Source organism: Hyphomicrobiales bacterium (genome assembly GCA_016125495.1).
GTDB lineage: Bacteria > Pseudomonadota > Alphaproteobacteria > Rhizobiales > RI-29 > RI-29.
In genome coordinates this window covers 115,344-171,059 of sequence record WGLQ01000007.1, presented here as the reverse complement: position 1 = coordinate 171,059, position 55,716 = coordinate 115,344, and the positions used below count along the sequence as shown (strand labels likewise).

The following is a 55,716-nucleotide window of genomic DNA, read 5'->3' as shown; positions in this document are numbered from 1 at the left end:
TCTCGTGGGGCTCTGGCTGGTTCTCTCGCGTACCCAGTTCGGTGCCATGATCCGGGCAGGTGTCGACAACGAGGCAATGGCGGCCTGTCTCGGCGTCGATGTCGAAAAGGTCTTCTTTGCGGTCTTCTGCCTTGGCTGCGCGCTCGCCGGGCTCGCCGGTGTCGTTGCCGGACCGATCCTGTCGGTCGAGCCGAACATGGGAACCGACATTCTCATCCCGACGCTGATCGTCGTCGTCGTCGGCGGACTCGGCAGCCTCAAGGGGGCGATCTCCGGTTCGCTGCTGGTCGGCTCGATCGAGACGTTCGGGGCGGTGCTGGCGCCGGAACTGTCGGCGGTGCTCGTCTACATCATGCTCGCGGCGGTGCTGATCCTCAGGCCGCAAGGTCTTTTCCCGGCGAGGGCTTGAGGAATGTTCCAACAGACCCACCTCAAGACGGTGACCCTGCTGTTGCTCGCGGCGGCCGGGGTGCTGCACGCCTATACCACGGGCTATTTCGGGCTCGAATTGCTTGCCGAGATCGCGATCCTCGCGCTGCTCGCAGTCAGCCTCGATCTGGTCGCGGGCTATGCCGGCACGATCTCGCTCTGTCACGGCGCGCTCTATGGCGTCGGTGCCTATGTCTTCGCGATGACGACGACCGCGGCCGGCTGGTCGGCGCCAGCGGCCATGGCGGGCGGGGTGTTGCTTTCGGCGCTCGCGGCCGGCTTCATCGGCGCGGTCACGGCACGCACGCATGGCATTTTCTTCATCATGGCGACGCTGGCCTTCGGGCAGATGGCGTATGTCTACGTCTTCAAGAACCGCGACTTCGGAGGTGACGACGGGCTGTCCGGCGTGCCTCGGCTAGACCTTTCGGTCATCGGTGTCGATCTCGGCGATCCGCGTCAGTTCGCGCTCTTCTGCATCCTGATTGCCGCGATCGGCTATCTAGCCGCCGCCCAGGTGCTGCGCTCGGGCCTCGGGAGGGCCATGGTCGGCATGCGCGCCAACGAGGCGCGGATGCGCGCGCTCGGGCTGACGCTGTGGTCGACGAAGGCGGCGGCGTTCGCGATCTCGGGTGGGCTTGCGGGGCTCGCGGGCGTTCTCGCTGCCCAGTATTCGCAGTATGTCTCGCCGGGTCTCCTTTTCTGGACCGTTTCCGGTGAGGTGCTGGTCGTTGTCATCCTCGGCGGCCTCGGGACACTGGTCGGGCCGATCCTCGGGGCGGCGGTGCTGGTGTTGCTGAAGCACGAGGTCTCGAGCCTCACGAATCACTGGCACATCGTGGTGGGGATCGTGCTCATCGTGGCCGTCCTTTCCGGTGGTCGGGGCATCTTCGGGGAGATCGAACGGTTCGTCGGGCGGCGCTCGGGCGCGGGGAGGGCAATCGGCGGGGCGGCGAACGCGGCCGGCGGCCCTGGCGGCCCCGGCGACGCAGAGGCCGTCGGCGAGGCGGCGACCCGACCCGGCGGGGAGAGTGGGCATGCTTGAAGCGCGCAATCTGCGCAAGCGGTTCGGCGCCCTCGAGGTGACCAACAACGTCTCGCTCCGGCTCGAGAAGGGGGAGCGGCGGGTCATCCTCGGGCCGAACGGGGCTGGCAAGACGACGCTTTTCAACATCCTGGCGGGCGAACTCGCGCCCGACGCCGGCAGCATCCGCATCGCGGGTGTCGAGGCCACGAGGCTCGGTGTGGCGGCGCGTGCCCGGCTCGGGCTGGCGCGCAGCTACCAGAAGAACAACCTCCTCTCGGGGCTCACGGTCGGAGAAAATCTCGGACTGGCGGCGGCGGTGGCCGGTCGCAAGACCTGGTCGCTGATCAGGGATTGCCTGACCGATGCGGTCGTGCGCGAGACCGTCGCCGAGGTGGCGGGCCAAGTCGGGCTCGAGGACGTGCTCGCCATGCCGGTCGATGCCCTCGCCTATGGCCAGCGCCGCCAGCTCGAGGTCGGCATCGCGCTCGCCGGCCGGCCGGTGGTGCTGCTGATGGACGAGCCGACTTCGGGTGTCGGGCCCAACATGATCGACAGCTTCCACAAACTCGTCCAGCGGCTTCCCCGCGACCTCACGATGCTGATCATCGAGCACGACATGGATCTGGCATTCGACGTCGCGGACCGGGTGACGGTGCTGAACTACGGTGAGGTCGTGTTCGAGGGCGAGCCGCAGGCGGCCCGTCAGAGCCCGATCGTCAGGGAAATCTATCTCGGCAGCTGGGATGGCCATGCTTGAACTCGAGAGCGTCGTGGCGGGTTACGGGGAGACGCGGGTGCTGCACGGCATCTCGCTCGCTGCCCAAGCCGGGCGCGTGCTCGCGGTGCTCGGGCGCAACGGCGCCGGCAAGACGACTACGCTCAAGTGCATCATGGGGTTGCTCGGCGCGCGCAGCGGCGACGTCCGGCTCGATGGGCGCTCGATCGCCCGCTTGCGGCCATACGAGATCGCGGCCCTCGGAGTCGCCTATGTTCCGGAGACGAGGGATATTTTTCCGTCGCTTACGGTGCGCGAGAACCTTGCGCTGGCCGAACGCATCGCCCGGCGCGGGGAAGTCAAGTGGACGTTGGATCGCGTCCTCGGGCTTTTCCCGCGACTGGCCGATAGGCTCGGGAACGGCGGTGCGCAGCTCTCGGGGGGCGAGCAGCAGATGCTCGCCATCGCGCGCGGTCTCCTCATGAACCCGCGCCTGCTCATCCTCGACGAGCCGACCGAGGGGCTCGCGCCGATCATCGTCGGTCTCATCCACGACAAGCTTGCGGAATTGCGTTCCGAGGGTTTGACGATGGTGCTCGTCGAACAGAATTTCGGGTTCGCGACCAGCCTCGCCGACGACGTGGCGATCATCGGGCGCGGCCGGGTCGTCTGGCGCGGGGGGCCCGCGCAAATCCGCGTCGACGAGGCGGCGCAGGCGCAGTGGCTCGGCGTCTAGGCCAGGGGCCAATGCTTGGCTACCAGGGCGCAACTGGCCTGCGGTCATGGCGGAGGGAATATGAGCGTCGAGATCGAAAGGCGCGGGCGTACCGCCGTGGTGCGCATGGCCAACCCGCCGGTGAATGCCATCTCGAAGGCGGTGCGGGCGGCGCTGCTGGCCGCTGTCCGCGCGCTCGAGGACGACGAGGGGGTCGAGGCGGTCGTGCTCACCGGCGCCGGCCGGGCGTTCGCGGCGGGAGCCGATGCGCGTGAATTCGATTTCGCTCCAGAGCCGCCGCATCTGCCGGAGGTGGTCGGCGCGATCGAGCGGTCGGCCAAACCTTGGGTCGCGGCGGTTCATGGGGCGGCGCTCGGTGGCGGCTATGAACTGGCGCTCGGCTGCAGGCGGCGGATCGCCGGCCCGCGCGCGCTGGTCGGACTGCCGGAGACGACGCTCGGCGTGGTGCCGGGAGCGGGCGGGACGCAGCGCCTCGCCCGGCTCGTCGGGATCGCGCGCGCCGCACGGCTCGTTGCGGAGGGTAAGTCCCTCAAGGCGGAGCCGGCGCTCGCGGCCGGGCTCATCGACGAAATCGTGGACGATCCGCTCGAGCGCTCGCTGGAGGTCGCGGGCGCGCTGGTCGGGGCGCCCGCCGAGCGGCTCGGCGAACAGGCGCCGCCCGCTTCGGACGAGGCCGCGCTCGCGGCGCTCGGCGAGGAGATCGCGCGACGCTACCGGGGCCAGACCGCCCCACGCGAGGCCCTCCGGCTCGTTGCGAGCGCGGCGCATGTGCCGTTCGAGGAGGCGCTCGCGGAAGAACGGCGGACATTCATATCCCTTCGCCAGTCGAACGAGGCGCGCGCGCTGCGGCACATCTTCTTTGCCGAGCGGGCCGCGGCGAAATGCCCTTATCGGAGCGATCCATCGGCGCCGGTCCTTTCGCACGTGCTGGTGGTCGGGGGGGGAACGATGGGGTCGTCCATCGCCTATGCGCTGGACAGGGCCGGCTGTGCCGTCGCCATCGGTGAGGAGGACGAGGCCGGTGTCGAGCGGGCCCGACACAACGTCGGTCGGCTCTTCGACGATGCGGCGCGGCGCGGTCTCATCGACGAAGCGGGCGCCGCCGCCGGACGCGAGCGGATCGCGGTGACGGCCTCGCTCGAAGCGGCACGCGAGGCCGATCTCGTCATCGAGGCCGTGGTGGAGGATTTCGCCGTCAAGGCGCGACTGCTCGAGGCGCTCGATGGGCTTGCACCCGCCCATGCGATCCTGGCGACGAACACCTCCTATCTCGACGTCGATGCCCTGGCGCGCCACACCGGGCGGGCGGACCGCGTTCTGGGTCTCCACTTCTTCAGCCCCGCCCACATCATGAAGCTGCTCGAGATCGTCAGGGGCGCGGCGACCAGCGAGGCGAGCATGGCATCGGCCTACGGGATCGCCAGCCGGCTCGGAAAAATCCCGGTCGTTGCGGGCGTCTGCGACGGGTTCATCGGCAACCGCATCCTCGCGCGCTATCGCGAGATCGCGGACCTCATCCTGCTCGAGGGGGCGACGCCGCCCGAGGTCGACGAGGCGATGGAGGCATTCGGCTATGCCATGGGCCCCTATCTGGCGCAGGACCTCTCCGGCCTCGACATCGCTTATGCCAACCGCAAGCGATTGCGTGCAGGCCGCGATCCCGCTCGGCGCTACGTGACGATTTCCGACCGCATGGTCGAGGAGGGCCGTCTCGGGCGCAAGACGGGCGTCGGCTGGTATCGCTATCCGGGGGGGGGCGGGCCGGTCATCGATCCGCTGGTCGAGGATCTCATCGCCGAGGAGGCGCATTTCGCGCGCCAGCCACGACGTACCTTCACCACCGACGAGATCCAGCGGCGACTGATCGGCGCGATGGTCAACGAGGCGGTGGCGATCCTGGCCGAGGGGATCGCGGCAACGGCCAGCGATGTCGATCTCGTCACGGTCCATGGCTATGGCTTTCCGCGCTGGCGCGGCGGGCTGTTGCACCATGCCGACACGGTGGGCGCGGCGACGATTCTGGCGGATTTCGACATGTGGGCGGGCGAGGACCCGATCATCTGGCGGGCGCACCCCGCTTTGCGCGAGATCGCGGCGGCGGGCGGGCGCATCGCCGACTGGCGACGGCCGCGGGAAGGTGGGGTATGAGCCAGCAGCCCCGCCAGCATCGCCTGACCAGCCAGCGCCTCGCGCTCGCCATCAACGAATGGGGGCCGCCGGATGGCGCGTCGGTGGTCCTGGTGCACGGTGGGCGCGACCATGCGCGCAACTGGGACCGTGTCGCAGAGGTTCTGGCGAAGCGGTGGCGGGTCGTGGCACCGGATCTGCGTGGCCACGGCGACAGCGATTGGACGTCGGATGGCCATTACACCATGTCGAGCTATGTCTACGACCTCGCGGAGGTGATCGACTGGGTGGGGACCGGCCCGGTGCATCTCGTCGGTCATTCGCTCGGCGGCAACATCGCGATCCGCTATGCCGGCCTCTTTCCCGAGCGCATCAAGCGGCTGATGTCGATCGAAGGCATCGGCTTTGCGCCGGCGATCGTTGCCGAAAAGGAGGCACGATCGGCCGACGTCATCATGCGCGAGTGGATCGAGGCGCGGCGCAAGACGCTGGCGCAGGCCCATCGCGGCTATCCGAGCCTCGAGGCGGCGGCCGCGCGCATGCGCGAGGCGCATCCACAACTCGACGAGGCCCTGGTGGCCCACCTTGCGGCACATGGCGCGCGCCAGGGGGCGGACGGTCTCTGGCGCTGGAAGTTCGACCCGTGCGTGCGGGTCTTTCCGCCGGACGACCTGCGCCAGTTCCAGAAGGAGCAGCTCTGGAGTCGCATTGCGTCACCGACGCTGCTCGTCTATGGGGGCAGGAGCTGGGCCTCGAACCCCGAGGCGGACGGGCGGGCGCGGCACTTCCGCACGGCCCGGGTGGTCACGTTCCCGGAGGCGGGCCATTGGGTGCAGCATGACGCCCTCGATGGCTTTCTCGCGCTGCTTTCGGCGTTCCTCGAGGGGCGTGAAGGTCGATCTGAGGAGGAGCCGGGCAAGGCCGGGTGAGCGGCCCGGGCCGGCGCGGCTAGCCAGGAGTGAGCCATGACTGCGACAACGCGGACCTTCCTCGTCTTCGTCAAGTGCGAGCTGGGAAAGACCTATCAGGTGGCGGCCGACCTTGCCGATCTCGAGCAGTCGCCGCAGGTCTATTCGGTCTCGGGAGAGTACGATCTCTTCTGCATCTTCCGGCTGCCGAGCGACGATGACGTCGGACGCTTCATCTGCGATCGCGTGCAGACCATCAAGGGCGTGGCGGCAACCAACACGCTCGTCTGCTTCAATCCCTTCACCGGTGACCGCGGCTTTTCCTGAGCCGGCCGGGGCAGGGTGACCGCGGGGGAAGCCGGATGCGTTTCATTCGTCTCGCGCATGCGCTCTTTGCGCGGCTGACCGGCCATCGTCTCGTTGCGGTCAAGGCGGGCGATGCGCTCGCTTCGCGATCGGGGACGTTGTTCGAGCCGACGCGGCTCGATGCCGGTGCGCTCGAGGCCGACGGCAATCCGCTCGCCCGGTACTTTCTCGCCAGTTCGTCCGCGAGCCTCCACAAGTGGCACCACTACTTTGCCATCTACCATGCCCATCTCGCCCGCTATCGTGGAGCGCCCGGTCTCAGGATGCTCGAGATCGGCGTTTCCGAGGGTGGCTCGCTCGGCATGTGGCGGAGCTATTTCGGTCCGGACTCGACGATCGTGGGGCTCGACATCGATGCGACGTGCCGGCGTTTCGAGCGCGCCCGGGAGGGCATTCACGTCCGCATCGGGGATCAGGAGGATGCTGGTTTCCTCGAGGCGGTGGTCGCCGAATTCGGTCCCTTCGACATCATCATCGATGATGGCGGCCACACGACGTCGCAGCAGATCGCGAGCTTCGAGGCGCTCTATCGAGCGGGTCTGCGCGACGAGGCGGTCTATCTCGTCGAGGACACCCACACCAACTACTGGGACACCTTCAAGACGGAGCCGGGTGGGGAGACGTTCATCGGCTTTGCCAAGGGGCTCGTCGACCAGCTCCACGAGCCCTATCTCGAGGGCCGGCGGCTCAAGAACTTCGCGATGGAGAATCCGTCCCGGATCACGAGCCTCGATGTATCCTGGTTCGCCGCCAACACACACGCGATCGCATTCTACGATTCGATCGTCGTCATCGAGCGCCGGCCGCGCCTCATGCCCGTCGTCGAAAAGCGCTGAGCGCGCCGTCGGCACGCATCACGCGGTCGGCCGATGCCACGAATGTCATCCCTCGATCAGCTTGCGGCGCAACCAGGTCGAAAGGCTGTCCATCATGATGACGACGACGATCGTCAGGACGATGATGTAGGCGACGTTCTCCCAGTCGCGGGCAGTGCGCATGGTCTCGACCAACAACAGGCCGATGCCGCCGGCGCCGAGCGCGCCGATGACGGTGGCCGAACGGGTGTTGGATTCGAGATAGTAGAGGGATTGGGAGAGGAAAACGGGGAGAATCTGCGGGATCACGCCGAAGCGGTAGCGCTGGATCTGGCTCGCGCCCGTCGCGCGAACGCCCTCGACCTGTTTGTTGTCGATGTTCTCGAGGGCTTCCGAAAAGAGCTTGCCGAGAGTGCCGGTGTCGGTGAAGGCGATGGCGAGCGCGCCGGTGAGCGGGCCGAGGCCGAAAGCGCGGATGAAGATGAGCGACCAGATCAGCATGTCGATACCGCGCAGGACGTCGAACAGGCGTCTGACGAAGAAGCGCAGTACGCCGGAGGGCGAGAAATTGCGGGCCGCGAGGAAGGCGAGCGGCAGGCCGACGAAGGAGGCGACGAGCGTGCCGAGAACCGCCATCATGATGGTCTCGAGGAGGGCGATGAAGACCTCGTTGTGCTGCCAGTCGGGATTGCGCCACCATGTAAGGAAGATGTGCTGCCAGTTGGGCATTCCGTCGTCGATGCGATCACCGCTGGTGGCCAGCGTCCAGAGCTCGCCGGCGCTCTTGTCGTGGAGCTCGGAGCGGAATGGAAACCAGAAATTCTCCCAACCGAAGAAGTAGCGGTGGACCTCGATCTTGGCGCGCGAAACCTGCACGCGCCGACCGAGCGTCGGGCGGGCGTCCAGCTTGTTGGGGGCGACGATCAGCCAATCCGGCCGCACCCCGTCGGGCAGGTCGGCGGTAACGCCGTTGGCATCGGCGCGCGCGGCGATGATCCCATAACCGGGCACGGTAAAGCGCATCGATGCGCCATCGATCTCGACGACATAGCCGTCCTCGAGGTCCACGGCCGCCTTGCTGCCGGCGACCGCGACCCAGTTCGGCGGCTCGGCGTAGGTGGCGGTGCGCTCGCCTTCGACGGAGACCTCGTAGCGGGCGGTGCGGTTGTTGTGGACGACGTGGACCTTGTGGGCGACGGCGTCGGTCCCGAGGATGACGGCGTTCTCCCAGCGGGCATTCTGGAGCAGCTTGGGCACGTCGAATGCGAAATGGGCATAGACGAGATAGCCCGCGATCGCAGCGATGATGGAGAGCAAAAGCCATGTGCGACCGCCCGCCATGCGCAAGGCCTCACGCTCGATGGCGGCACGATCGACGGCCATTGCGGTTGCTGTGCTGGTCATACCTTGCATTCCTCAATGGACCGTCGTGTCGGCCAGGGCCGGTTTCAATGGGCGCGATCGGATCGCGTCAACCGCTGGCGGAGATAGGATGAAAGCTGGTCGACGGCGACGATCGTCAGGATGAGTAGGACGAAGATGGCGGCGGTCTCGTCCCCCGCCCCCTGACCCCACCCGATGGTGCGGCGCAATTCCGTTCCCAATCCGCCGGCGCCGACGTAGCCGAGGATGGCGGAGGCGCGCACGTTGATCTCGAGACGCAAGAGGAAATAACTGAGGAAGTTGGGGAGCACCTGCGGGATCACGGCGAAACGCATGCGCTGCAGCCAGCTCGCGCCGCACGCCCGCAGCCCCTCGATCGGCTTGCGGTCGACGTTGTCATTGACTTCGGAAAAGAGTTTGCCGAGGGCGCCCGTCGTGTGGAAGGCGACGGCGATCATGGCCGGAATCGGTCCGCCCCCGAGCACGAAGATGAGGAAGAGCGCGATGATGAGTTCGGGAAAGGCGCGCGTCACGTCCATGATGCGGCGCACGACCGGGATCAGCGGTGGCCAGACCTCGAGACTGCGCGAGGCAAGGAAGGAAAGAACGAGAGCGCCGAGGCCACCGAAGATGGTCGCAACGAGCGCGATGTTGATCGTCTCGACGAGTGCGGGGATGAAATGGACGAGCAGCCCGAAGAACGCGGTGCCCGACTGCCAGGCCTCGATGACGATCTCGCCCGGGTAGTCCCAGAACTGTTTCAGTCCGCCGAAGAAGGAGCCCGAATTCATCCGGCTCGCTTCCAGGAAGCCCGCGATCATCGTCGCGGCGACCACGATCAGCAGAATGCCGGAGTAGAGCCGGCGCCGGGCCTCGATGCGATGGATCTCCTGTTCGATCGACGCGGTCGCCATCCCCGTCCCCCCTGGTCGCGAAAGCGGTCCCGGACGCGCCGGGACCGCTCGTGCCGTCTTCGAGACGACGTCAGTTCGATTTCGCCTTCCGGGCGGCGATGATCGACTCGTAGGCGGCGTGCGTGACGGGGGCGATGCCCTTCACTTCGCCGGCCATGACGCCATAGGCGCACTCCTGGTCCATCGAGGCGAGAGAGGCCATGAGGCCGGTCACCAGCAGCTTGGTGGTGGTCGGCAGGGCCTTGCGCAGGACGATCGGCCCCTCGGGGATGATCTTGGAGCGCCAGATTTCGACGAGGTCGGTCATGTTGACGAGACCGGCGTCGGCGGCCTTGCGCAGCGCGCCGGAATTGTAGCCGTCCTCCCAATTGCCGAGGCCGTCGGCCCAGGTGACGCCAGCGTCGACGTCGCCGTTGCTCACCGCGACGATGGTCTGCTCGTGGCCGCCCACGAACTTGACCTCACCGAAGTATTCGCCCGGCTTCATGGAGTAGCCGGCGGTCGGGATCTCGATCGAGGGGATCAGATATCCCGAGGTCGAGTTCGGATCGCCGAACGCGAAGACCTTGCCCTTCATGTCGTCGAGCGACTTGATGCCGCGGTCGACGCGCGCGAAGCCAACGGAATAATATCCGAACGAACCGTCCGTATTGATCTTGACCAGCACCGGTTCGACCGCATCCGGGTTGGTGAGATAAACCTTGGCGTAGGCCGAGGCGCCGAGCCAGGCCATGTCGATCGAGCCGCCGAGCAGGCCCTGGATCACGCCGTCGTAGTCAGCAGGAGCGAAAATCCTGGTCGGCACGCCGAGGAGAGCCTCGGTCTTTGCGCGCAGGCACTCGTTGGAGCGCAGGCGGTCGGAGGCGTTCTCGCCGCCGAGGATGCCGATGCGAAACTCGGTGATCGGCGTCTCGTCGGCCAGGACCGGTGAGACAGCCGAAATCGTCGCGGCCACGGCCGCGGCAAGGATCGTCTTGAAGTTCATGATACTTCCCTCTCTCTCCACCACGGCCACCCCACCCTCGGCGGAGTGGCCTTCCGCGGTCACTCCGCGGCGGCGCGGGCCTCGAGGGGGCTCGCGACCGTTTCGTAGGTCCTGGTGATGCTCGTCGAGGTCGCGGCCTCGTTGAACTCATCACCGGCACCATAAATCTCCATTGCCGCTTCGCGTGTCAGCGCGCCCGACGATCCGTCGAAGACCACCAAGCCGTCCCGCATGCCGATCACACGATCGCAGTAGGTGCGCGCCGTATCGAGCGTGTGCAGGTTGCAAATCACCGTGCGTCCGTCGCGCTGATGGATTTCGCGCAGCGCCTTCATGACGATCTCGGCGTTGAGCGGATCGAGCGAGGCGATCGGTTCGTCGGCGAGAATGATCTGCGGCTCCTGCATCAGGGCGCGGGCGATGGCGACACGCTGCTGCTGGCCGCCCGAAAGGGCCTCGGCGCGCTTGGTTGCCTCACTCGCGATGCCGAGGCGGTCGAGTGCAGCCACCGCATCGCGGATATCGTCCTTTCCGAAGATGTTGAAAATGCTCTTGAAGGTTCCGTGGCCATTGAGCCGGCCGAGCATCACGTTCGTGACCACGTCGAGGCGCGGAACCAGGTTGAACTGCTGGAAAATCATCGCGCAGTCGCGCTGCCAGCGGCGCTTTGCGGCGCCCGTGAGGCGCGTCACGTCGGTTCCGTCCCAGATGATGGAACCGCCAGAGGGTTCGGTCAGGCGGTTGATCATGCGCAGAAGGGTGGATTTTCCGGCGCCTGACTTGCCGATGATGCCCACCATCTCGCCGCGGGCGATCTTGAGGTCGGTGGCGGCAACGGCGGTTCGTGCTCCGAACCGTTTCGTGAGCGCTTTCAGTTCCAGCATCCGGACCTCCCGCTTCGTCGAGCAGCCACCTAGCGGTCTCGTGTTTCAACGATGTGACAGCCGGGAGGGCCTCTGTGGAGTATGGGCCGGATGCGGGCGAAACGTGCCCTGCGATGTGGTTGGTCGCAAGCACGGCGGTCTCGTCACCCGCTGTGCGACGCGGATCGAGGCGAACCCCTGACGTCATGATACTGTCGTGCGAGACATAGTAGGGACGGCCCGTCGGCTCGAAAGCACGGAGTGCACGAGGGCTTGCAGGTGAGTGGCAGGCTGCCGTACGAGGGGGGTGCGCGTGGACCACGGCAACAGGCGCAGCGCTCGGCTCCGATGATTTCTCCCGACTCGGTCGCGCATCGGTGGCACGGGCTCTCGCCGAGGCGGTGCACGGGTGCGCGTATGGGCCGGCGAGTAGAGACCCTCGGTCGCTCACGTCGATCGGGTTCGGGAAAGTCATGAAGAAAGATCAAGCACAACCGACCGATACCAGCGCAGAGGCGAGCGGGCGGTTGCGGCTCGCCTGCGCGATCGCCGTCGCTCGGGGCGAGGAACTCGGCGAGGCCTACGGCTCGCTCTCGACGGGCGCGGCCATTCCGGTATGGCGCTACGTGCGGCGACCCGAAGTGGGCTTGGTGATGGCGCGCGGACGGATGGGTGGTGGTGGCGCGCCGTTCAATCTCGGGGAGGTGACGGCGGTGCGCTGTGCCATCGCGCTCGACACGGGGGAGACGGGGTTTTCCACCTGTCTCGGGCGGGACCGGCGCAAGGCGGCGTACGGAGCTCTCTTCGATGCCCTCTGGCAGCGCGAGGAATGGCGCGGCGCCGTGGAAAAGCTTCTTGTCGAGCCCGTTCTCGCGCGCCAGAGCGCCGAGGACGAAATGGCGGCCCGAGAGGTCGCGGCGACCCGGGTCGAGTTCTTCACCATGGCGCGAGGCGAAGACAAGTGATGCCAACCCACACCGCCGCTGCCTTGCCCGGACTCGCGGATCCGGTTCGCGACAGTCAACGGATTTTCCGCGCCGTGATGGAGGCGCTGTCGCGTCCCGGAATGCCCCGCCCGCTCACCGAGCTGCCGGCTCCGCCCGAGCCGCTCACCGCAGAGACGGGCGCGGTGATCCTGACGCTCGCCGACGTGGACACGCCGATCTGGATCGATGCCCGACTGGCGGGGGTTCCCGATGTGCCGGCCTGGCTGCGGTTCCACACGGGCGCGCCGATCGTCGCGGAACCCGGGGCGGCGAGTTTCGCCCTGATCGGCCATGCGCTCGCCATGCCCGCGCTGACGGCTTTCTTTCCGGGCACGCTGGACTATCCGGATCGCGGCGCCACGGTGCTGATCGCGCTGGAACGTCTCGTGGCCGGCTCGGAATTCGGGGTGCGGCTCGAGGGACCGGGGATCGAAACCGAAGCAAGGCTCGCGGGCGCGCCCCTGCCGGCGACATTCTGGCGGCAGGTCGCGGAGAACAATGCGGGCTTTCCGCTCGGTGTCGACATCATCCTGACGGCGCCGGGAGTCGTCGCGGGGTTGCCGCGCTCGACGCGGGCGATCGCGAACGGGGAATGACGCATGTATGTGGCGGTCAAGGGCGGTCAGAAGGCGATCGACAACGCGCACCGGCTGTTCGCCAAGCGGCGGCGGGGCGATGCGGCGGTCGCGGAACTCACGGTCGAGCAGATCGCGGGTCAGCTCAAGTTCGCGGTCGACCGCGTCATGGCCGAGGGCTCGCTCTATGATCCCGAGCTTGCCGCGATGGCGATCAAGCAGGCGGGCGGCGATCTGATCGAGGCGATCTTCCTCGTTCGCGCCTTCCGCACGACGTTGCCGCGCTTCGGCTATGGCGAACCCGTCGATACGGCGGCGATGCGACTGTCGCGGCGGGTCTCGGCCGTCTTCAAGGATCTGCCCGGCGGGCAGTTGCTCGGGCCGACGTTCGATTATTCGCACCGCCTGATCGACTTCGATCGACCGGACCATGGGGAGCTACCCGAACCTTGCGAGGCGGCGGAGCCGGGCGCTCCGGCGCCGCGCGTGACGGACGTGCTCGGGCGCGAAGGGCTGCTGGAGCCGGATGCCGGCCTGCCGGGAGCCGAAGGAGATGAAAGTCAGGGGGAGGGCCGCGAGCCGGCCGCCATCGGTGATCTAACGCGCGAGCCGCTTTCCTTTCCCGCCGGACGGGACGTGCGGTTGCAGAACCTCGCGCGCGGGGACGAAGGCTTTCTTCTCGCGCTCGCCTATTCGACGCAGCGCGGCTATGCCCGCAACCATCCCTTCGTCGGTGAACTGCGCGTCGGGGAGGTGATGATCGAGTTGACGAGCGATGAACTCGGCTGCGCCGTGCCGATCGGGCGCGTCACGCTCTCCGAGTGCCAGACGGTTAACCAGTTCAAGGGGAGCGCCGTCGCGCCGCCGCAGTTCACGCGCGGCTATGGGCTCGCCTTCGGCCAGAGCGAGCGCAAGGCGCTGGCAATGGCACTGGTCGAGCGGGCGCTCAGGGCGGGGGAACTGGGTGAGGAGCGCACGGCCCCGGCCCAGGACGAGGAGTTCGTGCTCTCGCACTCGGACAACATCCAGGCGACCGGTTTCGTCGAGCACCTCAAGCTGCCGCATTACGTGGATTTTCAGGCCGAACTGGATCTCATCCGACGCCTGGCCCGTGAGCATGCGGCAAGGGAGGCGGTACGGGGCGAGGAGAACAATGAGGTGCCCGAGCCGCCAGTGGTGACTGCTGCGACCTCCGGGACGGAGGCGGCCGAATGAACGAGATCGAAGCACTCGCGGGCGACGATGCGAGCCCCTACAACTTCGCCTACCTCGACGAGCAGACCAAGCGCATGATCCGGCGTGCCATTCTGAAGGCCATAGCGCTCCCCGGCTATCAGGTGCCATTCGCCTCGCGCGAGATGCCGATGCCCTACGGCTGGGGCACGGGGGGCGTGCAGGTGACGGCCGCGATCCTCGGCCCCGACGACGTTCTCAAGGTCATCGACCAGGGCTCGGACGACACGACCAATGCCGTTGCCATCCGCGGCTTTTTCGAAAAGACGGCGGGTGTCGCCACGACAACGAGAACCGGCGCGGCCAGCGTCATCCAGACCCGCCACCGCATTCCCGAGGAGCCGCTGCGGGACGATCAGGTGCTGGTCTATCAAGTGCCGATCCCCGAGCCGTTGCGCTTCCTCGAACCGCGCGAGACCGAAACCCGGCGCATGCACGCGCTCGAGGAATACGGTCTCATGCACGTCAAGCTCTATGAAGACATCGCGCATCACGGACGGATCGCAACGAGCTATGCCTATCCGGTCCGCGTCGAGGGGCGCTACGTGATGGACCCCTCGCCGACGCCCAAGTTCGACAATCCCAAGATGCACCGCTCGCCCGCCCTCCAGCTCTTCGGGGCGGGGCGGGAAAAGCGCATCTACGCCGTGCCACCCTTCTGCCATGTCGACAGTCTCGACTTCGACGACCACCCGTTCGAGGTGCAGAGCTGGCCGGACCAGGAGTGCGGCCTCTGCGGCGCACGGGAGGTTTATTTCGACGAGGTGATCCTCGACGACCGCGGCGGACGGATGTTCACCTGCTCGGACAGCGATTTCTGTGAACAGCGCCGGGCGGCCGGCCATGCCGGACCGATGCTCGCGGCAGCTCCCTCCTTCATCGACGAGGGCGGGGGAGGGCGGGGGCGATGAGCGCGCAAGCCGGGAACCACCCTTCGGCGGCGGACGGTACGGTGGGGCCGCTCTTGACCGTCGACGGGCTCACCAAACTCTATGGCCGGCACGTCGGTTGCCTCGATGTCTCGTTCGACCTCTGGCCGGGCGAAGTGCTGGCGATCGTCGGGGAATCGGGCTCCGGAAAGACGACGCTCCTTTCCTGCCTCTACGGCGTGCTCGAGCCGACGCGCGGGCTCGTGCGCTACCGCATGCGGGAGGGCGGGCTGCGCGACATCGCAGGTATCAGCGAGGCCGAACGGCGCCGGCTGATGCGCACGGACTGGGGGTTCGTGCATCAGAACCCGGCGAACGGCCTGCGCATGGGCGTTTCGGCGGGCGCCAACATCGGCGAGCGGATGATGGCGAACGGCGTGCGGCATTACGGCAGTATCCGCGCGGCGTCCGAAGCATGGATGGCACGCGTCGAACTCGATGCGACGCGCATCGACGACCGGCCGAGCACGTTCTCGGGCGGCATGCGCCAGAGGCTGCAGATCGCGCGTAATCTCGTCACGGAGCCACGCCTCGTCTTCATGGACGAGCCGACCGGGGGGCTCGACGTCTCGGTGCAGGCGCGTCTGCTCGACCTCCTTCGCGGGCTCGTTGCCAATCTCGGCCTGGCCGTGGTGCTGGTCACGCACGATCTCGCGGTCGCCCGGCTGCTTTCGCACCGGATCATGGTGATGAAGGGGGGAAGCGTCGTCGAGTCAGGTCTGACGGACCAGGTGCTCGACGATCCGAGGGAGGCCTATTCGCAATTGCTCGTCTCGTCGATCCTGCAGGTGGGGAGCTGAGGATGGAAAGCGTGATGCGAATGGGCGCCAGAGCGCCGGCGATCGAGGTGCATGGGCTGGCAAAGACGTTCGTCATGCACCTCCAGGGCGGTATTCGTCTCCCCGTTCTCTCGGGTGTTTCCTTCGACGTCCGGGCGGGCGAGTGCGTCGTCCTCGCCGGTCCCTCGGGGGTTGGGAAGAGCTCCATCCTCAGGATGATCTACGGCAATTACCGAGCCGACGGCGGGAGCATCATGGTGGCCGACGGGACCGGGGGGAGGATCGACGTCGTCAGCGCCGCGCCGCGTCAGATCGTTGCCCTGCGCCGCAGCGCGATCGGCTACGTCAGCCAGTTCCTCAGTGTCATTCCGCGCGTATCGGCGCTCGAACTCGTTGCCGCTGTCGCGGTGGAGCAGGGGACGAGCGAAGCGGAAGCAAAATCGCGGGCCTGCGACCTGCTGTCCAGGCTCAACATTCCGGAACGGCTCTGGGGGCTCGCGCCGGCGACGTTCTCATGCGGCGAGCGCCAGCGCGTCAACATTGCGCGCGGCTTCATCGGTGATCATGGCATCCTCCTGCTCGACGAGCCGACCGCTTCGCTCGATGCCGAGAACCGCGCGGTCGTGGTCGCGATGGTCGCGGAAAAGAAGAAAGCGGGCGTCGCGATGCTCGGCATCTTCCACGATGGCGACGTGCGCGCGGCGGCCGCGGACCGTGCGGTCGATGTCTCGGGGTTTGCCGCAGGACGCGCCGCGTGAAGCCTGGAGCGCCGCCAATGCTGAGTGATGAGAGGGCATGCTCATGACGAAGGCACCGCAAGAGAAGGTTTTCCGCAACGCCCGGATCGTGTTGGGCGACCGCGTCGTATCGGGCGCCGTTCTGACGCGTGGAGGACGCATCGTCGAGGTCGATGAAGGGGTGACGACGGTCGGCGAGGATCTCGAGGGGGACTATCTCATCCCGGGTCTCATCGAACTCCACACCGACCACCTCGAGCAGCATTTCCAGCCGCGTCCCGGCGTCAAATGGCCGGCGCCCTTCGCCGTACAGGCACACGACGCGCAAATGGCGGCCTCCGGCATCACGACCGTATTCGATGCGCTCTGCGTCGGGCTCGGTGACCAGCGGCTCACCACCACGGACCTCGTCGATCTCCTCGACCAAATTCAGACCTCCCTTGCCGGGGGCCACCTCAGGATCAACCATTTCACGCACATCCGCTGCGAGGTGCCGAGCGAGAACGTGCTCGGTGAGTTCGAGCGCCTAGCGGAGCGCCCGGACCTCAAGCTCGTCTCGCTCATGGATCACACGCCCGGTCAGCGCCAGTACGTCGATCTCGACAAGCATCGCACCTACACCATCGGGCAGAAAATCGTCTCGGTGGACGAATACGACAGCTACGTGGACGAAAGACGCGCGCGTGCCTCCCGTTTCGTGGTGAAGAACAGACTGGCGCTCGCGGCCCATTGTAGGGAGCGTGGCATCGCGCTCGCCAGCCACGACGACGGCACGCTCGAGGAGGTGGCGGACGCGGTGCGCGACGGCGTCAGGATCGCCGAGTTCCCGACGACTCTCGCGGCCGCGGCAGCCTCGCGCGAGGCTGGCATGCACGTGCTGATGGGGGCACCCAACCTCGTTCGCGGGGGCTCGCACTCGGGCAACGTCTCGGCTCGCGAACTGGCGGAGGCGCGCGTGGTCGATGTGCTCTCCTCGGATTATGTGCCCTTGAGCATGATCCAGGGAGCCTTCCATCTGGCGGGGCTCGGGCTCGGCTTCTCGCTACCCGAGGCGATTGCGCTCGTCACATACAATCCCGCCGAGGCCGTCGGGCTCGAGGACCGCGGCCTGATCGCGCCGGGCCGGCGGGCGGACCTCGTGCGTGTCCAACCGTCCGTGTATGGTCCGGTGGTTCGCGAGGTTCACATCGAGTCAAGGAGGGTATCATGACGAAGAGGTCAGGCGAGGCAGTCGTCGACATGCTCATCGAGCGGATGCAAGAGGAAGGCGGCGCAATGTACGCGGGCGAGGCGGTGACGCAGCTCCAGCACGCGCTGCAGGCGGCGGACCTCGCGCGCTCCGAGGGTGCCAGCGGCCATCTCGTGGTGGCGGCGCTTCTGCACGACTTCGGCCACCTCCTCAACGACGACGACGCGGTGGCCGCCGCGCGCGGCGTCGATCAGTTCCACGAGGAGATGGCGGCCAACTATCTCATGAAGTGGTTCCCAGCCGAGGTGACCGAGCCGATCCGCATGCACGTGCCGGCCAAGCGCTATCTCTGCGCCGCGGTGAAGGGATACTTCGACAGCCTCTCGCCAGCCTCGAGGCAGTCGCTCGCGGTCCAGGGGGGCACCTTCAGCGAGGCGGAGGCGGCGGCCTTCATCGCCCGGCCCCACGCTCCGGCCGCCGTCGACCTCCGGCGCTGGGACGATCTCGCCAAGGACCCGACCCGTGCGGTGCCGGGCCTCGGGACCTACCGTGAGGCGATGCTGCGCGCGCTCGCGGCACCGGCCAACTGATGCAGAAGGCGCGCCCCACTGGCCGGCTCGTCCTCGTCGTCGGGGCTTCCGGCGTCGGCAAGGACACGCTCATCGCCGGGGCGCGCGCGCAACTGGAGGGCCATCCGCGCATGCGCTTTCCAAGGCGCGTCGTCACGCGCGCGAGCGATGCGCACGAGGAGGTGCTCACCACCTCGAGCGCCGAATTCGAGAGTGGGGAGCGGGCCGGCGACTTCCTCGTCGCCTGGCGAGCGCACGGGCACGGTTATGCGATTCCCGCCACCGTCATCGACGAGATCGCCCGGGGAGCGATCGTCGTCTGCAACGCCTCGCGCGGCGTGCCGGGCGCCGTCGCCGCTCGCGGCATCCCGGTCTCGGTCGTCCTCGTGACGGCGCCAACGGCGTTGATCGCGGCGCGGCTCGAGCGGCGCGGGCGCGAGACGGGCAGCGAGGTCGGCACGCGACTCGCCCGGGCAGGAGCGGCGCTGCCGGAGGGGCTCGAAACCGTCGAGATCGTCAACGATGGCACGCCCGAGGATGGCATCGCCCGGCTCTGCGGCCACCTTCTGGCGCTCGCCGGGGGCGGTTCCTAGCGACCGGCGCTGTGCGATTGGCGCCGGGTAGACGGCCCGAGCAAGCTGCTTGCATCCGGCATTCGGCGAAGGGAGCCTTGCGCGCGGCCTTGCACTCTGGTTGCGTGGGGCAAAGCGCTGGCGGGCGAGGTGGGGGCCGCAGCCGACCGGCGTCGTCCAATCGGCCGGAGTCGTCGTCGGCCGTCAGCGGAGCACCCCGATGTCGAAAACGCCCGAGGCCCGGTCCTCGCTCCTGACGCCCCTCGTCTCGCTCAGAGGGATCGTGCTGGACACCGAGACGACCGGGCTCGATGCCCGCGCCGCACGCGTGGTGCAGGTCGGTGCCGTCACGGTGGTCGGCGAGCGCATCGAGCGCACGCTCGCCTTCGATCGCCTCGTCGATCCGGGCGTGCCCATCCCGCCCGCCTCGACCGCGATCCACGGGATCGGCGATGCGGATGTGGTCGGGGCTGCCTCGTTCGGCGAGCTCTGGCCGGAGCTGACGGCCTTCATCGGCGATGGCGTTATCGTCGGCCATACCATCGACTTCGATCTCGGTGTCCTCGAACGCGAGGCGCAACTTGCCGGCGTCAACTGGTCGGGGCTCGGTGCGCTCGATATCCGCAGGCTGGCGCAGATCGCCAACCCCAGCCTCGCCAACTACAGCCTCGACGGGCTCTGCCGTTGGCTCGAGGTGACCATCGAGGGACGGCATACGGCGCTCGGCGATGCGATGGCGACGGCCGAAGTCTACGTACGGTTGCTACCCATGTTGCGCCAGCGGGGCATTCGCACGCTCGCGGAGTTGCATCTGGCGCTGCATGCGCTCGCCGACCGCACCGCCAAGCAGGAGGGGGCGCTCGCGGCGGTCGGTCCGACGCTCGCCGGACGTGACGAGGTGCCGGCACCGGCGGCGCGAGTCGACAGCTATCCCTACATTCACCGGGTCGCGGACGTGATGAGTTCACCGCCGCTCACCGCGCCCGACAGCATGACGCTGCGGGAGGGCATGCGGCTCCTCGTCAAGCGCGGTGCGAGTTCCGTCTTCGTCATGGACGAGGCGGGCGTTGCGGGCATCGTGACGGAGCGCGACGTGCTGCGCGCAATCGATGCCGATGGGCCGGCGGCGCTCGAGCGTCCGCTCGGGGAATTGCGCAAATTGCCGCTGCAGGTGGTGCGCAGCGATGCCTTCATCTACCGGGCGATCGGGCGCATGGACCGGCTCGGCATTCGCCACCTCGGGGTGGTCGACGCAACGGGCGCGCTGGTTGGGGCGGTGACGACGCGTAACCTGCTGCGGCACCGCTCGACGACGGCGATGATGATCGGTGACGAGACGGTACTCGCAAAGAGCGAGGCGGAGTTGGGGAACGCCTGGGCGAAGGTGCCAGCGATGGCTGCCCGGCTCGTCGAGGAAGGGGTGGAGCCGCGCACGATCGCCGCCGTCATCAGTTCGGAAATCTGCATCCTGACGCGCCGGGCAGCGCAGATCGCCGAGGAACGCATGCGCGAGGCCGGCCGTGGCGGGCCGCCGGTCGCCTATGCGGTGCTCGTGCTCGGCTCGGCCGGGCGAGGCGAGAGCCTGCTCGCGGCCGACCAGGACAACGCGATCGTCTATGCGAGCGGTGATGCGGGCGGTCCCGAGGACCACTGGTTCGAGGAACTCGGGCGGCACATGACGGACATCCTCGATGCGATCGGGGTGCCGTTCTGCAAGGGGGGCGTCATGGCGCGCAATGCGCAGTGGCGGCGCAGTGTCGGGGCCTGGAAGGAGGTTGTCGACGGCTGGGTGACGCGGCAACGTCCGGACGACTTGCTCAACGTCGACATCTTTTTCGACATGCGCCCGGTGCATGGCGACAGCCGGCTCGCCCATGAGGTCTGGGCCTATGCCTACGAGCGAGCGAGCAAGGTGCCGAGCTTCTGGCGGGCGTTGTCGCACGTGCTCGGCAACTGGCGCAGTGTTCTCGGCATGTTCGGGTCGATCCGCACGGATCAGAACGGGCGCGTCGATCTCAAGATGGGCGGGTTGTTGCCGATCGTGACGGCGGCGCGCATCCTCTCGCTGAAAACCGGCGTGATGGCGCTCGCAACGCCCGATCGCCTGCGGGCCGCGGTCGAGAAGGGCATCGCCTCGGGCGACCAGATCGAGGAGATCATCGCCGCGCACAGCACCATCCTCGGGGCAACGCTCGGCCAGCAGCTGGTCGATGGGCAGGCGGGCAAGCCGCTCGGGCCGCGCATCGAGGTCAAACGCCTTTCCCGGCCGGCGCGCGACGACCTCAAGGATGCGCTGACCAGCATACCGGGCGCCGTCGATCTCGCTCGCGAGGGAATGCTCTAAGCGGGCCACCCGACGGTTGACATCGGCATCCGGGACGTGGTCGTCGCGCTCAGCGCGTCGGCCCGAACGTGCTCCAGATCATGCGCGCGATCTCGCCCTCGAGGGGGAAGGAAAGCATGCCCATGACGGAATAACCGAGCAGCCAGGGCATCACGTAGAAGCGGAACATATAGAAGAACCAGGCGACGTAGAGCGGCACGAGCGGGTCGATCAGGAACCCTGGCGTGATCGGCTTGAAGAGGCGGATCAGTGGGTTGGTCGATTGGACGAAGAACTTCATGAAGAAGAAGTTCGAGTCCTCGGGCAGGAACATGTTCATGCCGAAGCGCCCGATCAGCGTCCACATGATGGCGCCGAGCACATAGTCGATGGCGATGACCCAGATCGGGAAGGGATCGACCATGCGATTGTCTCCGAGCGGCTCCCGCTGGTGGAGCCTTGGGCGGGGTGAACGTCATCGTGTTGCAGCATGGCTGCGCCGACAGCACAAGGGGCGGGAAGTGCTCCCGCCCCTCTTGGTTTCCTCGAGGCCGCTGTGAGAGCGGCCTCGTGCTGACAGCGCCAGAGCCGCTAGTGCGACTGGTCGAGGATTTCCGCTCCACTCGGGATACGGACCTGATCGACCATGTCCTGCGTCTCCTGGTCGGGCGCCTCCGTCATGAGGGAGACGACGACCATGGCAACGAGGCTCACCGGCATGCCGATGATGCCGAAGCGCAGACCGTCGAGGCCCAGCACGGGATCGATGATCTTGTTGTAGATCAGGTAGAGGTAGAGCGAACCGGCTCCGAAGCCGAGCACCATGCCGGCGATGGCACCGGCGGCGTTGGCCCGCTTCCACCACACGCCGAGAACGAGCGGGAAGAAGAGGCCGGAGCAGGCGAAGCAGAAGGCCCAGGCGACGGCGCCGAGAATGCCGGTCAGCTTCAAGCTGGCCACCAGGGCGGCACCGGCCCCCAGGATGACGAGCAGGACGCGCGCGACGATCAGGCGTGTCTTGGTCTCGGCCTTCGGGTCGATGATCTTGTAGTAGAGGTCGTGGCTGAGGGCGTTCGCGATCGCGAGCAGCAGGCCGTCGGCGGTCGACATGGCAGCCGCCATGCCGCCGGCGGCGACGAGGCCCGAGATCACGTACGGCAGACCCGCGATTTCCGGTGTCGCGAGCACGACGATGTCGGCCCGCATGAAGAACTCGTTGATCTGCAGTATGCCGTCGGCGTTGCTGTCGCGGATGGCGAGGAAGCCCACGTTCGACCAGTTCTTGATCCAGTCCAGGGCCGCGACATCGGCGAACGGCTTGCCGATGATGGCCGTGGGCAGGTTCGGATCGAGGAGCTGCAGCTTCGTCAGCGTCGCGAGCGCGGGCGCCGTGAAGTACAGCAGGAAGATGAAGAACAGCGACCAGGCCACCGAGCGGCGTGCATCACGCACCGACGGGGTGGTGAAGTAACGCATCAGGATGTGCGGGAGGGAGGCCGTGCCCGCCATCATGCAGAGGGCGAGGGTGGCGAACTTCCAGCGGTCGATCCAGGCATCGCCCGGGGCGTTGTGAAGCGTCGTCAGGACGCTCACGCCCGGCACGCTCTCGGTCGCCTTGGTCCCGACGCCAATCGTCTTCTCCAGCTCGGCGATGCGTTGAACGGCATCACCATAGGTGAAGTGCGGGATGATCCCGAAGTCCTGCTTGTTGGACATCCAGATCACCGGCACGAGGTAGGCGATGATCAGCACGATGTACTGGGCGACCTGCGTCCAGGTGACGGCCCGCATGCCGCCGAGCATCGAGCAGAGCAGGATGCCGAGGAGGCCGAACCAGACGCCCCACTCGTATGGGATGTGCAGAGCGCGCGATGCGATCGTGCCCGTCGCGTCGATCTGGGCCGTCACGTACGTGAACGAGGCGACCACCAGGATGACGACGGCAATGAAGCGTGCGAGGTTGCCGCCGTAGCGCGTGCCGATAAAGTCCGGCACCGTGTAGCAGCCGAACTTGCGCAGGTAGGGCGCCATCAGCGAGTTCACCAGCACGTAACCGCCGGTCCAGCCCACCACGAAGGCGAGATAGCCGTGGCCGCCGAAGTAGATGCCGCCGGCGAGCGCGACGAACGAGGCGCCGGACATCCAGTCCGCCGCCGTCGCCATCCCGTTGAAGACCGGTGGCACCTCACGACCGGCGACGTAGTAGGCGCTCACCTGCATGGTGCGCGACATCCAGCCGATGGCCGCGTAGATGAAAATCGTGAAGGCGACGAAGAGAATGCCGATCGTGTCGGCGGCGACCCCCATCTGCTCCAGGATGGCCATGAGGCCGATGAAGACGAGGAACCCGCCCGTATACATGCCGTAGATCTTGGGCAGGTTGTCGACGAAGGACTTGCCCCCCGTCGATCCATTCGATGACTGTGCCATGCCAGCTTCCCCCTCAGTTCGCGCTGTGGTCGATGCCGGCCTGCTCGTCGATCACATCCTGGCGCCAGTTCTGATAGAAGATCATGACGACGAAGATGATCAGCGAGCCCTGCACGGCCATGTAGTAGCCGAGCGGGAAGCCGAGGAACGTGTAGGCGTTGAGCTCCCTGGCGAACCAGTGCACCACGAGCGAAAAGATGAACCAGAGCAACATGATCATGGTGTTCAGGTTCGACGTTCGATTCCAGTGAATCTCTTGAGTTCGCTTGTCCATCGAAACGGCTAAGGCCATCCTCCCCAAATAGCTTGTCCCGCGGTACGGAGCACTCGGGCGGCGCTTTCCAGCACCCCCTCGGGACCACCCACCGGGCCGAACACCGTCGCGAACGACAGCGCCAGCGCCCGATGATGCGTCCGCACCCTCCGGCCCGGGCATAGCGTGACGTCGTAAAGGGGGGCACTGTCAAGACAAGCGAAGGTCTCTATCGACCAAAGTTGGCACGCAATGTGGCCCCGGAAGTGTAAGTGTGGCCAGGGTTTTCATGTTGCGCCGCAATAGATTTCGCAGTTGCAGTGCAAGGCGCGGCGAACGGCGCGGGATGCTTGCGGGCGCCGGAGGCGGCCGTTAGCATGGCCGTCGGTTGAACTGAAGCGGCGCGCCGAGGCATTGTGCGAGCGCGAAGGCGGATCCAGTCGTGCGTGGTGTGACGTGAGGCAAGGCGCGAAAGTGGTCGTCGGTCAGGTCGTCGGCTGGCTGAAGGAGACCTGGCTCGTCGGCCGGCGGACGCGAATCGCGCGCGGGCCGATCGACAGTGAAGCCGCCCTCCTCGAATTCATCGAGACGCGCTCGGCCTTCATCGCCCAGACCTCGCTCTACGGCTACCTCAAGACGCGCATGGGGACGCGGTATCCGGAGTATTTCCTGGACGATGTGTTCGTTGCCGCGATCGACCGGGCGAAGTGGCTGGTCTATTGCGCCTGTGTTTCGGACCTGACCGTCTTCTGCCTCGCCTATGCCAGCCACGGGGCGGCCTTCTCCAAGCCGGAGATGGACGCGCTCGCGCTGCGGCTGCACGACGCCAGCGTGAGCGATGCGCTGGCCGCGCTCGGCGAGCCGACGGCGGGCGAGATCGGCACGCGCTTTGCCGCACGTGTCGAGGCGACGATTTGGCCCACAGTTCCCGGTGGCGACGGCGCCTTCAAGGAGAGCCCGGAGGCGCTCTCGAGCGCGGCGCCCGTGATCGAGGCGTTCCGGCGGGCCGACAAGGAGATCGTCATGAACTCCGTCCTCTTTCGCTGGAAGAACGTGCGCGACGAGGTGCGCAAGCGGCTCGACCCGCCGGCCCTTCTCGCCGACGTGCGGGCGGTCGGGCGCTAACGGGTGCCCGTGACAACCGCTCCGACCGGGGCCGGTACGCTCGCGGATCGCTATTGACTGGCGGCCGCGCGCAACGTCTCGACGATCTGAGGCATTTCGCGGTGCAACCCGACGGCGAGCGCGGTGGCGGTGGCGCCGGCGGTGAAGGCGAGAGTGATCAGAAAGCCGAGGACGCGAAGGACCACGAGCGCGGACGCAACGAGAGCGGCGGCGGCGACGGGGGCGGCGAAAGCTGCCTCGGGAGGAAGCGTTGCAACGAGGCGCTCGAGTGGGCCGATACCCGGGGCAGCGGTGGCGGCCTTGAGGGCCACGTAGCCGGTTGCTGCGAGCGCGCTGCCGGCGAGCGCGACGATAGAAAGGATTGAAAGCCGTAGGAACATCGTACGCACCCCGAACCTGAATGCCTGCAGCCACCCGCCTTCTGGCGCGTGAAGATGACGAGGCTATGGCAGTGGTCAGAAATTCGGGCGCAGACGCACGCGGGCGACTTCCTTTTCGACGATCCGGTCGCGGATTGCCCCTCCCACCCAGGTGTAGAGCGCAAAGATGAGCCAAGCGTAGGTGAGCATCTGGGCCGCCCCCGGATAGCCGAGGTCGCGGATCGCGAGGCGGGCGACCCAATAGACGACGAAAGCGGCCAGGAGAACGAGAACCGCCCGCTCGGTGCCGAGGCGCGAGATCCACACGTTCCAGCGGAACCAGAGACCCATGAGCCAGCTCTCGCGCATCTTGATGTTGGCGAGGAGGGATAATGCGTCCTGGTCGGTGGCATCGATCTGGAGCGCCCAGAGAGCGAATTCGCGGGCCGCTTCCCGGTCGCCGCCCCGCAGGAGGACCTGGCCCATGAGGGCGAGGGTGGCGGCATCCTCGGGCTGCAGTGCTAGCGCCCTTCGGGCGTCCTCCTCTGCCTCGGCGAGACGGCCGGCCTCGAGGTGCATTCCTCCCCGCAGGACGAGGGAGGCCGGCTCGACCTCGATCTCGAGGGCCTTTTCGACGAGGGCCAGTGCCTCGACCGGCTCGTCGCAGACATCGAGAAGCCGGGCGAGGCCGAGGAGGTTTTCCGTCGAGCGCGGGTCGAGTTCGACGGCGGCGAGGAAATCGCGCCGTGCACGCACGAGATCGGCCTCGGAGATCGCCACATAGCCGCTGACGCGGTGGCAATCGTCCAATTCCGGGGCGAGGCGCAGGGCCGCATCGGCCTCGAAGCGGGCCGCGTGGATACGCCCCTGTCCGAGCAGCGCATAGGCGAGGAGCGTGTGCGCGCTGGCGTGCTCGGGGTCTTGCGTCAATGCGTCGCGCAGCGTCTCGATGGCACCGGAGTGGTTGCCGGTCGCCATCGCGCGGCCGGCGAGGAGCACGAGATGGTCGACGTTCTGGCTCATTTCTCACCCCTCCGACGCGCCAAGTGCTCGCGAATATGGTGGCTGCGGCTCTGCAGGAGGAAAACCTGGTAGGCGAGCCAGAGGCCGACGGCGAGCGGGATCACCTCGAGATAGGGCAGCACGGGCGCGAGATCGGGGGTGCGCGGCCAGCCGATCGCGAGAGCGGCGCCGCCCGCGTCCTTGGCGAGAACGGCGAGGCACGCGAAGGCGATCTCGCGCGCCCTGGTGGGACCGCCGAGGGCGAGCGAATTCAGGATGAACAGCAGCCCGCCCGGAGACAGCACGTACCAGAAGGAGCCGAAAATCATGAACACGATGATCGGGATCATCGGATTCATGGCAAAGCGCGCGAGCGCACCCGGTCGCGGTTCGTCGACGATCTGATAGCGTCCGTCGGACCGCCGCGCCGTGCTCGCCATGCTGTCCTCTCGCGTTCGCTGCCGCCGGATGGCGCGCAGGCTATTTCGAATTCTTTTCCAGGAAGGCGACGACGTCGTCGTACTGGCCGCCCTGGTTGGAGTAGCGGGCATAGTTGCGTGCCGTCGTCAGCCATTCGATGGTGGAGGGGCGCACCTCGCCGAGTGCCGCTTTCATCATCCGCGGATCGAGTTCGGCAAGTGTTCCGCTCTCGATGCTGGCATCGATGGCCATGTCGCTCGCGGTCTCGACGAGGAGGCGCAGGTCGGCGCCGGAGAGCCCGCTCGTGCGGCCTGCGAGTTCGGCGACGTCGATCGAGGCGCCGCCCGGCACCTCGGCCAGGAGCAGGGAGAGGATGTGGGCGCGCGCCTCGCGATCGGGCGGGGGAACGAAATGCATGCGGTCGAAGCGGCCCGGCCGCCGGAAGGCGCTGTCGACCGCCCACGGGACGTTGGTCGCGGCAAGAACGAGCACGCCGGTGTTGTTGCTGGAAAAGCCGTCGAGTTCGGATAGGAATGTCGAGACCAGGCTCGCCGAGGAGTCGTGTGTGCCGTAGCGCCGGCGCGCGGCGAATGCCTCGATCTCGTCGAAAAAGAGAACGCTCGGGGTCTCGCGGCGGGCCTCGGCGAAGAGCGCGGTGAGGCGCTTTTCGGACTCGCCGATGTACATGTCCAGGACCTCGGCGATGGCGACGGAGATGAAGCGGGCGCCGCATTCGCCGGCCGTGGCGCGTGCCAACATGGTCTTGCCGCAACCGGGGGGACCGTAGAGCAGCACGCCGCCACCGGACTTGCGGCGGAAGCGTTCGAAGAGGGAGGGTTTCTGGAACGGCAGGATGATGCGGCGGCGGACCTGCGCCTTGACCTCCTCGAGGCCACCGATATCGGCGAACGTGATGCGCTCGCGCGCCTCGGCCATGCTCGGTCGTGCGAACGGTGAGACGGTGGCCGCCCCGCTCGCGCCCGCGGCGTCCGTGCCCGCGCCACCCGAAGCGCTCGTTGCGGGCTTGGGCTTGGCTTCCCGCCGGCTCGCGATCGAGATGACGTTGGCCAGCCGTTCGCGCTCCTCTCCGCCGAGCATGGCGGCGAGCATGATCTCGAAATCGCGGTCCTGCAGTTGGGGGCTGTCGACCAGCAGGCGTTCGTAGACGCCTTTGGCCTCCATCGCCTCCTCGAGGTGGAGCAGTGCATGCGCGAGCAGCAGGCGGTCCGGCCCTTCGGGGCGCCCGAGGAGCAAGTCGCGGGCGAGGGCATACTCCTGGTCATCGAGGAGGTGGCGGGCGGCGGCGCGGCGCAGATCTTCGTCGTCGAAAAGGCCCTGGGGCAGTTCGGAAAGGAGCCTTGAGACGTCGTCCGCCAGTCCGGCCCCCGGGCCATGCTCGAGGAGCAGTCCGAGAATGCGCGGGTCCGGAGCACTCCGGCAGCTCGCGATGAGGGCTCTGATCGTGGTTTCGTCCATCCGATCGACCTTTCCGCCCGCCCGGTCCTCGATCGGCCGGCGCGTGGGTACTGGCATTCGTTTCGTGTGAGCGAGGTTGCCCGCTCACTGCCAGCCTCGCGGGGAGCGAACGAGTCCTTGCGCCATCCATCCCGAAGCGATGGTTGCGCCATGGCGATCCGCCGATCCCGGCTGGCAGCGTTAGGAGGGGCGTTGGGCAGTGTCAACCGGCCCGAAGACGCCCACCGCGCGATCGAGGCGGCTACGATCGAGGGCAGGTGGATGGCGGCGGCCGCCCCGTGGGCAGGCCGCGCGGTCAGCTCTCGAATGCGGCAGTGCGGCCGGGTTCGTGCATCCTTGCGACGCCGGCGCGGAGCGGCGCTGTTGCGGAACTGTCGTGCAATTGACATGGTGACAATTCGATGTCACTCGTCAAACTCTTCGGTACGGCCGATTCCAGCCCTCACCGGGTGTATCCAACCCCATGAAAAACGCGGATTTTCAGGCGCGCGGTCGCGTAATCTGGGGGGTGAGCGTGCTGCTCGCCGGAGCTGCGCTCAACGTCCTCGTGGTCTACGTCAGCCGTTCCCTCGAATACGAATGGTTGCGTTATTTCCTGGGCGAGGCCGGGCCGCTCGAGATCATGCAGTCCTGCCTGCTGCTGGCCATCGTGGTGATCTATCTGCGCGCCGCAACGAGGGCGCGGGGACCCGTCGGCTCGTCATCGGCGGTGCTGACGATGCTGTCCCTCGCGTTCCTCTTTCGCGAACTCGACCTCGGCAAGGCGATCGGTATACCCGACTGGCTCAAGGCCGCGACCGAGAGCCCATATCACGACATCGGGTTCATCGGGGCGATGCTGCTCGTGCTGGCCATGACGGTGTATCACCGGCAACACTGGTGGGCTTGGGTCAGACTGACGGCCGCCCCGCGTTCCCTGCCGCTGATCCTCGCCGGAGCGTTCCTCTTTGCCGGCATGATCATCGACAGCCGAATTGCGACGGACAACGCGGGCCGTCTCTGGGAGGAACTCCTCGAGTGCAACGGCTACCTGCTGTTGCTGCTCGCTGCCGTCATCCAGCTCGAACTCGCGGTTTGCTCGGACTAGGTCACCGGGCCCGTCCTGGAGCCTGGTGTCGCCGCTGCCCGCCGGCTCCACTCTGCGCTATTGGTGCGGACCATCGTGGTCGTCAACCGAGGTGCTCGAGGCGCTTCCGGGCACCCTTCAAATTGGCCAGCGTTGCCTCGAAGGCGGCTTTGCGCTCGCGCTGCTCCTCGATGACGTGCTCTTCCGCCTTGGCGAGGAATTGCTCGTTGGCCAGCTTGGCCTCGACCTTCGCCATCTCCTTTTCCGTCTTGGCGATCTCGCGCGCGAGGCGGGCGGCCTCGGCCGAAACATCGATGATGCCGGCGAGGGGGAGGGCGTAGTTCTCGCCCTCGACGACGAGCGCGACGGAACCGCGCGACGATTCAGCGGGGAAGAGAACAGCGTCGAGACGGGCGAGCCGTTTCAAGGTTTCCTCGTGGCGGGCGAGGCGCGCGCGGGTTTGGGCCGCGGCCCCGACGATCTCCAGCATGGTCCTGGCGCCCGCCGGCACGTTCATCTCGGCGCGAACCGAGCGAATTTCGCCGACCAACTTGATGAGCCAACCGATTTCGGCGTCCGCCTCGGCGTCGGCAAGGGCCCGGTGGGTGGGCCAGGGGGCGAGGGCGAGCAGCGTCTCACGGCCGTGACCGTGCGCGGAGGTCTTTTCCCAGAGTTCCTCGGTCAGGAACGGCATGAAGGGGTGCAGGAGCTTCAAGGTCTCGTCGATCACCCAGGCGGTGGCGGCCCGCGTCTCGGCCTTGGCGGCCTCGTCCGAAGCGTTGAGGGTCGGCTTCGCGAGTTCGAGGTACCAGTCGCAGAAGGTGTTCCAGATGAAGCGGTAGACGGCGCCGGCCGCCTCGTTGAAGCGGAAGGCTTCGAGTTCGGTGGTGACGCTCGTGGCCGTACGTTCGAGTTCACCGGCGATCCAGCGGTTGAGCGTCTCGCGGCAGGTGCGGGGATCGAAATCCGGGCGGGCGACGCACTCGTTCATTTCGGCGAACCGCGTCGCATTCCATAGTTTGGTCGCGAAATTGCGATAGCCCTCGACGCGATCGAGCGAGAGCTTGATGTCGCGGCCCTGGGCGGCCATGGCGGTGAGCGTGAAGCGCAGCGCATCGGCGCCGTACGCTCTGACGCCGTCGGGATAGGCGGCTTTCGTCTCCTTGACGATGCGCGGGGCGTCGGCCGGATTCATGAGGCCGGAGGTGCGCTTGACGAGGAGCGCGTCGAGATCGATGCCGTCGACGATGTCGAGGGGGTCCATGACGTTGCCCTTGGACTTCGACATCTTCTGGCCCTTCTCGTCGCGGACCAGGGCGTGGATGTAGACCGTGTGGAAGGGGATTTCCTTCCTGAAATGCAGGCCCATCATCATCATGCGGGCGACCCAGAAGAAGATGATGTCGAAGCCTGTGACGAGGACGCTGGTTGGATAATAGCGCGCGAGTTCCGGGGTCTCGTCCGGCCAGCCGAGGGTGGAAAACGGCCAGAGCGCGGAAGAAAACCAGGTGTCGAGGACGTCGGGGTCGCGCGTCAATTCGCTCGCGCTGCCGTAGTGGGCTTTGGCGAGCGCCTGTGCCTCGGCGTCGCTGTCGGCAACGAATATCTTTCCGTCCGGCCCGTGCCACGCCGGGATCTGGTGGCCCCACCAGAGTTGGCGCGAGATGCACCAGGGCTCGATGTTGCGCATCCACTCGAAATAGGTCTTCGACCAGTTCTCGGGAACGAATTTCGTCTCCCCGCTCTCGACCGCCGCGATCGCCGCCTCGGCCATGGTCTTGGCGTCGACGTACCACTGGTCCGTCAGCCACGGCTCGATGACGACGTTGGAGCGGTCGCCATGCGGGACCGTGTGCGTCGTCGGCTCGATCCTGGCGAGGAGGCCGGCGGAATGGAGGTTCGCGACGACGCGCTTGCGCGCCGCGAAGCGGTCGAGGCCCCAATACACATCGGGAATCGACGCCTCCTCGGCATCGGCGCCAGCGATGACGGCCGCATGCCCGTCCAGTACATTGATCTGCGCCAGCCCGTGCCTTTTCCCGACCTCGAAGTCGTTGAAATCGTGGGCCGGCGTGATCTTGACCGCGCCGGTGCCCTTCTCTGGGTCGGAATATTCGTCCGCGACGATCGGGATTTGCCTGCCGACCAGCGGCAGCGTCACCGTCTTGCCGACGAGGCCCTTGTAACGCTCGTCCTCGGGGTGGACGGCAACGCCCGTATCGCCCAGCATCGTCTCCGGCCGCGTCGTTGCAACGACGATGAAGCGAGAGGGATCGTCGGAGAGCGGATAACGTAGGTGGTACATGTGCCCCGACGGGTCCTTGTCGAGGAGCTTGCCGAGGGCGGCGAGGTCGAGCGGCTCGCCCGAGGCCTCGTCCCACTTGAACTTGCCCGATGCCTCGACCTGCACGACTTCGAGGTCGGAGATCGCGGTCTGGAATTTCGGGTCCCAGTTGACGAGGCGCTTGTCCTTGTAGATGAGGCCGGCGCGGTGCAGCTCGACGAAGACCTTGCGGACCGCCGCGCTGAGGCCCTCGTCCATGGTGAAGCGCTCGCGCGACCAGTCGCAGGAGGCGCCGAGGCGTTTCAGCTGGTTGACGATGGCGCCACCCGATTCCTCTTTCCAGGCCCAGATGCGCTCGATGAACTTGTCGCGCCCGAGGGCGTGGCGGTCCGGTTCCTGGCGCTGCATGAGCTGGCGCTCGACGACCATCTGCGTTGCGATGCCGGCATGGTCGGTGCCCGGCTGCCAGAGCACGTCCTTGCCGCGCATCCGCTCGAAGCGGCAGAGCACATCCTGGAGCGTGTTGTTGAGGGCATGGCCCATGTGCAGCGAACCGGTGACGTTCGGCGGCGGGATGACGATGCAGTAGGTGGGCGCGCCGGCCTCGACACGGTCCTTCGGGCCGGCCCTGAAGGCCCCGGCCTGCTCCCATTTCTCGGAGATCCGCGCTTCGATGGCGGCAGGGTCGAACGTCTTGTCCAGCATGACGGGGACGGCTTTCTCGCTCTGTTGCAGGAGGCGAGCGATAGGGGGGGCGACAGTTGGTGTCAACCGAACGACCGCGCCCGCCGGGTGTGGCGGGGGCGCGGGATTTCGGTTCGGGTGCCCGACACGGGCGGCCGGTGAGGGCGGTTCGCGCGCCGTCCCGGTCAGCTTGCGCCGTTCTCGTCCGGTGCCTTCGTGGCGGGCTTGGGCGAGGTCATGAGGTGCGGATCGCTGAGAGCCTTTTCGAGGATGCGCGGCATGTTCTCGTTGAGCCATTCCTTGAGGGCAGGCTTGAGAAGTTCGGCGAGCGCTTCATCGAGCGGACGGGAGGCTGTGGCCGGCGCGGCGACGGCCGGCGCGACGACAGCAGGCGATGCCACCGCCACCGCCACCGGCGTCGGAGCGATGGGCGCGACGGCGGCGGCGGGAACGCTCGCGGCAGGGGCAGCCGGTGCGGCTGCCGTCTCGGCTGGCGCGCCTGCCGCAGTCGTCGCCTCGGCCGGCTCATCGATCGGTGCGGCCTCGGCCGTGGTATCCGTCGGCGCATCGGCGGGTGTGGCTGCGATCGCCTCCACCTGCGCATCAGCTTCACCTACCGGGGTTGCCGGTGCCGCTGGCGCCGCGTCGGGGGCAAGTGTCGCGGGCGGCGTGTCTGCCGCTTCGGGCGCATCGGCTCGCGCCGCTTCGGGCGTGGCGGGCGCCGCGACCTCCTGCGACTGGGCGACCGGCGGCGGCGGCAGAACGATCACGGACGGATCGGCATCGTCCAGAGCCGTCGCCAGTGTGCCCTCGGCGATGGCCTCGCCCGGCGCGTCGGCCAAGCTGTCGCTCATCCCGGCAATCGGGGCATCGAGGAGTTCCGTCTCGACGGCGGTTGCCGCGAGCGCCGCAACGACCTCGTCATCGGCGGTGATCGCGAGATCACCGAAGGCCGATGCCTCGTCTTCGGGCGCGGCGATTTCAGCCTCGAACTCGGGCGGAAGAGCCCAATCGGAGTCGGCTGCGGTCGCCTGGGCGGCGTCCCAAGGATCGAACAGCCGGTTGTCGCCGGCGTCGTAGACGTGGGCGGTGCCGACTTCGGGGGCTGGTGCGGCGACCTGTTCCGGCTGGCGGGGCGGGGCTGGCGGCGCCGGCGGCGCCTTCACCTCGGCGCGCTGCGGGGCGGACGGGGGCACGTCGCCGAAGACGTTGCCGCCATTGTAGCCGAAGGGGCTGGCCATCGGCGGGGCGGATTGCGGGCGAGAGCGCTGGTCGGCCTGCGCGGCAGGACGAGCTGCCATGGGTCGCGTGGCACGGGGCAGGTCGACCACGTCGTCGTCGGGCAGCGCCGTCGCCGCGTGCGGCGGGGCGGCGGGGCGGGCTGGCGGCACGTTCTGCGCGAACGAAGGATCGGGCCGCGAGAACGAGGATTCGGGCCAGTCCTGACGGGGACGGGGCGGCGCCACGGGAGCGATCGGGATGTCGGTGCTCTGGGGGCGTGGCGAGGGCTCGTGCAACGGCGCATGCCGGTCGGCTGGCGGGAAGCCGCGGTCCGGGGCTGGCGCGGACCGGGAATAGTCCGGCGCGGGCGCCGCGCCGCGGGCGTCCCGCGGTGTCGCCGCACGGTGCATGCCGCCAGGCTCGTCGGCGATGATCCGCCGGATCGAGGACAGGATGTCCTCCATGCTGGTGTCCTGATTGCGGCCGGTATTGCTCATCACATGCACCCGTTTCGCTGTCGCCGCCAGGAACCCCAATGGTCGACGTTCCCTCTCACGAAGGGCAGTCGAGCCCACGACGATTCGCCGGCCATCCCCGTTGGCTTACGGTATCGCGGGTGGTTATGACAATTCTAGGATCAATTTTGCTGATCCGGAAAAGGGGATATCGCCCGTTGAACGCAATTCACGCAGCATCGCGGCCGTCGAGAGGGAGTCTCAGCACGGACATACCGGATCAGAGATCGAGCTCGACCCAGGCGGGCACGTGGTCGGAGGGCTTCTCCCAGCCACGCACGTGCTTGTCGATGCCCGCAGCGGAAAGGCGATCGCAGGCCTGAGGCGAGAGCAGCAGGTGATCGATGCGGATGCCGTTGTTCCGCTGCCAGGCACCGGCCTGATAGTCCCAGAACGTGTAGATGTCGGGACCCGGCAGGCAAGCGCGCACGGAGTCCGTCAGGCCGAGATGGCAGAGCCTGCGAAAGGCTTGGCGGCTTTCTGGCTGGTAGAGGGCATCGGTCAGCCAGAGCGCCGGGTCGCGGGCGTCGACGGGATCGGGAATGACATTGTAGTCGCCGGCGAGGACGAACGGCTCCTCCAAGGCCAGTAGAGCGCGGGCGTGCGCCTCCAGCCGCTCCATCCAGGCGAGCTTGTAGGCGAACTTGTCGCCGGGAACCGGGTTGCCATTCGGAAGATAGAGCGAGGCGATGCGCAACGCCCCTCGCGTGGTCGCAACGACGGCCTCGAGGTAGCGGGCCTGTTCGTCGGCATCGTCGCCGGGCAGGCGGGGCGTCGCATCCTCGAGGGGGGAAAGGGACAGGAGGGCGACACCGTTGAAGCCCTTCTGGCCGTGCGTTGCGACGTTGTAGCCGAGGTCCTCGATGGCGGCGCGCGGGAAGCCTTCGTCCTGCGATTTGATCTCTTGGAGACAGGCGACGTCGGGCCGCGTCTCGGCGAGCCAACGCAGGAGGCCGTCGAGGCGGGCCTTGACGCCATTGATGTTCCAGGTGGCGATGCGCATTCCGGCCCCCCTTGCTTGCGCGAGCGATCAGGAAGGCCACTCGAGGGGGCGCGGTCAAGTCCCGGGGGCCGGTTCGTGCGCCACGACCCAAAACCAACGCCTGAGGCATCGGAATTTGTCACGAATTGCGGGACGGTCCTTCACCACCCATTGTGATAGGTGTGACATAAGACTTCCACGGCGATCCGCAGATGCGTCGTTGATATAGGGTGCCCAGAAATGACCAGTCTCTTCTACGAAGAAAAACAGTGGGAACAGCAGACGATGCTGCGTCTGCTGGTCTGCATCAACATCTGCTTTTCGTTGGCCGTCCTCGTGGCCTGGCACCTGATCGGGGAATACGTGGCCGAGCCGGCGACGATCGTGGCCGGCGGCGCGCTCAGCGGGCACGGTCGGCCGGAGTTGTTCGAGTACCCCTACGTGCTCCTCTGGAGCGGGCCGATCGTGGCGAGCTTCCTCGGCTGGTGCGCGTTCAGCATGAAGCGCTTCTCGCTCGCGCGCCACATCTGCTTCTATCCGATCGTGCTCTTTGCGCTTTCCTACTTCTGGAACACGTACTTCAATCAGATCCTGATGCTGGAGAGCCTGTTCGCGGCAATCGATATTCCTTCGCCCGTGAACTTCTTCTGAGGGGGCGGGCCTGCCGCCCGCTCGAGGGCGGACCGAGCTCAGACCGCGAAACTGGTGCCGCAGCCGCAGCCGGCGACCGCATTCGGGTTCTTGATCTTGAACGATGCGCCGATGAGGTCGTCGACATAGTCGATCTCGGCGCCACCCATGTACATGAGCGAGATCGGATCGACGAGCACGACGGCTCCGTCGCGCTCGATGACGAGGTCGTCGTTGGCGCGTTCGCGAACGAGGTCGAACTTGTACTGGAAGCCCGAGCAGCCGCCGCCTTCGACGCTGACGCGAAGCATCGTGCCAGCTGGCTCGCGCGAGACGATCCGCTCGATGCGCTTGGCCGCTCTGGCGGAAAGCTGGACGCTCGGTTGGCTCATATTCATCATGACGTTCTCCACGTGATGCTCACTGCCTCGGGCAGCGACCCGGACCCTTGGCGTTACCCGGGTGGCGCACCGGCTGGCCACGCGCGGCCGAATGGCATAACGCTCTTCCCAGTTGCGGCGCGGCAATTCTAGCACGAAGACGGGTGTCCACGGAACGCCGAGCGCGCCCTGCGCACTGGCAATCGCCAACGCTTCGCGCGGGGCACGGCTGAGACATGGGGATTCTGACGGCGATGTCAAAGGTGGGCAGGGTCGATGCGACCGAGGCGGCGGGCGATGTGCCGGCTGCCCGGCCCTGCGAGCCGCGGCACGTGCAGCGGGCGGGGCATGCTGCGCGGGCCACGGCGAGCGGTGGTCGTCTCGTTCCCGAGCAGGCCTGCCCGATGCGCAACCCATTCCAGCGCGATCGGGACCGCATCATCCATTCGAGCGCCTTTCGGCGGCTGACCCACAAGACGCAGGTCTTCATCTACCACGAGGGCGACCACTACCGATCACGCCTAACCCACACGATCGAAGTGGCGCAGATCGCGCGGGCCCTGGCGCGGCTGCTGCAACTCGATGAAGACCTCGCCGAAGCCGTTGCGCTCGCCCACGATCTCGGCCATCCGCCGTTCGGGCATGCTGGCGAGCGGGCCCTCGCAAGCGTCATGACTCCCTATGGCGGCTTCGACCACAACGAGCAGAGTCTCAGAGTGGTCACCCTGCTCGAGCGCAAGTATGCCGCATTCGACGGTCTCAACCTCGCCTTCGAGACGCTCGAGGGCATCGTCAAGCACAATGGACCGCTGCTCTCCGACGGCGACGAGGCGACCGAAGTGCCGCGCACCGTTCTGGAGCTCGATGCCCGGATGCCCCTGATGCTCGCGGGGCATGCGACGGCGGAGGCACAAGTTGCCGCGATCGCCGACGATATCGCCTACAACAATCACGATCTCGACGATGGGTTGCGGGCAGGGCTGATCGACATCACCCAACTGCGGGAGATCCCGCTCACCGGCCGGTTTCTTGCGGAGGTCGCGGCAACCCACGGCGAACTCGGCGGGCAGCGCTGCATCTACGAGGTCAACCGGCGGCTCATCACCGCGATGATCTTCGATGTCGCGGCCGAGACGCGGCGACGGGCCGCCGAGCACGCGGTCGAGACAGCGGACGACGTGCGCCGGCTCGGCGCCAACCTGGTCGACTTTTCGCAAGCCCTGGTGTGCGAACTCGACGTGCTGCGCGCCTTCCTTTTCGCCAACGTCTATCGCGATGGCCGGGTGGTGGCGATCATGCGCGACGCCGAGCAGGTCGTGCGCGATCTCTTCGAGCGCTATATGAGCGAGCCGTCGGCCTTGCCCGAATCCTGGGCGGGGCTCGCTGCCGACGCCGATCACACCGCCCGCGCCCGGCTCATCTGCGACTACGTCGCCGGCATGACGGACCGCTTCGCGCTGCAGGAGCATCGCCGGTTGTTTGACGCGACGCCGGACTTGCGATAGCCGGCCGGGATATCGCCGAAGACCGAAATACGGAGCCGTTCGCGATGGTCGCCCGTGCGAGGTGATCCCGCGGACATGACGGGTGGTGCACGATGAACCTCTTTACACACTTCGAGATGGCCGTTCGTGAAGCGGTGGCCGGGCTGGCGGCCGACGGTCAGTTGGCGCAAGGGCTCCCGAGCGCCGCGATCGTCGTCGAGGCGCCGCGCGATCCGGCACACGGTGACCTTTCGACGAATGCCGCCATGGTGCTCGCCAAGCCGGCCGGACTGAAACCGCGCGACCTCGCCGAGCGGCTCGTGACGCGGCTTGCCGCGCATCCCGACATCACCGAGGCGAGCGTGGCGGGGCCGGGCTTCATCAATCTTCGCGTGGTGGCCGATGTCTGGCAGCGCGTGGTGCGCGCCGCGGTTCGCGAGGGAACCGGATACGGTCGCTCGGGAATCGGGGCTGGGCGCAAGGTCAACGTCGAATACGTCTCGGCCAATCCAACGGGGCCGATGCATGTCGGGCATGCGCGGGGTGCGGTGTTCGGCGATGCGCTGGCCAACCTCTTGGCGTTCACGGGCCACGAGGTGACGCGCGAATACTACATCAACGACGCGGGGGCGCAGATCGATGTGCTCGCGCGCTCGGTGAACTTGCGTTACCGCGAGGCGCTCGGCGAGGAAATCGGGGCGATCCCGGAGGGGCTCTATCCGGGCGACTATCTCGTGCCGGTCGGGGAGGCTCTCGCCCGCGAGCACGGCGAGCGGTTCCGGCGCTCGAACGGCGAGGACTGGCTCGAGCCGTTCCGCGACGCCGCGGTCGCTGCGATGATGGACATGATCCGTGACGACCTCGCCGCGCTCAACATCCGGCACGACGTGTTCTTTTCGGAGCGCTCCATGCACGAGAGCGGGGCGATCGCGGGCATGCTGGAGGAATTGCGTGGCCGCGACCTCGTCTTCCAGGGCAGTCTGCCGCCGCCCAAGGGAGAGGTGCCGGAGGACTGGGAGGATCGTGAGCAGACGCTGTTCCGCGCCACCGCCTATGGCGACGACATCGACCGTCCGCTGGTCAAATCGGACGGCTCGTTCACTTACTTCGCCGCCGACGTCGCCTATGCGCGCGACAAGCTCTCGCGCGGCTTCGAGGAACTCGTCTACGTGCTCGGTGCCGACCATGGGGGCTACGTCAAACGGCTCCAGGCGGTCACCCGGGCGCTGTCGGCGGACAAGGCGAAAGCGACCGTCCTGCTCTGCCAGCTGGTCAAGCTCTACCGGGCCGGCCAGCCGGTGAAGATGTCGAAGCGGGCCGGCACGTTCGTGACGCTGCGAGAGGTGGTGGACGAGGTCGGCTGCGACCCGGTGCGCTTCATCATGCTGACCCGCAAGAACGACGCACCGCTCGATTTCGACTTCGCCGAGGTCACCAAGAAGTCCGCCGAGAACCCGGTGTTCTATGTTCAGTACGCCCATGCGCGGGCGCACTCGATCTTTCGGAACGCGGCCGATGTCTATCCGAAACTCGGGTTCGACAGTGGCGAACTCGCGAATGCCGACCTTTCACTGCTCACCGATGTTGGCGAGGTGGCGATCGTCAAGAGACTGGCGCAGTATCCCAAGATGCTGGAGGGCGCGGCGACTGCTTACGAGCCGCATCGCATCGCATTCTATCTCTATGAGCTTGCTTCAGAACTTCACGGCCAGTGGAACCGAGGCAAAGACTCGCCACATTTGCGCTTTATCCGGGAAGATGATGTCTCGGTCACAACCGCCCGACTCGCGCTGGTCCGAGCTGTGGCCTCGACGATTGCCGGTGGGCTGGCGCTCCTCGGCGTTCATGCACCGGTCGAGATGCGCTAGAGTCTGAGTCGCGGCAACGAGCCCTAACTGAGGACGAGTGCATATGTCGAGGTCGGACGATCGCACAAGACACGGGGATGCAAGGCACTTTCCATCGGTGAGTGGCGATCAGCGCGGCGCACCGGGAGGATTTGCCGACGAGCCCTCGCGTCGCCACCACAACCTCCAGGGCGGGGCGAGCCAGCCGGTCCGGGAGGCGCCGCGACCGAGTTATGCACCGCGTTTCGACAGTTTCGTGGAGCGTGGCGCCGGAGCGCCGCCGCCACCGCCGCCCGGTGTCGCGCGGGGCCAGGGCGGCGCTGCGAACGAACGCTTCGCCGAGGCGCCGCAAGGCCATCCTCGCGGGGCCGTGCGGCAACCGGCGCCCGTGCGCGATCCCTACGACGTACCCGCACCGGCCGAGGAGCCGAATTATTACCACCCGGCGCCGAGCCGCTATGCCGAGGACGCCTCTCTGGCACCGATCACGCGTCCGCAGGACGCCGGTCGTGTTCCGCCGTCGCGTCCCACCGCGCGCCAGACCTATGACAATCAGCCGCCGCCGTCCGAAGACTTCGGATACGCCGCGGCCGCGAGGCGGCGTTTCGGCGACGAAGACCAGGGCCACGGCTACGAGGATTCGTCGGCGGCCAGCGGGTATCGGCGCCAGCCCGCAGGCACGTATTCGGACGATGGCTATGCCGAGGCGACCTATGACGGACATGGCGCGGCTGCGGGCCATGTCGAGCCGTCCGGATACGATGCGAACGAGTCCGGTCTCGGCTATCCGGCCGGCGGTCATAGGCAGGTGACGCACGCGGAGCAGGGCTATTCCGGCGTCGATGGTCGGCACCCTACTGGCTTCGAGGATGCCGGCGCGAGCTGGTCACGGACGGCACCGCGCACGGCGGACGTCTACCAGGACGACGCGTTCGGTCGTGCCGCCGGAGGCTATGCCGGGGAGCAAGGCGGGTCCCACGGTGGTGAGTACGCCGACCAGGATTCCTATGCGGATCAGGTTGCCACTGGGCACTACGACAACCGCTATGGTGATGACGGCGGCTATGCGCACCAGCCGAGCGGGCGGGATCATCGGTTCGACGGGCGGTATGACGAGCCGTTGGGCGAATCGTCGGGCTATCCGACAGGGCACGGGGGCTACGGCACCGTGGACCATTCCGGCCGGCATGCGGTGCCCGCCGGCTACGACCACGATGACTACGGCCAGGAAGGGCAATACGGGTACGATGCTCCGGACCCGCGCTCGACCGGTCGCTACGACGCTTACGAGCCGAGCTTCGATGGGCACGGTGAGCACCACCACGGCGCCGAACCGGTCGCACATGCCCAGGCCCGTCAGATGGGCGAGGAGCGTCCGAGACGGGGTGGAATGATGCTCGTCGCCGGTGCGCTCGTCGCCGCGATCGCGGTCGGCGCGGCGCTCGGGTTGGCTTACGAGTTCGCCTTCGAGGGGAGCGAGCAGACGGCAAGCGGCGATGTTCCGATCCTCGGAAACAACAACGCACCCGTGAAGGTCGCGCCGACCGATCCGGGCGGACGGCGGTTCGCGGACCAGGGCAAGGTGATCTACGAGCGGCTCGGTGAGCCGGCCTCGCAGACCGGTTCCGGCAACGGCGAGCGCGTCATCGCGCGCACCGAAACCGTACAGCCGCGCCCCGTCGGCAGCGGCACGGAGGCGGCCGAGCGCGTGCTCGGCGTCTTGCAGGAAGGGGAGCAGGCGGCCAATGGTGCCGCGCGGCAGGTGGTCGAGGCGCCACGCCAGCTCGATGGTGTTCGCCGTGTGCCCACCGTGCAGGTCCGCCCGGATGGGACGTTCACCGCCCAGGCTCCGGCGCCACAGACCCGCGTTGCCTCCAACGAGGCGATCGTCATGCCGGGCATCACGATCGACACGGGGCTGCCCACGCAGCCCGCCCGCCAGGTGACCCGCCCCGTCACCGCGCCCGCCCCGGAGGCATCGCCACAGCGCACCGCGTCGCTGCAGCCGCCAGCTGCGGCGGTCCCCGATCAGCAGCGGCCGCAATTGCAGATCCAACGTGCGGCGCCAACGGCCGTTCAGCAGCCGCAGGCACCGCAGCAGCCGGCCGCGACGCGCCAGCCTGTCGCCCAGCCGACGACGCTCGCGAGCGCCGACCCCTCGGCGGGCACCGGCGCCGGGGGCTACGTGGTCCAGATCGCGGCCCGCAAGAGCCGGCTGGACGCATTGGCTTCCTTCGCGAACCTTCAACAGCGCTACGCCGCGCTGCTGTCCGGCCGCCAGCCGGACATCCAGGAGGCGGACCTCGGGAGCCGTGGCGTCTGGTATCGGCTTCGCATCGGGCCGCCCGTTTCTCGTGAAGCGGCCAATGATCTCTGCAACCAGTTGAAGTCGTCCGGGCTCGATGGGTGTCTGATCAAGGCCTACTGACGTGACCAACGGTCCACGCAGGAGTGCCGCGATCCCCACGGGTTGGGCAGGCGGCCGTGCCGGAACCGGTGGCGGCCCCACAGGGGGGAGCCGATGGCGCGCGCCTTCATAACCGGCTGTGCCGGACCAGTGTTGTCGGCAAACGAGGTCGCCTTCATGCGGGCGGCACAGCCGGCGGGCCTCATCCTCTTTCAACGCAACTGTCTCGGGCCGGACCAGGTCCGACGGCTGATCGCGTCCTTCCGCGAGGCGGTCGGTGGCGCGGACGCGCTGGTGCTGGTCGACCAGGAAGGCGGGCGCGTGCAGCGGTTGCGCGCGCCGGCGTGGCGTGAGCTGCCGGCCGCGGCCCTCTTCGGCAAGCTCTACGAGCACGATCAGCGGGTCGGGCTGACGGCGGCGAAGGTCGTGGCGCAACTCGTGGCGAGCGAACTCGCGGCGGACGGGTTCAACATGAACTGCGTGCCGGTGCTCGACGTCCCGGGCGCGGGGGCGCACGAGATCATCGGTGACCGGGCTTTCTGCTCCGACCCGGCGGCCATCGTGGCGCTGGGCGAGGCGGTGGCGATCGGGCATCTCTCGCAAGGCGTTCTGCCCGTCATGAAGCACGTCCCCGGACACGGGCGGGCGATGGCCGACAGCCACGAGGAACTGCCCGTTGTCGATGCCCCGCTCGAGGAATTGGCGAACGTCGATTTCATTCCCTTCCAGGCGCTGCGCAACATGCCGGCTGCGATGACCGCCCACGTGCTCTATCGCAATCTCGACCCGGACCAGCCGGCTTCGACCTCGCATGCGATCATCGCCGAGGTGGTCCGACGGTACATGGGCTTCGAGGGGCTCTTGATGAGCGATGATCTCTCCATGAAGGCGCTGGAGGGAAGTGTCGCCGAGCGGGCGCGGGCCGTCATCGCGGCCGGTTGTGACCTCGCGCTGCACTGCAACGGTCAGCTCGGCGAAATGGAAGCGGTCGCGTCGAACGTCCCGGTCCTCGGGGGAGCGGCGGCGGTTCGCTTCGAGGCGTGCATTGCCTTGACCGGTCGCCGCGAGGCGTTCGACCGGGAGGGCGCGGTGGCGATCGTGCGCGAGATGCTCGGCGGCGGCGGTTGGCATGCCGCCGTCGGCTGAGCCGATGCGCCCCGGCGAGCACCGGCGACGAGCCGCGCTTGCGCAGGTGGTCGCGGAGTAACGGCGATGACCGCGACGCACACGGGTGAGCCCGATCCCGGGGGCGATTTCTTTTCCGCCTCCGACCGACCGGAGAGCGCACAAGAGGGCGCCCTCCTCGTCGATGTCGCGGGCTTCGAGGGGCCGCTCGACCTCCTCCTCGCGCTCGCGCGCACGCACAAGCTCGATCTCACCGCGATCTCGATGCTCGAACTCGCCGAGCAATACCTCGCCTATGTCGAGGCGCTCGGGCCCGGCAGCCTCGAGACCGCCGCCGACTATCTGGTGATGGCGGCGTGGCTGGCGTTCCTCAAGTCGAAACTGCTGCTGCCGCGCGAGGTGGGGCAGGCGGACGAGCCGAGTGGAGCCGAACTCGCCGCACGGCTCGCCTTCCGCCTGCAGCGGCTCGCTGCGATGCGGGATGCGGCAGCCCGGCTGATGACACGCGACCGGCTCGGTGTGATCGTGGTGGGGCGCGGGGCGCCTGAGGCGGTGCGGCACGAGCGCGACAGCGTGCATGCAGCGACGTTGCACGACCTCGTTGCGGCCTACGCGGGGTTGCGCCAGCGGACCCTTCCGGCCGAGGTCCGGCTGCCCGAGCGGGTTGTCTGGTCGATCCGCGAGGCGCGCGAGCGGTTGGAACGGTTGCTGGGAGAGACGCTGGACTGGGCACCGCTCGAAACTCTGATGCTCCACTATCTCGCCCCCGGGCTGGACGTGCGTGGCGTGTTGGCGAGCAGCTTCGGGGCGAGCCTCGAGCTGGCCCGCGAAGGCGAGATCGAGCTGGCGCAGACGGAGGCATTCGCACCCCTCTATCTCCGTCGCCGTCACGGCGGCACCGAGGGGCCGGCGGGCGGCGAGGCAGTGGGCGTGCAGGACGGGACAAGAGGCGGAGGGGCCCCGGATGGCAAATGACACCGAGGGGGCGACCGAGGCCGGCGATGGTGAAGGTGCCGCGGCGCCGGGTGCCGGGGGTGGCGCGTCGCGCGACGGTGAGCGCAAGGGTTCCGGCGTGGTCAGCCTGCTGCCGGCCCCGGAAGACCGCGAAGCGCTGCGCGCCCTCGAGGCGCTGATCTTTGCCTCGAGCGAGCCGGTCGATGAAGCAACGCTCGCCCGCCAGCTCGATCCCGACTGCAATGTGCCGGAGCTGCTGGCGGGACTTCAGCGGCTTTACGAACCGCGCGGGGTCAATCTCGTCAAGCGTGGCCGTGGCTGGGCCTTTCGCACCGCCCCGGACCTGGCGCACCTCATGGTACGCCACACGGTCGAGCAGCGCCGCCTGTCGCGGGCCGCGCTCGAAACGCTCGCCATCATCGCCTACCATCAGCCGGTGACGCGGGCGGAAGTCGAGGAAATCCGTGGGCACGCGACGAGCAAGGGAACGCTCGACGTGCTGCTCGAACTCGATTGGGTGCGCATGCGCGGGCGGCGGCGGGCGCCGGGCAGGCCGGTCACCTACGGGACGACGGAGCGCTTTCTCGACCAGTTCGCGCTCGAGAGCCTCAAGGATTTGCCGGGATTGAATGAACTCAAGGGGGCGGGACTGCTCGATTCGCGGCTGCCGCCGGGCTTTACCGTGCCCGAGCCGGACGGCCTCGAGGGCCTCGCGGACAACGAAGACCCGTTGGAAGACGACGGCATCGGCGAGCCGGAGCTGGAGCTGGACCCCATCGGGGACGACGACGAGGCGGAGCCCGAGGCGGAAGACGGCGATGCCACGGGTGGGACGGCGGCCGGGAATGCGCGCCCCCCGGGAGACGAACGGTCGAGCTAGGCGCCGGGAGCGCGCGGCATGCCGCGTGATTTCGGCCGTCGGGGGCCGATGGTGACGCAATTGTCGCTCCAATGGTGCGCTTTGCCGCGACAGATGCCATATGCTGTCGTTGGACACCGGCGAGGCAGCGGTCGTGAACAAGCATTTCGTTCAGGCGGACGGGGGAGAGATGGCGGGCGATCCGCAACGGCCATGGTCGGGGCGGGCGAGTGCGGCTGCAACCATCGCCGCGCGTCTGAGGTTCGATGCCGTCGAATGCCGTTTCGACGGACATCCGGCGGTCGCGGGCATCACCCTCGAGGTGGCGCCCGGCGAGATCGTGTGTCTGCTCGGGCCATCCGGGTGCGGTAAGACGACACTGCTGCGGCTCGCGGCCGGCATTGAGCGGCCGAGCGCGGGACGGATCCTGCTGGACGACCGCGTCGTCGCGGGTGACGGCCAATTCGTGCCGCCCGAGGCGCGCAATGTCGGGCTCATGTTCCAGGACTTCGCGCTCTTTCCGCACCTCAGTGTCCTCGAGAACGTGGCCTTCGGCCTGCGGGCGCTGCCGAAGGCCGATGCGCGCAGTGCCGCGCTCGCCGCGCTCGAGCGCGTCGGTCTCGCGCGCCTCGCCGATCTCCACCCCCATACCCTTTCGGGCGGTGAACAGCAGCGGGTGGCACTCGCGCGCGCCATCGCACCGCGCCCCCGGGTGCTGCTGATGGACGAGCCGTTCAGCGGGCTCGACGTGCAGTTGCGGGAGCTGATGCGCGAGGAGACGCTCGCGATCCTCCAGGAGACGCGGGCGACGTCGGTCATCGTCACGCACGATCCCGACGAGGCACTGATGCTCGGGGACCGCATCGCGGTGATGCGCGAAGGGCGGATCGTGCAAATCGACACGGCCGAGGAACTCTATCGCCATCCACGAGACCTCTTCGTAGCGCGCTTCTTTTCAGAGGTGAACGAGGTGGCCGTGCGGGTCGAGCAGGGGCGCCTCACACCCAATCTCGGTGACGTGGATATCGCGGGCATGCGGGAGGGCGAGACCGGCGTGCTCTGTATCCGCCAGCGCGGCATCCACCTCACAGAGCCTGGAACGGGGCGGGCGGGGCGCGTGCGCAATGTCCGGTTCCGCGGCGACCTGGCGGTGATCGAGGTGGCGGTGGCGGGGCTGGAGCGGCCGCTCAAAGCGCGCGTTCGCGATGGCCATGCGCCCGCCAAGGGGGCCGATGTCGGCGTCATCTTCAGCGAGGGCGCGCTGCTGCTGTTTCCCGACAAGCCGGGCCCGGCTGGCGCCGGAGACGGGCGCCGGGCCCCGTGATCGCCGCAATGGCGGGCCAGCGTGTTGTTGCAGGTCAGCCGGCGATTCTGTATGTGTTGCGGAAGTGCAAGCCCGCGTCAGTCAAGGAGATAAACCATGAGCCTCGGGCCCTGGCAGATTATTCTGATCGTCGTCCTCGTGGTGTTGCTCTTCGGCCGCGGTAAGATTTCCGAGCTGATGAGCGACGTCGCAAAGGGCATCAAGAGCTTCAAGAAGGGCATCTCGGAAGACGAGGCCCCCAAGGATCCCAAGGTCATTTCGGCCGATGCGACGAGCGCGGAAGCGCGCGATCGCGAGAAGACGCAGGCGAGCTGACGCCGCCGCGCCTTGCAGTCGAGGTTGGCGGGGGCCGCCCGTGCGGCTCCCCTCCGCCCCTCTTGGGATGATTGGCCATGTTTGACCTAGGTTGGAGCGAGCTCCTGGTGATCGCGGTCGTCGCGATCATCGTCGTCGGCCCGCGCGACCTGCCGGTGCTGCTGCGCAACGTCGGGCGCTTCGTCGGGCAGATGCGGCGCATGGCCAACGAGTTTACGCGCCATTTCAACGAGGCGGTGCGCGAAAGCGAACTCGATGACGTTCGCAAGAAGATCGGTACGGTGACGACCGCCAACCCGCTCAAGGACATCGCACAGGACGTCAAGAAGGCCGTCGAGCCGGTGGCGAGCGTCGCGGATAAGGCCCGCGCGGCGGTGGCCGAGCCGAGCCCGTCGGCGGCCACGACGGGCGCACCGCCAAAGGGCACCGCGGGCGGAGCCGCGCCTTCGGCCGGTGCTGCGAGCCCCGCCACACCAGCGGCGAACACGCCAACCACGGCAAGCAACGTCACGCCGATGCCGGTGGCCGCGGCCAAGACGGAGGCGGCTTCCGCGGATGGGACGGCGGCGGACGGTGCAAAGCGCGGCAGGGTCGCGGAGCGCGCCGAGCAGGCCTGGAAAGCCGCCGCCAACGACGATAGCGCGAACCAGGGCGGTTGAGCGTGAGCGATCAGGACATCGAAGCCTCTAGGGCGCCGCTCGTCGAGCACCTCGGCGAACTTCGCCAGCGCCTCATGTGGGCGATTCTGGCGATCGCCGTTGCCTTCGTCGTCTGTTTCTACTTCGCAACGGACATCTACAACCTGCTGGTCTACCCCTACGCGGTCGCCGCGGGCGTGCCGATCGGTGAGTTGAAACTGATCCAGACGGCGCCGCAGGAATGGTTTTTCACGCAGATCAAGCTGGCGCTCTTCGGGGCGATGTTCATCGCCTTTCCGGTCATCGCGACGCAAATCTACATGTTCGTCGCGCCCGGGCTCTACAAGAACGAGCGCGGAGCCTTCCTGCCGTACCTGTTTGCGACGCCCGTGCTCTTCGCGCTCGGCGCGGCGCTGGTCTATTTTTTCATCATGCCGCTCGCCATGGCCTTCTTTCTCAGCCTCCAGCCGACCGGCGAGGAACAGGTGAAGGTGGAGCTGACGGCCAAGGTGTCCGAGTACCTCGGGCTCATCATGACGCTGATCCTGGCCTTCGGGATCTGCTTTCAATTGCCCGTCGTCCTCACGCTTCTGGCGCGCGTCGGTCTCATCGGATCCGACACGCTGCGCCGCAACCGCAAGTATGCGGTGGTCGCGGTATTCGTGGTGGCCGCGGTTCTGACACCGCCCGACCTCATCAGCCAGATCGGCCTCGCGGTGCCGACCCTGCTGCTCTATGAGGGTTCGATCTGGGCCGTTCGGATCATCGAAAGAAGGCGCGAACAGGAAAGCCCGGCCGAGGAGGCGTGATGCCGGGGCGCTCTGACCGGTCGCTCGCACCGGAATGCATCGGGCGACGGGCGGACGGGCGGCGGATGTGGAGCGCCCGCAGGTCAGATCCTCGCGCTAGGCCGACTTTCCGGGCGCCACCTCGCGAGCGCGTGGCCATTCGATGAGAATGAGCGCCAACCCCGCCAACACGATCGCACCGCCGACGAGCAGGCCCGGCGTCAGTGCCTCGCCGAGGAAGACGATGGCGCCCGCTGTCGAGAACACCGGCAGTAGGAGCAGGAACGGGGCGATCGAGGAAATCGGGTGGCGGCGGATGAGCGAGTTCCAGAGCCAATAGCCGAGAGCCGTCATGACGAGCCCCATGTAGGCGACCGTAATCCAGACGACGGGGCCGGCCGTTCGGATCGCCTCGACGTGCCCCTCTTCGAAGATCAGCGAGATGACCGTCAATTCGACGGTGGCGAGAACCGCGACCCAGGTCGTGACGGTAAGGCCATCGACACCTTCGAGCCGGCGGATCAGGGCCTGGCCGATCGCCCAAGTGAACGCCCCAGCCATGACGAGCAGCAGCGCATGGAGGGCGCCGGCAACGCGTGGCTCGCCGGCGATCAGGTAGACCCCCGCAAAGGCGAGCGCGATGCCGATCCACTTGCGGATCGCGACCCGCTCACCAAGGAAGATGGCGCCAAGGAGCGTCAGGAACGGCACCTCGAGTTGGAGGACCAGCACGGTGGCGGAGGCGTCCAACCCCTTCAACCCCGTGAAGGTCATCGAATATTGCAGGGCCGAGCCGATCAGCGAGATCACCAGCAGTGCCCCCATGTGCGCGAGCGGCGGGCGCACGAACCAGACGAGCGCGAGCGCGGTCACGCCGAACCGCAGCGCCATGAGCAGGATGGGTGGGAAATGCGCCACCGCCGCCTTGGCGAAGACGAAGCCCATGCCCCAGACCAGGGCGACGGCAACGCCCATGGCGTAATCGGCGAGGGTGAGGCGCATGGCGGCTCCGATCATGAGGGGCTGGCAACGAGGTGGGCGAGGCGTGCCCCCAATATGCTCACATCGGGGGCGGCGCGTCGCGGAATTTGCGGCATCGCCGCCGATCGATCCAGTCGGTAACCTGCCGGTAAGCAGGTTGGGCGATGCTCGGTTCGTCCGGGATCGTTGAAACAGGTCTCGATCGACCGCTCGAGATCGCGGCGCTTTGCCAATTGGCGGCGCGAGCGCGGTTGGGGCTCATCGGGTGACCGGGCGTGATGGCAAAGGCCGAGGTGTCCCGTTGGGGCCGAACCCGGCAGACCGGGCAGGCGAGCACCCTCCATGCAATTTCGAATGCGGCCAACGGTCGTGCGGCTCTCGGCCGCGTTCGTGCTGATGCTCGTGGCAAGTGTCGTCGCATTCTCGGGCGGCCGTGAGACGGGGCCCACTTTCGGCGAGGGGCATGGCGGGGCAGGCGACTTCTTTGCCGCGACCGGCCTCTGGATCGCCGTACTTCTCGTTGGACGCCAGCTCTCGGGATCGTTCCGCAGCCTGCTCGCCGTCGCTCTCGTGGCGGTTTTCGGGGTGTTGGCGATCGTCGCGGGGATCGGTGCCTGCCGGCTGCCGCTGCTTTCCCTGGAATTCCTCGCCACCGCCCTCGCCGGGCTTTCCTGCCTCGCATCGGCAGCACTCGGCATGCGCCGGATCCGCGCCCTACTGAGCGCGGCAGAGGCCTAGTGGACGGCGCCGCCGCAAGCGCCTAGACAGCCCCGGAGACATGCGCGCGCAAGGCGCAGCGCGGCGGACGGGGTTCTGTCATGTTCGACATCAAGTGGATCAGGGAGAATGCGGCGGCGTTTGACGGCGCACTCGCAAGGCGAGGGCTCGCTGGTGAAGCCGCGCGGCTCATTGCGCTCGACGATGCGCGCCGCGCGGTCATTGCCCGGGTGCAGGACGCCCAGACGACGCGCAATTCCGCCTCCAAGGAGATCGGCAAGGCGAAAGCGGCCGGCGACAGTGCACGCGCCGAAGCGCTGATGCGGCAGGTGGCGGAGGCCAAGGCGGTGCTGGCGACCGGCGAGGACGAGGAGCGCCGCGCGACCGCCGCCCTAGAGGATGCCCTCTCGCGCATCCCCAACCTGCCGCTCGCCGAGGTGCCGGACGGCAAGGACGAGAACGACAACAAGGAGGCGCGGCGTTGGGGCGAGCCGCGCACGTTCGATTTCACGCCGCGCCAGCACTTCGAGATCGGCGAAGGTCTCGGCCTCATGGACTTCGAGACGGCGGCGAAGATCTCCGGTGCCCGCTTCGTCGTCCTCAAGGGAGAGATCGCGCGGCTCGAGCGGGCGCTGGCGAACCTCATGCTGTCGCTGCACACGGCCCCGGCCGAGGGCCAATACGGTGGCTATACGGAGTGCGTGGTGCCGCTGCTGGTGCGCGATGCGGCCGCCTACGGCACCGGCAACCTGCCGAAGTTCGAGGAGGACTTGTTCAGAACAACCAACGACTTCTGGCTGATCCCGACGGCCGAGGTCTCGCTGACGAACTTCGTGCGCGATGCGATCACCGACGAAGCCGAACTCCCGATGCGGCTGACCGCCTGGACACCGTGCTTTCGCTCGGAGGCGGGTTCGGCCGGCCGAGATGTGCGCGGCATGATCCGCCAGCACCAGTTCTCCAAAGTCGAATTGGTCTCGATCACGACGCCGAAACAAGCGCTGGACGAACACGAACGCATGCGCGCCAACGCCGAGCGCGTGCTCGAGGTGCTGGGCTTGCCCTACCGGACGGTCGTGCTCTGCACGGGCGACATGGGGTTCGCCAGCGCCAAAACCTACGACATCGAGGTCTGGCTGCCGGGGCAGGGCGCCTATCGCGAAATTTCCTCCTGCTCGGTCTGCGGCGATTTCCAGGCCCGGCGCATGGGCGCGCGCTACCGCAAGGCGGGGGGCAAGGAGCTCGGCTTCGTGCACACCCTCAACGGTTCAGGCCTCGCGGTCGGGCGCACGCTCATCGCGGTGCTCGAGAACTATCAGAACGCCGACGGAACGGTGACGGTACCGGAGGCGTTGCGCCCGTTCATGGGCGGCGCGGAGGTCATCGGCCGCAAAGGCTGACACACGAATCGGCTCCACCGACCCGAGTTCCGGGCTGGAGCGGGAGAGGAACCATGCGCATTCTGCTGACCAACGACGATGGGATCGAGGCGCCGGGCCTCGACGTGCTCCAGCAGATCGCGAGCGAGCTTTCGTCCGACGTCTGGGTGGTGGCGCCCGAGACGGACCAGAGCGGGGCGGGCCATTCGCTGACGCTGCGCGAGCCGTTGCGCTGCCGAAATGTCGGCGAACGCATCTACGCGGTGCGCGGGACGCCGACCGACTGTGTCATCATGGCGGTGCGCCATCTGATGGGCGGCGAAAAGCCGGATCTCTTGCTGTCGGGCGTCAACCGGGGCCAGAACATGGCCGACGACGTCACCTATTCCGGCACCATCGCGGGCGCCATGGAAGGCGTGCTGCTCGGCATCCCGTCGATCGCGATGAGCCTCTGCATCCGCTTTCAAAGCCCCGATTCGATCCACTGGGAGACGCCGATGGCGCACGGCTCGGGGCTCGTTCGCCGGCTGCTCGGGGCGGGCTGGCCGTCCGACGTGCTGGTCAACGTCAACTTCCCGGACCGCCCGCCCGCCGAGGTCGAAGGCATCGCCATCACCCGGCAGGGCCGCCGCGACCAGGGCCTCCTCAATATCGTCGACCGCATGGATACGCGCGGCCACCCCTACTACTGGTTCGGCTTCGAGCGCTCGAAGTCGCCGCCCGAAAGCGGCACCGATCTCTGGGCCACCCAGGAGGGCATGATCTCGGTGACGCCGCTGCATCTCGACCTCACGCACGAGGTGACGCGGAGGGCCCTCGCTGGCATTGCCGGGCCGATCATCTGAACGCGGGCGGCCCACCTGCGTTCGGTCGGGACGGCGCAACAGCGTTGCGGCGCGCGCCGGGCGTCTCCGCGATATCGTCACAGTGCCGCCGAGTTTGCCTCACTTTTCCGCGCTATTCGCTTGGAAGCGGACCAAGTGCGCCGCGCCCGGGCGCTTCGCCCGTGGCAGCCACTTGCAATACGTCACGCGCATTCCGTTGCAGGCTCCTACGGCTTGGGCGGGATCAGTCCGGCAGCTCGGTTGCCCGGGTCGTGCCCAGGTGGTGCGACGATCGTCGACGACGCGGGGTCGCGACGAAGGAGCGTCGGTCGCTCTCCATGGGGCAGCCTCGGTCGGGCGCGGGACGTGCCGGCATCCGAGAGGGCCGGCTGAGGAGAAAACGGATGCGCATTAAGCCCACGTTAACCCAGTCTCGGTTAACTGACCCCTGTCCTTCGTATCGGGTAATGGGGCGTGTCGTGCGTAAAGCTCAATCACTGGTCGGTCTGCCGAGAACTCCTGTGCTCGCCGCGGCCGCCAGTTGCATCCTCCTGGCCAGCTGCAGCGCGGATGTGACGCGCTTCGATTTCCCAGTGCTCGGCCTCACCGAGGATTCATCGACCAACTCCCTGCCGGTGCCGCCGGAATCGGTGCCGCGCTATGCACCCAACGAACAGGCGCGCCCCTATCAGAACGAGCAACGTGATCCCAACTGGGGCGGCACGTTCGACAGCGGTACGGCGCGCTCGCGGGAACTCAGCCCCGACTATGGCGCGCGGGCGCCCGAGCCGTATCCGGCCAGCCCATCGGACGGCGGATATACCTATGGTGGCGCCGCGCGCTCGACGCCGAGCTATCAGGCGCCCGTCGCCGAGCCGCGTTCGCTCGAGCGGCGCCGCAGCTATTCGACGTCTCCGAGTGCCGGGACGCGGAGCGGTGCCTACGAAAGCGAGGGCAGCGCGACGCTGAATTCCACGACCAGCGGAGCGGACGAAACGGTGACGGTCGCCACCGGCGATACGCTCTATGGCATCGCGCGCCGGCATGGCGTCAGCGTTTCGGCGCTGATGTCGGCCAACGGCCTCACCAACTCGAGCATCCGCGTCGGCCAGAAGCTGGCGCTGCCGGGCTCCACGGCGGCTCGATCGCTGCCGACGCGACAGGTCGAGACGCGTGACGTCGTGCGCGAGACGCCGCGCGTGACCGCAGGCTCGGGCGAGTATCGCGTGGCACCGGGTGACAGCCTCTATCAGATCGCCAGCAACCACGGTGTCAGCGTTCGTGATCTGCAGGATGCCAACGACATATCGGACCCGACGCGGCTCAAGATCGGTCAGGTTCTGACCATCCCGGGTGGCTCGAGGTCCTATACTTCCGGCGGCCCGGCCTTTGCGGAGGCGCGCAGGACGGGCGACATGCCAAAGCTGCCGGCCTTCGAGGTGGAGAGCCCGCAGGTCGACGAGCCAGTCGACGCGCCGCGTGAGCGCACCGCCTCGATCGACGAGAGCGGCGGTCGCAACCTGCCCTCCGCGGCCGAGGCGACGGGTGGCGGCGATGCGAGCCTCGATACCGGCGGACAGTTTCGCTGGCCGGTCAAAGGACGCATCGTGATGGGCTTCGGGCGGCGCAGCGACGGCTCGCACAACGACGGCATCAACATCGCGGTGCCGGCCGGCACCTCGGTCCGGGCCGCCGCCGACGGCGTCGTCGCCTATGCCGGCAGCGAGCTCAAGGGGTACGGAAACCTCGTGCTCATCCGCCACGACGACAACTGGGTCTCGGCTTACGCCCACAATGAGAGCCTGCTGGTCGCGCGCGGCGACAAGGTGCGGCGCGGTCAGGTGATCGCAAAGGCCGGACTCACCGGTTCGGTCGATCAACCGCAGGTGCATTTCGAGTTGCGCAAGGGCTCCAAACCGGTCGATCCGATGGAGCACCTGGCGAGCGCCAGCGCCAGCAACTGAGCAAGGCTCGAGGTCGCAAGCTCAACAGGTTCCGACTGATGGAAGCGCCCCGCTGCCGGCTTGGCAGCGGGGTTTTTTCGCTCCCCCGGGGATCAGGCGTCGATCGGCACACCAAGCCGACCGGCGAGGTCCTGGATGAACTGCCAGGCGACGCGGCCCGAGCGGCTGCCTCGCGTGATCGACCACTCCTTGGCCTCGGCGGCGAGGCGCTCGTCGTCGACGACCAGCCCGAAGTGCGACGCATAGGCGCGCACCATGGCGAGGAAATCGTCCTGCGAGCAGTTGTGAAAGCCGAGCCAGAGACCGAAGCGATCGGACAGTGAGACCTTTTCCTCGATCGCCTCGTGCGGGTTGATGGCGGTCGAGCGTTCGTTCTCCATCATATCGCGCGGCAGCAGGTGGCGGCGGTTCGAGGTCGCATAAAAGAGGACGTTGCGCGGCCGGCCCTCGATGCCGCCCTCGAGTACCGCCTTGAGGGACTTGTAGGAGGTGTCGTCGTGGTCGAAGGAAAGGTCGTCGCAAAAGACCACGAAGCGCTCGGTCGCGGCACGTAGATGCCGCAGGCAGGTCGGCAGACTGGTGATGTCCTCGCGGTGGATTTCGACGAGGCAGAGGCGCGCGGCCGGCTCCAACCGTCGGACTTCGGCATGGACGGCCTTGACCAGTGAACTCTTGCCCATGCCGCGCGCACCCCAGAGGAGGGCGTTGTTGGCGGGCAGGCCCCGGGCGAAGCGCAACGTGTTGTCGAGCAGGGCGGCGGCCTGGCGGTCGATGGCGCGCAGCAGGGCGATCGGCATGCGGTTGATGCGCGCGACGGGTTCGAAGCGCTCATCGGGAGCGGACCAGACGAATGCCTCGGCGAGCGTGAAGTCGGGTGGTGGTGGTGGTGGCGGGGCGAGGCGCTCCAGGGCTGCTGCAATACGCTCCAGCACGGCGCCTTCGCCGCCGGTCGTCACCGCGCCTGCCGAGGGTTTCCGCGCCATGTCGTGCTCCGTTCCCGGGCTCGCCAGCGGCCACCCGTCAGTGCGCCCGCATATCGCCGGGTCGGGTCGCTGGCAAGCGCGCGCTGCCGATCGTGAAGGTGAGCGGTCCGACAAGAGCGGTGGCGCCTGCGCGGCCGTGGCGCCGGCGGGACTTGCGTGCTAGTCGGTTGCATTGCATCGGGGCCCCACTATAGTCGCCACATTTTCCGGAGCCGGCGGCTCAGGGAGCAATCGACCGAACTCGAACTGCAAGGGCGCGGCGCTCGACGACGAGGCAGCGCAGCGGATGTCTCACGAGAGGATCACATGCTGATTACGCCAGCCTATGCTCAGGGTGCGCCAGCCGCCGGCGGAGGCGACTTCCTTTTCTCGCTGCTCCCGTTCGTGCTGATCTTCGTGATCATGTACTTCCTCATCATCCGGCCGCAGCAGAAGCGGATGAAGGACCACCAGGAGATGATCAGCAACATCCGCCGGCGCGACGAGGTGGTGACGGCCGGCGGGCTCATCGGGCGCGTCTACAAGGTCGGCGACGAAGAACTCGAGATCGACTTGGCCGAGAACGTACGCGTCAAGGTCGTGAAAGGCACCATCACGCAGGTGCGAACGAAGGGCGAGCCGGTGCGCGACAAGCCCTGAGCCGCGGTTGTGCCGGCTGGCGGCGTCGTCCGGATGGATCGGACATGATGCGCCGCCCGCGCACCGCAATGAATTCGACCGTTTCCGGAACCACGACGGGCTGCTCGAGATATGCTGCACTTTGCACGCTGGAAGATCATAGCCATCTGCGCGGTCTGCCTTGCAGGCCTCGTCTTTGCGCTGCCGAACGTGTTCCCGCGTTCGCAGACGGCGCAGTGGCCGAGCTGGCTTCCAAACAAGGGGGTCAGCCTCGGCCTCGATCTGCGTGGTGGCTCGCATCTCCTGCTCGAAATGAACATGCAGGAGCTGGTGGACGAGTGGCTCGAGGGCGTGGTGGACGACGTGCGCCAGCGGCTGCGCAGCGGCGGCGTGCAATACACCGGCCTGCGGCGGACGCCGAGCAACGTCGAAGTGCGGATCACCAAGCCCGAGGACCTCGAGAAGGCGCGAACCGCGCTCGCCGAAATCTCCCAGCCGCTCGAGACCAACGTCTTCACCGGC

At 67.6% G+C, this 55,716-nt stretch carries 54 protein-coding genes (2 of these 54 running past the window's edge); 37 read left to right on the top strand and 17 right to left on the bottom strand.

What is annotated here, in order from left to right; translation table 11 throughout:
* The 8 genes in view from GC150_06250 to GC150_06215 are tightly spaced (at most 60 nt apart) and all read left to right on the top strand, a layout consistent with a single transcriptional unit that may run on beyond the window.
* Nucleotides 1-409, top strand: partial view of a branched-chain amino acid ABC transporter permease gene (locus GC150_06250; GenBank protein MBI1384495.1) — the 3' end only. It extends 464 nt beyond the left edge of the window; 409 of the gene's 873 nt are visible here — the last part of the coding sequence; its start codon lies beyond the left edge, outside the window; it ends in the stop codon at nucleotides 407-409.
* A 3-nt stretch (nucleotides 410-412) separates the two neighbouring features.
* Nucleotides 413-1,474: a branched-chain amino acid ABC transporter permease gene (locus GC150_06245; GenBank protein MBI1384494.1), complete on the top strand. Its 1,062-nt coding sequence runs from the start codon at nucleotides 413-415 to the stop codon at nucleotides 1,472-1,474.
* Entirely contained in the window at nucleotides 1,467-2,213 is a 747-nt protein-coding gene (locus GC150_06240; GenBank protein MBI1384493.1) for an ATP-binding cassette domain-containing protein, read from the top strand. Before GC150_06245 ends, GC150_06240 begins: the two co-directional genes overlap by 8 nt.
* Nucleotides 2,206-2,907, top strand: coding sequence for an ATP-binding cassette domain-containing protein (locus GC150_06235; protein MBI1384492.1), 702 nt, complete (start codon nucleotides 2,206-2,208; stop codon nucleotides 2,905-2,907). Before GC150_06240 ends, GC150_06235 begins: the two co-directional genes overlap by 8 nt.
* Nucleotides 2,908-2,967: 60 nt before the next feature.
* Nucleotides 2,968-5,055 (top strand): enoyl-CoA hydratase, encoded by a 2,088-nt coding sequence (locus GC150_06230; protein ID MBI1384491.1) that lies wholly within the window; start codon nucleotides 2,968-2,970, stop codon nucleotides 5,053-5,055.
* A complete protein-coding gene (locus tag GC150_06225; GenBank protein MBI1384490.1) occupies nucleotides 5,052-5,963 on the top strand; it encodes an alpha/beta fold hydrolase in 912 nt (303 codons plus the stop codon). The genes GC150_06230 and GC150_06225 overlap by 4 nt, the downstream gene beginning before the upstream one ends.
* Before the next feature lie 36 nt (nucleotides 5,964-5,999).
* Entirely contained in the window at nucleotides 6,000-6,269 is a 270-nt protein-coding gene (locus tag GC150_06220; protein ID MBI1384489.1) for an Lrp/AsnC family transcriptional regulator, read from the top strand.
* Between the two features lie 35 nt (nucleotides 6,270-6,304).
* Nucleotides 6,305-7,144 (top strand): class I SAM-dependent methyltransferase, encoded by an 840-nt coding sequence (locus GC150_06215; GenBank protein MBI1384488.1) that lies wholly within the window; start codon nucleotides 6,305-6,307, stop codon nucleotides 7,142-7,144.
* 45 nt (nucleotides 7,145-7,189) lie between these two features.
* On the opposite strand, the gene phnE (GC150_06210) is transcribed toward GC150_06215, so the two are convergent.
* The 4 genes from phnE (GC150_06210) to phnC all read right to left on the bottom strand — a co-directional run bounded on the left by phnE (GC150_06210) (nucleotide 7,190) and on the right by phnC (nucleotide 11,289).
* Nucleotides 7,190-8,506: a phosphonate ABC transporter, permease protein PhnE gene (gene phnE / locus GC150_06210; GenBank protein MBI1384487.1), complete on the bottom strand. Its 1,317-nt coding sequence runs from the start codon at nucleotides 8,504-8,506 to the stop codon at nucleotides 7,190-7,192.
* A 65-nt stretch (nucleotides 8,507-8,571) separates the two neighbouring features.
* The gene (gene phnE / locus GC150_06205; protein MBI1384486.1) at nucleotides 8,572-9,420 is read right to left on the bottom strand and encodes a phosphonate ABC transporter, permease protein PhnE; all 849 of its coding nucleotides are present in this window, start codon (nucleotides 9,418-9,420) and stop codon (nucleotides 8,572-8,574) included.
* Between the two features lie 70 nt (nucleotides 9,421-9,490).
* Complete coding sequence (gene phnD / locus GC150_06200) at nucleotides 9,491-10,405, bottom strand: phosphonate ABC transporter substrate-binding protein (protein ID MBI1384485.1); 915 nt, start codon at nucleotides 10,403-10,405, stop codon at nucleotides 9,491-9,493.
* Between the two features lie 59 nt (nucleotides 10,406-10,464).
* Nucleotides 10,465-11,289 (bottom strand): phosphonate ABC transporter ATP-binding protein, encoded by an 825-nt coding sequence (gene phnC / locus GC150_06195; GenBank protein ID MBI1384484.1) that lies wholly within the window; start codon nucleotides 11,287-11,289, stop codon nucleotides 10,465-10,467.
* A 452-nt stretch (nucleotides 11,290-11,741) separates the two neighbouring features.
* Between phnC and phnG the strand changes: the two genes are divergently transcribed.
* The 10 genes from phnG (at nucleotide 11,742) to GC150_06145 (ending at nucleotide 21,181) form a co-directional block, all read left to right on the top strand.
* The gene (gene phnG, locus GC150_06190; GenBank protein MBI1384483.1) at nucleotides 11,742-12,233 is read left to right on the top strand and encodes a phosphonate C-P lyase system protein PhnG; all 492 of its coding nucleotides are present in this window, start codon (nucleotides 11,742-11,744) and stop codon (nucleotides 12,231-12,233) included.
* The gene (phnH, locus tag GC150_06185) at nucleotides 12,233-12,850 is read left to right on the top strand and encodes a phosphonate C-P lyase system protein PhnH (protein ID MBI1384482.1); all 618 of its coding nucleotides are present in this window, start codon (nucleotides 12,233-12,235) and stop codon (nucleotides 12,848-12,850) included. Before phnG ends, phnH begins: the two co-directional genes overlap by 1 nt.
* A 3-nt stretch (nucleotides 12,851-12,853) precedes the next feature.
* The gene (locus tag GC150_06180; GenBank protein MBI1384481.1) at nucleotides 12,854-14,044 is read left to right on the top strand and encodes a carbon-phosphorus lyase complex subunit PhnI; all 1,191 of its coding nucleotides are present in this window, start codon (nucleotides 12,854-12,856) and stop codon (nucleotides 14,042-14,044) included.
* Nucleotides 14,041-14,973 carry a carbon-phosphorus lyase gene (locus GC150_06175; GenBank protein MBI1384480.1) on the top strand — a complete coding sequence of 311 codons (933 nt, stop codon included), beginning with the start codon at nucleotides 14,041-14,043 and terminating at the stop codon, nucleotides 14,971-14,973. Before GC150_06180 ends, GC150_06175 begins: the two co-directional genes overlap by 4 nt.
* A complete protein-coding gene (phnK, locus tag GC150_06170) occupies nucleotides 14,970-15,791 on the top strand; it encodes a phosphonate C-P lyase system protein PhnK (GenBank protein MBI1384479.1) in 822 nt (273 codons plus the stop codon). The genes GC150_06175 and phnK overlap by 4 nt, the downstream gene beginning before the upstream one ends.
* 20 nt (nucleotides 15,792-15,811) lie before the next feature.
* Nucleotides 15,812-16,528: a phosphonate C-P lyase system protein PhnL gene (phnL, locus tag GC150_06165; protein ID MBI1384478.1), complete on the top strand. Its 717-nt coding sequence runs from the start codon at nucleotides 15,812-15,814 to the stop codon at nucleotides 16,526-16,528.
* Between the two features lie 43 nt (nucleotides 16,529-16,571).
* The gene (locus GC150_06160) at nucleotides 16,572-17,717 is read left to right on the top strand and encodes an alpha-D-ribose 1-methylphosphonate 5-triphosphate diphosphatase (protein ID MBI1384477.1); all 1,146 of its coding nucleotides are present in this window, start codon (nucleotides 16,572-16,574) and stop codon (nucleotides 17,715-17,717) included.
* Nucleotides 17,714-18,286, top strand: a complete 573-nt coding sequence (locus tag GC150_06155) for a metal-dependent phosphohydrolase (GenBank protein MBI1384476.1) — start codon at nucleotides 17,714-17,716, stop codon at nucleotides 18,284-18,286. Before GC150_06160 ends, GC150_06155 begins: the two co-directional genes overlap by 4 nt.
* Nucleotides 18,286-18,858 carry an AAA family ATPase gene (locus tag GC150_06150; protein MBI1384475.1) on the top strand — a complete coding sequence of 191 codons (573 nt, stop codon included), beginning with the start codon at nucleotides 18,286-18,288 and terminating at the stop codon, nucleotides 18,856-18,858. The genes GC150_06155 and GC150_06150 overlap by 1 nt, the downstream gene beginning before the upstream one ends.
* Nucleotides 18,859-19,057: 199 nt before the next feature.
* Nucleotides 19,058-21,181: a CBS domain-containing protein gene (locus tag GC150_06145; GenBank protein ID MBI1384474.1), complete on the top strand. Its 2,124-nt coding sequence runs from the start codon at nucleotides 19,058-19,060 to the stop codon at nucleotides 21,179-21,181.
* 49 nt (nucleotides 21,182-21,230) lie between these two features.
* Here GC150_06145 and GC150_06140 read toward each other — a convergent pair whose 3' ends face one another.
* The 3 genes from GC150_06140 to GC150_06130 form a co-directional block, all read right to left on the bottom strand.
* Entirely contained in the window at nucleotides 21,231-21,584 is a 354-nt protein-coding gene (locus tag GC150_06140; GenBank protein ID MBI1384473.1) for a hypothetical protein, read from the bottom strand.
* Between the two features lie 167 nt (nucleotides 21,585-21,751).
* Nucleotides 21,752-23,590, bottom strand: coding sequence for a cation acetate symporter (locus GC150_06135; GenBank protein MBI1384472.1), 1,839 nt, complete (start codon nucleotides 23,588-23,590; stop codon nucleotides 21,752-21,754).
* Between the two features lie 13 nt (nucleotides 23,591-23,603).
* Nucleotides 23,604-23,864, bottom strand: a complete 261-nt coding sequence (locus GC150_06130; GenBank protein MBI1384471.1) for a DUF4212 domain-containing protein — start codon at nucleotides 23,862-23,864, stop codon at nucleotides 23,604-23,606.
* 435 nt (nucleotides 23,865-24,299) lie between these two features.
* Between GC150_06130 and GC150_06125 the strand changes: the two genes are divergently transcribed.
* Nucleotides 24,300-24,968: an esterase gene (locus GC150_06125; GenBank protein MBI1384470.1), complete on the top strand. Its 669-nt coding sequence runs from the start codon at nucleotides 24,300-24,302 to the stop codon at nucleotides 24,966-24,968.
* A gap of 50 nt (nucleotides 24,969-25,018) precedes the next feature.
* Here GC150_06125 and GC150_06120 read toward each other — a convergent pair whose 3' ends face one another.
* The 4 genes from GC150_06120 to GC150_06105 form a co-directional block, all read right to left on the bottom strand.
* Complete coding sequence (locus GC150_06120) at nucleotides 25,019-25,348, bottom strand: hypothetical protein (protein ID MBI1384469.1); 330 nt, start codon at nucleotides 25,346-25,348, stop codon at nucleotides 25,019-25,021.
* A gap of 75 nt (nucleotides 25,349-25,423) precedes the next feature.
* Nucleotides 25,424-26,350 carry a tetratricopeptide repeat protein gene (locus tag GC150_06115; protein ID MBI1384468.1) on the bottom strand — a complete coding sequence of 309 codons (927 nt, stop codon included), beginning with the start codon at nucleotides 26,348-26,350 and terminating at the stop codon, nucleotides 25,424-25,426.
* Nucleotides 26,347-26,769, bottom strand: a complete 423-nt coding sequence (locus GC150_06110) for a hypothetical protein (protein MBI1384467.1) — start codon at nucleotides 26,767-26,769, stop codon at nucleotides 26,347-26,349. The genes GC150_06115 and GC150_06110 overlap by 4 nt, the downstream gene beginning before the upstream one ends.
* 40 nt (nucleotides 26,770-26,809) lie before the next feature.
* The gene (locus GC150_06105; GenBank protein ID MBI1384466.1) at nucleotides 26,810-28,225 is read right to left on the bottom strand and encodes an AAA family ATPase; all 1,416 of its coding nucleotides are present in this window, start codon (nucleotides 28,223-28,225) and stop codon (nucleotides 26,810-26,812) included.
* Between the two features lie 463 nt (nucleotides 28,226-28,688).
* On the opposite strand from GC150_06105, the gene GC150_06100 reads away from it, so the two are divergent.
* Nucleotides 28,689-29,312, top strand: a complete 624-nt coding sequence (locus tag GC150_06100) for a hypothetical protein (protein ID MBI1384465.1) — start codon at nucleotides 28,689-28,691, stop codon at nucleotides 29,310-29,312.
* An 82-nt stretch (nucleotides 29,313-29,394) separates the two neighbouring features.
* On the opposite strand, the gene GC150_06095 is transcribed toward GC150_06100, so the two are convergent.
* From GC150_06095 to xth, 3 genes are all read right to left on the bottom strand, one after another.
* Nucleotides 29,395-32,280: a valine--tRNA ligase gene (locus GC150_06095; GenBank protein MBI1384464.1), complete on the bottom strand. Its 2,886-nt coding sequence runs from the start codon at nucleotides 32,278-32,280 to the stop codon at nucleotides 29,395-29,397.
* Between the two features lie 164 nt (nucleotides 32,281-32,444).
* Entirely contained in the window at nucleotides 32,445-33,977 is a 1,533-nt protein-coding gene (locus GC150_06090; protein MBI1384463.1) for a DUF2497 domain-containing protein, read from the bottom strand.
* A gap of 238 nt (nucleotides 33,978-34,215) precedes the next feature.
* On the bottom strand, nucleotides 34,216-34,998 hold the full coding sequence (gene xth, locus GC150_06085; protein MBI1384462.1) for an exodeoxyribonuclease III: 783 nt from the start codon (nucleotides 34,996-34,998) through the stop codon (nucleotides 34,216-34,218).
* Nucleotides 34,999-35,217: 219 nt separating this feature from the next.
* On the opposite strand from xth, the gene GC150_06080 reads away from it, so the two are divergent.
* Complete coding sequence (locus GC150_06080) at nucleotides 35,218-35,628, top strand: hypothetical protein (GenBank protein MBI1384461.1); 411 nt, start codon at nucleotides 35,218-35,220, stop codon at nucleotides 35,626-35,628.
* A 38-nt stretch (nucleotides 35,629-35,666) separates the two neighbouring features.
* Here GC150_06080 and erpA read toward each other — a convergent pair whose 3' ends face one another.
* Nucleotides 35,667-36,008, bottom strand: a complete 342-nt coding sequence (gene erpA, locus GC150_06075) for an iron-sulfur cluster insertion protein ErpA (protein MBI1384460.1) — start codon at nucleotides 36,006-36,008, stop codon at nucleotides 35,667-35,669.
* 233 nt (nucleotides 36,009-36,241) lie between these two features.
* Between erpA and GC150_06070 the strand changes: the two genes are divergently transcribed.
* The 10 genes from GC150_06070 (at nucleotide 36,242) to tatC (ending at nucleotide 47,749) form a co-directional block, all read left to right on the top strand.
* The gene (locus tag GC150_06070) at nucleotides 36,242-37,492 is read left to right on the top strand and encodes a deoxyguanosinetriphosphate triphosphohydrolase (protein ID MBI1384459.1); all 1,251 of its coding nucleotides are present in this window, start codon (nucleotides 36,242-36,244) and stop codon (nucleotides 37,490-37,492) included.
* 92 nt (nucleotides 37,493-37,584) lie between these two features.
* The gene (locus tag GC150_06065; protein MBI1384458.1) at nucleotides 37,585-39,339 is read left to right on the top strand and encodes an arginine--tRNA ligase; all 1,755 of its coding nucleotides are present in this window, start codon (nucleotides 37,585-37,587) and stop codon (nucleotides 39,337-39,339) included.
* A gap of 97 nt (nucleotides 39,340-39,436) precedes the next feature.
* Entirely contained in the window at nucleotides 39,437-41,746 is a 2,310-nt protein-coding gene (locus GC150_06060; GenBank protein ID MBI1384457.1) for a hypothetical protein, read from the top strand.
* Between the two features lie 93 nt (nucleotides 41,747-41,839).
* Entirely contained in the window at nucleotides 41,840-42,871 is a 1,032-nt protein-coding gene (gene nagZ / locus GC150_06055; protein MBI1384456.1) for a beta-N-acetylhexosaminidase, read from the top strand.
* Nucleotides 42,872-42,937: 66 nt separating this feature from the next.
* Nucleotides 42,938-43,825: a segregation/condensation protein A gene (locus GC150_06050; protein MBI1384455.1), complete on the top strand. Its 888-nt coding sequence runs from the start codon at nucleotides 42,938-42,940 to the stop codon at nucleotides 43,823-43,825.
* Nucleotides 43,815-44,684: an SMC-Scp complex subunit ScpB gene (gene scpB, locus GC150_06045; GenBank protein MBI1384454.1), complete on the top strand. Its 870-nt coding sequence runs from the start codon at nucleotides 43,815-43,817 to the stop codon at nucleotides 44,682-44,684. Before GC150_06050 ends, scpB begins: the two co-directional genes overlap by 11 nt.
* Nucleotides 44,685-44,853: 169 nt before the next feature.
* Complete coding sequence (locus GC150_06040; protein MBI1384453.1) at nucleotides 44,854-45,987, top strand: ATP-binding cassette domain-containing protein; 1,134 nt, start codon at nucleotides 44,854-44,856, stop codon at nucleotides 45,985-45,987.
* A 96-nt stretch (nucleotides 45,988-46,083) separates the two neighbouring features.
* Nucleotides 46,084-46,302 (top strand): twin-arginine translocase TatA/TatE family subunit, encoded by a 219-nt coding sequence (gene tatA, locus GC150_06035; protein MBI1384452.1) that lies wholly within the window; start codon nucleotides 46,084-46,086, stop codon nucleotides 46,300-46,302.
* Between the two features lie 77 nt (nucleotides 46,303-46,379).
* Nucleotides 46,380-46,961: a twin-arginine translocase subunit TatB gene (gene tatB / locus GC150_06030; protein ID MBI1384451.1), complete on the top strand. Its 582-nt coding sequence runs from the start codon at nucleotides 46,380-46,382 to the stop codon at nucleotides 46,959-46,961.
* A gap of 2 nt (nucleotides 46,962-46,963) precedes the next feature.
* Nucleotides 46,964-47,749, top strand: a complete 786-nt coding sequence (gene tatC, locus GC150_06025) for a twin-arginine translocase subunit TatC (GenBank protein MBI1384450.1) — start codon at nucleotides 46,964-46,966, stop codon at nucleotides 47,747-47,749.
* A 96-nt stretch (nucleotides 47,750-47,845) separates the two neighbouring features.
* On the opposite strand, the gene GC150_06020 is transcribed toward tatC, so the two are convergent.
* Nucleotides 47,846-48,730 carry an EamA family transporter gene (locus GC150_06020; protein MBI1384449.1) on the bottom strand — a complete coding sequence of 295 codons (885 nt, stop codon included), beginning with the start codon at nucleotides 48,728-48,730 and terminating at the stop codon, nucleotides 47,846-47,848.
* Nucleotides 48,731-49,051: 321 nt separating this feature from the next.
* Here GC150_06020 and GC150_06015 point away from each other — a divergent pair, with 321 nt between their 5' ends.
* The 4 genes from GC150_06015 (at nucleotide 49,052) to GC150_06000 (ending at nucleotide 53,593) form a co-directional block, all read left to right on the top strand.
* Entirely contained in the window at nucleotides 49,052-49,447 is a 396-nt protein-coding gene (locus GC150_06015) for a hypothetical protein (GenBank protein ID MBI1384448.1), read from the top strand.
* An 80-nt stretch (nucleotides 49,448-49,527) separates the two neighbouring features.
* On the top strand, nucleotides 49,528-50,826 hold the full coding sequence (serS, locus tag GC150_06010) for a serine--tRNA ligase (GenBank protein ID MBI1384447.1): 1,299 nt from the start codon (nucleotides 49,528-49,530) through the stop codon (nucleotides 50,824-50,826).
* 53 nt (nucleotides 50,827-50,879) lie between these two features.
* A complete protein-coding gene (surE, locus tag GC150_06005) occupies nucleotides 50,880-51,650 on the top strand; it encodes a 5'/3'-nucleotidase SurE (GenBank protein ID MBI1384446.1) in 771 nt (256 codons plus the stop codon).
* Between the two features lie 317 nt (nucleotides 51,651-51,967).
* Entirely contained in the window at nucleotides 51,968-53,593 is a 1,626-nt protein-coding gene (locus GC150_06000; GenBank protein ID MBI1384445.1) for a peptidoglycan DD-metalloendopeptidase family protein, read from the top strand.
* Between the two features lie 92 nt (nucleotides 53,594-53,685).
* Here the strand turns inward: GC150_06000 and GC150_05995 are convergent, their stop codons facing one another.
* Nucleotides 53,686-54,576, bottom strand: a complete 891-nt coding sequence (locus GC150_05995) for a DUF815 domain-containing protein (GenBank protein ID MBI1384444.1) — start codon at nucleotides 54,574-54,576, stop codon at nucleotides 53,686-53,688.
* Nucleotides 54,577-54,882: 306 nt separating this feature from the next.
* On the opposite strand from GC150_05995, the gene yajC reads away from it, so the two are divergent.
* A complete protein-coding gene (yajC, locus tag GC150_05990; protein ID MBI1384443.1) occupies nucleotides 54,883-55,215 on the top strand; it encodes a preprotein translocase subunit YajC in 333 nt (110 codons plus the stop codon).
* 111 nt (nucleotides 55,216-55,326) lie between these two features.
* Nucleotides 55,327-55,716: the beginning of a protein translocase subunit SecD gene (secD, locus tag GC150_05985; protein MBI1384442.1), read on the top strand. Its footprint extends 1,227 nt past the window's final position; 390 of the gene's 1,617 nt are visible here — the first part of the coding sequence; it begins with the start codon at nucleotides 55,327-55,329; its stop codon lies off the right edge, out of view.

Excerpts from the sequence above, each read along its gene's own strand:
- tatB (MBI1384451.1), top strand. The coding sequence starts at position 46,380 with ATGTTTGACCTAGGTTGGAGCGAGCTCCTGGTGATCGCGGTCGTCGCG.
- phnK (MBI1384479.1), top strand. The coding sequence starts at position 14,970 with ATGAGCGCGCAAGCCGGGAACCACCCTTCGGCGGCGGACGGTACGGTG.
- GC150_06050 (MBI1384455.1), top strand. The coding sequence starts at position 42,938 with ATGACCGCGACGCACACGGGTGAGCCCGATCCCGGGGGCGATTTCTTT.
- yajC (MBI1384443.1), top strand. The coding sequence starts at position 54,883 with ATGCTGATTACGCCAGCCTATGCTCAGGGTGCGCCAGCCGCCGGCGGA.
- GC150_06115 (MBI1384468.1), bottom strand. The coding sequence starts at position 26,350 with ATGAGCCAGAACGTCGACCATCTCGTGCTCCTCGCCGGCCGCGCGATG.
- GC150_06245 (MBI1384494.1), top strand. The coding sequence starts at position 413 with ATGTTCCAACAGACCCACCTCAAGACGGTGACCCTGCTGTTGCTCGCG.
- GC150_06065 (MBI1384458.1), top strand. The coding sequence starts at position 37,585 with ATGAACCTCTTTACACACTTCGAGATGGCCGTTCGTGAAGCGGTGGCC.
- surE (MBI1384446.1), top strand. The coding sequence starts at position 50,880 with ATGCGCATTCTGCTGACCAACGACGATGGGATCGAGGCGCCGGGCCTC.
- GC150_06135 (MBI1384472.1), bottom strand. The coding sequence starts at position 23,590 with ATGGCACAGTCATCGAATGGATCGACGGGGGGCAAGTCCTTCGTCGAC.
- GC150_06235 (MBI1384492.1), top strand. The coding sequence starts at position 2,206 with ATGCTTGAACTCGAGAGCGTCGTGGCGGGTTACGGGGAGACGCGGGTG.
- phnC (MBI1384484.1), bottom strand. The coding sequence starts at position 11,289 with ATGCTGGAACTGAAAGCGCTCACGAAACGGTTCGGAGCACGAACCGCC.
- GC150_06225 (MBI1384490.1), top strand. The coding sequence starts at position 5,052 with ATGAGCCAGCAGCCCCGCCAGCATCGCCTGACCAGCCAGCGCCTCGCG.
- tatA (MBI1384452.1), top strand. The coding sequence starts at position 46,084 with ATGAGCCTCGGGCCCTGGCAGATTATTCTGATCGTCGTCCTCGTGGTG.
- GC150_05995 (MBI1384444.1), bottom strand. The coding sequence starts at position 54,576 with ATGGCGCGGAAACCCTCGGCAGGCGCGGTGACGACCGGCGGCGAAGGC.
- nagZ (MBI1384456.1), top strand. The coding sequence starts at position 41,840 with ATGGCGCGCGCCTTCATAACCGGCTGTGCCGGACCAGTGTTGTCGGCA.
- GC150_06020 (MBI1384449.1), bottom strand. The coding sequence starts at position 48,730 with ATGCGCCTCACCCTCGCCGATTACGCCATGGGCGTTGCCGTCGCCCTG.
- GC150_06040 (MBI1384453.1), top strand. The coding sequence starts at position 44,854 with ATGGCGGGCGATCCGCAACGGCCATGGTCGGGGCGGGCGAGTGCGGCT.
- GC150_06120 (MBI1384469.1), bottom strand. The coding sequence starts at position 25,348 with ATGTTCCTACGGCTTTCAATCCTTTCTATCGTCGCGCTCGCCGGCAGC.
- phnE (MBI1384487.1), bottom strand. The coding sequence starts at position 8,506 with ATGGCCGTCGATCGTGCCGCCATCGAGCGTGAGGCCTTGCGCATGGCG.
- GC150_06095 (MBI1384464.1), bottom strand. The coding sequence starts at position 32,280 with ATGCTGGACAAGACGTTCGACCCTGCCGCCATCGAAGCGCGGATCTCC.
- GC150_06110 (MBI1384467.1), bottom strand. The coding sequence starts at position 26,769 with ATGGCGAGCACGGCGCGGCGGTCCGACGGACGCTATCAGATCGTCGAC.
- GC150_06090 (MBI1384463.1), bottom strand. The coding sequence starts at position 33,977 with ATGAGCAATACCGGCCGCAATCAGGACACCAGCATGGAGGACATCCTG.
- GC150_06230 (MBI1384491.1), top strand. The coding sequence starts at position 2,968 with ATGAGCGTCGAGATCGAAAGGCGCGGGCGTACCGCCGTGGTGCGCATG.
- GC150_06145 (MBI1384474.1), top strand. The coding sequence starts at position 19,058 with ATGTCGAAAACGCCCGAGGCCCGGTCCTCGCTCCTGACGCCCCTCGTC.
- GC150_06150 (MBI1384475.1), top strand. The coding sequence starts at position 18,286 with ATGCAGAAGGCGCGCCCCACTGGCCGGCTCGTCCTCGTCGTCGGGGCT.
- GC150_06240 (MBI1384493.1), top strand. The coding sequence starts at position 1,467 with ATGCTTGAAGCGCGCAATCTGCGCAAGCGGTTCGGCGCCCTCGAGGTG.
- phnD (MBI1384485.1), bottom strand. The coding sequence starts at position 10,405 with ATGAACTTCAAGACGATCCTTGCCGCGGCCGTGGCCGCGACGATTTCG.
- GC150_06175 (MBI1384480.1), top strand. The coding sequence starts at position 14,041 with ATGAACGAGATCGAAGCACTCGCGGGCGACGATGCGAGCCCCTACAAC.
- phnG (MBI1384483.1), top strand. The coding sequence starts at position 11,742 with ATGAAGAAAGATCAAGCACAACCGACCGATACCAGCGCAGAGGCGAGC.
- GC150_06130 (MBI1384471.1), bottom strand. The coding sequence starts at position 23,864 with ATGGACAAGCGAACTCAAGAGATTCACTGGAATCGAACGTCGAACCTG.
- GC150_06015 (MBI1384448.1), top strand. The coding sequence starts at position 49,052 with ATGCAATTTCGAATGCGGCCAACGGTCGTGCGGCTCTCGGCCGCGTTC.
- phnH (MBI1384482.1), top strand. The coding sequence starts at position 12,233 with ATGCCAACCCACACCGCCGCTGCCTTGCCCGGACTCGCGGATCCGGTT.
- GC150_06105 (MBI1384466.1), bottom strand. The coding sequence starts at position 28,225 with ATGGACGAAACCACGATCAGAGCCCTCATCGCGAGCTGCCGGAGTGCT.
- GC150_06100 (MBI1384465.1), top strand. The coding sequence starts at position 28,689 with ATGAAAAACGCGGATTTTCAGGCGCGCGGTCGCGTAATCTGGGGGGTG.
- phnL (MBI1384478.1), top strand. The coding sequence starts at position 15,812 with ATGGGCGCCAGAGCGCCGGCGATCGAGGTGCATGGGCTGGCAAAGACG.
- GC150_06155 (MBI1384476.1), top strand. The coding sequence starts at position 17,714 with ATGACGAAGAGGTCAGGCGAGGCAGTCGTCGACATGCTCATCGAGCGG.
- GC150_06070 (MBI1384459.1), top strand. The coding sequence starts at position 36,242 with ATGTCAAAGGTGGGCAGGGTCGATGCGACCGAGGCGGCGGGCGATGTG.
- phnE (MBI1384486.1), bottom strand. The coding sequence starts at position 9,420 with ATGGCGACCGCGTCGATCGAACAGGAGATCCATCGCATCGAGGCCCGG.
- GC150_06180 (MBI1384481.1), top strand. The coding sequence starts at position 12,854 with ATGTATGTGGCGGTCAAGGGCGGTCAGAAGGCGATCGACAACGCGCAC.
- erpA (MBI1384460.1), bottom strand. The coding sequence starts at position 36,008 with ATGATGAATATGAGCCAACCGAGCGTCCAGCTTTCCGCCAGAGCGGCC.
- xth (MBI1384462.1), bottom strand. The coding sequence starts at position 34,998 with ATGCGCATCGCCACCTGGAACATCAATGGCGTCAAGGCCCGCCTCGAC.
- GC150_06215 (MBI1384488.1), top strand. The coding sequence starts at position 6,305 with ATGCGTTTCATTCGTCTCGCGCATGCGCTCTTTGCGCGGCTGACCGGC.
- GC150_06000 (MBI1384445.1), top strand. The coding sequence starts at position 51,968 with ATGGGGCAGCCTCGGTCGGGCGCGGGACGTGCCGGCATCCGAGAGGGC.
- serS (MBI1384447.1), top strand. The coding sequence starts at position 49,528 with ATGTTCGACATCAAGTGGATCAGGGAGAATGCGGCGGCGTTTGACGGC.
- GC150_06220 (MBI1384489.1), top strand. The coding sequence starts at position 6,000 with ATGACTGCGACAACGCGGACCTTCCTCGTCTTCGTCAAGTGCGAGCTG.
- scpB (MBI1384454.1), top strand. The coding sequence starts at position 43,815 with ATGGCAAATGACACCGAGGGGGCGACCGAGGCCGGCGATGGTGAAGGT.
- GC150_06160 (MBI1384477.1), top strand. The coding sequence starts at position 16,572 with ATGACGAAGGCACCGCAAGAGAAGGTTTTCCGCAACGCCCGGATCGTG.
- GC150_06140 (MBI1384473.1), bottom strand. The coding sequence starts at position 21,584 with ATGGTCGATCCCTTCCCGATCTGGGTCATCGCCATCGACTATGTGCTC.
- GC150_06080 (MBI1384461.1), top strand. The coding sequence starts at position 35,218 with ATGACCAGTCTCTTCTACGAAGAAAAACAGTGGGAACAGCAGACGATG.